The sequence below is a fragment of the Natrinema sp. DC36 genome, from assembly GCF_020405225.1.
Classification (GTDB): Archaea; Halobacteriota; Halobacteria; order Halobacteriales; family Natrialbaceae; genus Natrinema.
This window is the reverse complement of the sequence record NZ_CP084472.1, coordinates 2,691,950-2,749,206: the sequence shown is the minus strand read 5'-3', so window position 1 is coordinate 2,749,206 and position 57,257 is coordinate 2,691,950. Positions and strand designations below refer to the sequence as shown.

Genomic DNA, 57,257 nt, shown 5'->3' with positions numbered 1-57,257 from the left:
TCGGAGGGCGAACCGCAGACGTGGCAGACGCGGATAGTCAGTAGTAGGCCGCAGTCTTTTGCGGCTCAGCGGCGTAGTGAGACGTAATGAGCTCGACCGAAACCCCGTACGAGACCGGCCGCGGGTTCGGTCTCTCGAGTCGCGAAGCGCGCGTGATCGGCGGTGCGAGCGCCCTGATGGCGATCAACGTGGCGTTGATGTACGTCCTCGTGGTGACGCCGCTCGCGAGCGTCAACGACTACCTGTTCTCGTTTCCGATCATCGGCGCGCTCGCCTACGGCGCGGCCATCATGGCCGGACAGGTAGTCGCCGAGCGTGGCGTCACGGGCGGAGACATGGGAATCGCGTTCGTCGGGATGGTCATTCTGCAATTGGCCTTCGGGGTCTTCGGAGCCGGCGTGCTTCGCTTCGCGCCTCGAGAGTCCCAGCTAACGATCCTCGCCGTGACGGCGGTCGTCGTGGCGCTGTTGACGGCCGTCATCTCCGCCTACGTTTACGCGCGATCGAAGACGTTCGAGCACTGGGGATCGTACGCCAACTACGCGTTCATCGGCGGCATCGTCGCGATTCTGATCGGGACCTTCGTCGCGCCGGTGTTGCTCGTCGGCTTCGTCCTCATCTTCCTCGGCTTCCTGCTCCGCCTGGGCTGGGAGATCTGGAAGGTGCGCGACCAGCGCAGCGCGTCGGTCGCGCTTCAGACGATCGGCGTCTACATCGCCGTCGCCGGCGTCTTCGTTCACGTGTTGCAGCTGGTGATGCGGTACTTCGCATCGCGAGGGTGATTTTAATTGGTTTGCTCGAGCGTTCCTCTCGGTTCGCTCGAGCCGAGACCGATTCTGGACGGACCACCTCGAGAAACAGCGGGTAACTGACGCTCACTATCTTCTGTTTCTGAGCAGGATGCTCGGTAGTGAGTTCGATGAAAGAAGCGCCCTGCCACCGTGGCAACGGGGAATCACCACGCCCTCCCCAGCCGATTCGTTCGCTCGTTGTACTCGCTCACTCATCCCTCGCGCAATATCGTCGGCCGCCCTCGCTACTACTCGGTCGGCCGACAGCGCGCGCCACCGCACGCCGGTTGACCAGTCCGAAGTGAGACATAGATTGGCTCTATTGACCGTTCACTGACGGTCGTGAATTCCGTGATAGAGTCAAAAACGATTCGACGGATCCTCGAGCCGATCAGTCCTCGCTCGCGTCCGTGTCCGCGTCGCCGTCGGCATCCTCGTCCGCTTCCGCGACGACGTCTCGGAACGCGTCGAGGATGACGCGTTTCGTCACGGCCCCGCGGGTCGTCCAGTGGTTCGCGTAGTCCAGCATGTCGTCGTAGATGTCGGGTTTGCAGCCCGCGGCCTTGGGGTGGCCGCCGCCGTTGACCTTCCCCGCGACCTCGTGGCACAGTTCGAACTCGTCGGTGCCCCGAATGGAGGCCGAGCCGGCTGGTTTGACGATCACCGAGGCGTCGGCTCCCTGCTCGCGCATCGCTTCGGCGACCTCGTTTTGCGAACAGCGGCCGTAGGTAATGCCGACCGTGTAGCCGCCGATCTCGCGAAGCTCCGCGCGGCCGACCGCCTGTTCGATGAGCGCCTCCTTCTCGACGCGGCGCTCGGCGATGTAGTCGGTGACCCACTCGGGCAGGTCGACGCCGTACTCGCGGACGACCTCGACGTACTCCGCGGGATCGGTCCAGTAGGCGTAGTCGGCGAGGTCGTCGCTGCGCGTGTCCTCGCGCAGCCAGAGGTCGTGATCCCGGGTGACGGCCGCGAGTTCCTCGTACATCGGATCGAACTCGTACTCGAGCGAGCGGTAGACCACGTCGGCGCTACACTCCTCGTCGGAGTCGCCGACCACGAGGTCGACGCCGGCGTCTCGGACCGCCTGCGCCACGTCGTCGCCCCACTGGTGGTGGTCGTACCACGCGACGCTATCGGCGGTCTCGAGTGCCGCGGCGAGCTCCGTCTCGACGTACTCGTACCGGTCCGGCGCCAGGTCGCAGACGAAGATATCGATCCCCTCGTCGCCGTACTCCGCGACGCGAGCCAGCGCGTCCTCGACGTTGTGGGGGCTCGCGGGGATGAGCGCGACTTCGTGGGGCGTCGGTTCGGGCTCCTCGAGCGGCTCCTCGGCGTCGGCGGCCTCGATGACGACGTTCTGTTCGTCGGCGTCGTCTGTCGCGTCGGCGACCGGCTCCGGCCGGTTCCCGTCGTCATCATCTTCGGCCGCATCCTCGTCGGGCTCGGGCACGTTCTGTACGTCGTCGTAGGCCTCTCGGATGAGCGCGACGCAGGCAAGCCCGTCGGCGTCCGGGTCCGCGATGACCGCGACCTCGGCTCCCTCGAGGGCGGCTGCGGTCTGCTGGTCCTCGAGGTCCTCCTCGAGCGTATCAGGCAGGAAGAAACCGGTTCCCGGCAGCACCGATTTCCGGGCGAGCGACAGATCGCCGCTCTGAATGAGTTCGTCGTACATGGTACGTGCTGCGTGACCGGCGGGGAAGTAACCGCCGATGTCGCGAGATGGCGGGCCAGCGACCGCCGTCGCTCGGATCAGGCGTCTGCGGCTACTTCCTCGCCGTCGGCGTCGGCACCGTCGTCCGTCGGCTCGAGTTGGCGCACCGTCAACACGGGGACGGGCGAGGTCCGGACGATCCGCTCGGCGACGCTGCCGAGCAGGAGGCGGTTCTCGCCGTGACGACCGCGGGTCCCGGTCGCGACCACGTCGGCGTCGACCTCGCGGGCGTACTCGCAGATCTCGATGGCGGGACGCCCTTCGCGGATCTCGGTCGTCACTGCTCCCTCGGCTCGCTCCTCGACCGTAGCGATCGCGGCGTCGGCGGTCGTCTCGAGGGCGGTGCGGAGCTCGTCCCGGAGCTGCTGGGGCGAGGCGTCGACCTCGCTGGCGTCGACCACCGAGAGGGCGTGAACGTCGGCCCCGAAGCGGTCCGCGAGATCGAGCGCGACGTCGACGGCTCGTTTCACGCTCTCGGAGCCGTCGGTGGCGACCACGACCGTGTCGAACATATCAATGAATTGCGCTCGCGCTCGCTTAAACGTCCCTGTTCGGGCAGCGAGTTCGTCCGAGCGAGGTGAATCGACCCGCACTGTTTCCGTGCGTCCCAAACCCGATGGATCGGGGAGCGTTCGGTGGGACCTGGGTATCTTTCGAGCGGATCGAAGCGGCATTCGGTGGGGTGGCTTTTTTGTGACGGAACACCCACTGCCGCGTATGGACGCCAGCGAGCTGTTTACCGTCGATACCGTTCTCGCCCCGGTCGACGGCAGCGACGAGTCTGCCACCGCCGTCGAGTACGCCATCGCCGTCGCCGATCGCTACGATGCCACCGTGCACGCGCTGTTCGTTCTCGGACGGGGCGTCGTTCGGGGATTAGACGTCGGCACGGTCGACGAGACCGACATCGCGGAGAATACGCAGGGGTTCTTCGACGACATCGGCGACATCGCCGAGGACGCTGGTGTTCCGATCACCACGTCCGTCGACGACGGCTTCTCGCAGACGCGGAAGACGCGCCACCCCGGCAACGTCGTCCTCGACACCGCCGACGACATCGATGCCGACTTCATCGTGCTCCCGCGCGAACCGGTGACCAGAGCCGAGGCGGAAGTCCTCGAGAAGGCGGCCGAATACGTCCTCTCCTACGCGAGCCAGCCGGTTCTCTCGGTGTAGCCGGACGGCTCGGCGATCGAGCGGGCCGCGGACGGATCCCTGTACCGGGTTCCCGACGCAACTGCGATCGTCTTGCGGGCGCGCCGAAGCCGACTGACGGTAGTCCGTCTCAGTCTGACAGCGATTCGTTTCAGTCCGCTCCCTCGAGCAGGATTGCCATCTCCTGTTCGAAGCTCTCGGTCCCGGTCGCTTCGAAACCGACCCGTTCGTAGAGGGCGATCGCCGGATTGTTCCAGCGTTCGACGGTCAGCCAGACGCGACTGATCCCGATGTCGCTGGCGTGACCCAGCAGGTTCTCGAGCAAGAGCGTGCCGATGCCGGCCCGCTGGTAGGCCTGCAGGACGAATATCGCCAGCTCCCACTCGATTCCCCCCTTCTGCTCGATCGCCGCCGGGTCGTCGGAGTCGGGGACGAGCATCGCGTGGCCGATCGCGTCGCCGTCGTGGCGGGCGACGACGTTAACGCTGTCATCGCCGATCGTCTCGAGCCAGCTGCGGATGCGATCCTCGCCGGTCGGCGGAATCCCCTGGGCTCGATCGGAGGGATCGAACTCGACGTACATGTCGACGACGTCGCCGAGCGCCTCGGCCGCGAACTCGGCCGGTGCGCGGACCTCGATCGACCGACCCTCGCGGTCCTCGACGGTCGTCGGCGGCGAGGGGAACGGACCGGACGGTTCGTCCGGATACTGTCGCGTTCCGACCATGGTTATCGCACCAGCTTGACCGTCGTCGGGGCGTTCAATAGGACGAACTCCGTGATCGGGCCGAGCTGGATCTTCCCCATCGGGCTCAGGGTACCGCCGCCGATGACCAGCTGATCGAACTCGCCCTGTTCGGCGTAATTGACGAGCGCGCTCCCTGGATCTCCCTCGAGTTTCTCGACTGTGATCTCGTCGAGCCCGACGTCCTTGAGGCGGTCGACGGCCATCTGGTACGTCTCGTCTTGCGAGCGTTTCGACTCGGGCTTGTCGACGATGACGACGGTGAGGTCGTCGCCGACATCCTGGGTTCGCTCGATGGTCCGCCGGAGCGTCTTCACCGACTCGTCGCTGCCGCCGAGACCCAGCAACACGTTCATACGGGTGACTGTGAGCCGATACACGAAAACGGTTGTGCTGATTTCCGGGTTCGAAACGCGGCCGCGGGACGTTTCGGGTGGAACTGTTTCGCATACGTTGCGCGTGACGACGCTGTTAAGAACGTGTAGTGAGTACGTTCACGGAATGAGTGATGCGGCGCTCGATGTCGTGGAGTTTCTGCTCACGACGAGCGTGTATTCGGACGACCGGACGCTAGACGAGAACGATCTCCCCCCGTCGTTTCGCCGTGTTTACTGGACCGGCGGCGTCGACGACGAGAGCGAGAGTGACGACGGGAGCGGGGGAAGCACCCGGAAACCGGCCGGAATCAGTCGCCCGCTGTCGGTGACGACCAGCACGGCTCGCGAGGCGACCGGCGTCGGTCAGCCGTGGGACGCCGTCGCCGATCTGATGTTCACCGAACGCGACGAGTTCTCCGGGACGATCACCCTCGCCCAGCGGGACATGGCCGAGGAGTGGTTCGTCGAACGCGTCGACGACGAGCGCCTGCTCGAGAACCCGACGCTGGCGAAACACTTCGCGGAGCACGAGACGTACGACGTCGACGTCACCCACGAGGTAGCTCGCGATCAAAACCGGCCGATTCAGGCCGATCGAGTCTGGATCGACGGGCTCCTCGACGAGTACTTCAACGAGGACGACGACGAGGAGATGCTCGACCTCGTGGAAGTCCGCGCCCCCGAGGAGGTCGAGATCACGCTCGACGACCTCGTCCTCACCCAGGATCAGGAGAACGAACTCGACAAGATCTCGAAGGCGATCGAACACCGAGACTACCTCGCGGATATCGGCCTGCGCGAGATCGGCAAACTGCTGTTCGTCGGCCCGCCGGGGACCGGGAAGACCTCGACGGCGCAGGCGCTGGCCCGGGACATGGACCTCCCCTTCGTCGAGGTCAAGCTCTCGATGATCACCTCGCAGTATCTCGGCGAGACGGCCAAGAACGTCGACAAGACCTTCGAGGTCGCCAAACGGCTCTCGCCGTGTATCCTCTTCATCGACGAGTTCGACTTCGTCGCCAAGACCCGGCGCAGCGACGAACACGCCGCGCTCAAACGCGCCGTCAACACGCTCCTCAAGAGCATCGATAACATCTCGCTCATCGATGACGACGTCCTGCTCATCGGGGCGACTAATCACCCCGACCAGTTAGACGACGCCGCCTGGCGGCGCTTCGACGAGATTATCAATTTCCCGAAGCCCGACTCCGGCATGCGGGCGGACATCCTCGGTCTCATTACTCGAACGATGGACATCGACGAGTTCGATCCCCACCTCATCGCAGAGGTGACCGAGGGGCTGACCGGAAGCGACCTCCGAATGGTGCTCCGAGAGGCCGTCCTCGAGGCGCTGACCGAGGACCGCACGACGCTGACGCAGGAAGACCTCCTCGACGCCGTCGAGGAGTTCGAAGAGCGCGACACCCTGAAGAACATGGACATGATGGACGGCGACCACGACGCGCTCGTCGCCGGCGGGGACCTCGACGCGGCCAGTGACGGCGGTGAGCCGAGCAACCACTCGCACGACCACGATCACGATCACTGACGATCGATTCGAACCGGGTCCGGTTCGATATTCCCCGTTTTGCTCCGGTAGTAGCGCTATTGGCGCGTTCTAACGTGAGTTCCCGTACCAATCGTTCAGTAGTGGGGGAACTACGTTTCACTCCGGGCCGGCCAACCCACGTGCGGTGGCGCGCGCTGTCGGCGAGGCGCGACTAGTGCGAGACCGGAGGTCTCGCAGACCATTCGCGCGGCGTCGCCGCGCGAAGACGACGGGAGCGCCTCGAAAGCGAATAGCGCGGGACCGGAGGTCCCGCGAACCATCCGAACGGGCAGAGCGCGGCGCTACGCGCCGCGACCGTCGAGGCGGTTTCACCGCCTCGCAGCGCCCGTGAGGAGAAATCGGCTGGGGAGGGCGTGGCGATTCCCTGTTGCCACGATAGTAGGACGCTTCGTTTCACTTGTTCTCACTAGCCCACTGTTCCATTCACTGCGAATTGAACGACCCCAACTCTCATCGAACGATCGTCACGGGCACGGGAGCCTGCCGAGCGACCCGTTCCGCGACGCTGCCGAGCAGGACCCTCGAGAAGCCGGTCCGACCGTGGCTGCCGACGATGATCAGGTCGATCGCGTTCTCCGTCGCGTAGTCGACGATGGCGTCCGCCGGCTGCCCGACGCCGACCGCCGTGTCGATCGAACGGCCGTGCTCGGCCGCGCGAGCGTCGGCGTCCGCGAGCAGTTCCTCCGCCTCCTCGCGCTGGCGCTCGAGCAGCGTCTCCGGTCCGAGGTGTGCGACCTCACCGTAGCCGCTGTCCGTGGGGTCGACGGCGTGGATGACCGTGATCTCGTCGTCGGTGTGTTCCGTACATGCGAACTCGAGTGCCGCCCACCCCGGCTCCGAGTCCTCGAGGGCGACTAGCAGGTGCATACTTCGTCGTACGTGGACGGCCTACTTGAGTGTCATCATCACTCACACGCCGTGGACGGCCGTTCATCGGCCGGTCGCATCGAAAAACGGGGTGGCAACGCGACTCGTTGCCTCACTCCGAATAGCCCTCCTGCAGGAAGGTGCCCTCGGTCTCGTACATCGACACCAGTTCCTCGATGAGTTCCTCGGGTGATTGGCCCTCCTCGCAGTGGTTGTCGAGTCGTTCCGAGAGGTCGTCGCTGATCTCGAGTGTCTGTGTCATGGGTAGTGGGAGTACGATGAGTCCGCGTCGGTCGGCGTATCGACGGCCGGCGTCAACTACTCCGGAGGCGCAGTGATAGCTTTCTCTGGCGGGCATACGCAAGTGGTATTAGTAGCCCGATCGAGCCGCCGGCTCGATCACCGAACCGGCACGGGACGGCCGTTCACTTACCCGGCCGGTCCTCGTAGCGACGGATATGACAGCACCACTGACTGACGATGATGTCGGAAAGACCGTCGTCGACGTCGAGGGCAAGGAACTGGGAATCGTCGCCAAAGTCGACGGGAACAGGGCCGCCGTCGATCCCGACCCCAGCGTGGCGGAACAGGTACTCGCGTCGGTCGGCTGGGAAGGCGAGGACGACGAGGACTACGTCGTCACCGAGGACATGCTCGAGCGGGTCGACAACGAGGTCGTCCTGCGCGGCGAACTGTAGGTCGTCCGCCTCGATCGACGGGTCGAACCCGGACGGGGGTGCCTACTCCGCGGAGCGGTCGTCGAACGACTGCTCGCGCCAGGTCGTCCAGTCGTAGAGCCGCTCGAGTTCGCCGCCCTGCTGGCGGATGGCGACGGCGGTGTCGAAGAGGAAGGCGGCGACCAGCGTCGTTCCGACGATCCACGCGGCGTCGGCGAGCGCGCCGTAGCCGTTCAGATAGCTCGTCACGAGGTCGACGAAGACGACCGCGGCGACGCAGACGATCGCCGGCAGCAGGTGTCGGGTCAGTGCGGCGAACGTCGTCCCCTCGTGGACGCTAACGGCGCGAACGCCGTAGAGCACCGCCCACGCGGAGGTGACGATCCAGCCCGCGGCGACGACCAGCCGCGTCGAAGAACTCTCGACGAGGAAGGTTCCCCACCAGGCGGCGACGAAGCCGGCGATGACGGCGGAGTCCGCCCACGCGGGTAACAGCCGAGTGCGATCGCCCGCGGCGGGCTGATCGTGGTACACGGCGCGGATCGCCAGCGCCAGAAAGAGGATGAAAAAGAGGACCGCGCCGTCGACGAACCGGCGGATCAACGCGGGCTCGAGCAGTATCGAGGCGACGCCGGCGACGGCGTAGACGATCGCCGCCCCGATCCCGATCGTGAGATACCACTGTTCGGCGCGCGCCTCGACCGCGAGGACCTCTCGGACGTAGACGATCGCGTAGTACAGGAGTATCACCGCGGCGATACCGATCGCGATATACGCGAACAGTCGGCCGATCGCGACCGTCGTCGCCGGATCGCCGGCATCGAACGTGATCGATGAACTCGGGGTAAGCATGAATGCGTGTACCTGCCCACCGAACCGGTATAAGGATACCCTCGGTTACCGCCGTTCGGGAAGCCACGGGGAGGCTGGTGTGTCGCCTCGAGCGGCGGACTCACGAACGACTTGGAGCGTCCTCGAGCGAGAGACGGTCTTCCAGACGGAAGCGGGAACGAAAGAAAAGTGGAGTCTCGTCAGTGGGGCCGCTCCCGGTCACGGATCCTCGTCGTAGACTTCGGGGTTTTCCTCGAGAGCGACCGGCAGAACGAACCCGACGCCGATCCACAGTCGACCTATGGAACCGACCGATCTGCGCGAGACGATGCCGGCCCTCGAGTCGTCCGTCTACTGCAACTGGGGTGCCGGCGGGCCGAGCCCCCGTCGAGTCGTCGAGGCGGCCGAATCGGCGCTCGAGAACCACGAGTACGAGGCCCCCGCGGCGGAAGGGATGTATCCCGCAGCGTTCGCGGTCTACGACGAGGCGCGAGCGGCCGTCGCCAACCTGCTCGGTGCCGAGCCGAGCGAAATCGCGCTCACCCAGAGCACGACCGACGGGATCAACCGCGTCGCGGGCGCGCTGAACTGGAACGAGAACGACGTCGTCGTCCGAACCGACCTCGAGCACTCCGCGGGGATCCTGCCGTGGCAGCGCCTCGAGCGCGAGCACGGCGTCGAGGTTCGCGTGCTCGAGACGGAGGGCGGACGGCTCGCCGGCGGCCTCGAGTCGGTGACGGCAGCGGCCGAAGACGCGACGCTGTTCTGCGTGAGCTCGCTCACCTGGACCCACGGGACGCAGTTACCGATCGAAGCGATCGTCGACATCGCTCACGACGCCGGCGCGCTGGTGGTGGTCGACGCCGTCCAGTCGCCCGGGCAGGTTCCGGTCGACGTCCGCGAGTGGGGTGCCGACTTCGTCGTCGCGGCGGGCCACAAGTGGCTGCTCGGCCCCTTTGGTGCCGGTTTTCTGTTCGTCCGCGACGGCATCGAGCGGGAGCTCGTCCCCGCGGCGATCGGCTACCGGAGCGTCGAGGATGCGAACGCGACCGACTATCGGTACGCGGCGGGAGCGCGGCGCTTCGAGGTCGGCACTGCGAGCCCCGCACCGTACGCCGGACTGACGGAGGCGATCACGGTCTTGACGGAGATCGGACTCGAAACGATCCAACGGCGAATCGAACGCCTCACCGATCGACTCAAAGCGGGCGTTCCGAACGACCGACTACTGAGTCCCCGCTCCTACGAGTCCGGACTGGTGACGATCGCCGTCGACGACCCCGAGCGGACCGTCGAGCGACTCGCCGACCGAGAACTCGTCGTCAGGTCCCTCCCGAAACCGGACGCGATTCGCGCGTCCATCCACGCGTTCAACAGCCGAGCCGACGTGGATGCGCTGCTCGAGGCGCTCGAGGCCGAGTTCTGACGGTCGTCGGGTCTGCTTCAGTCGGCGGCCCGGCGCTGCTCGAGGACGGCTCGAACGTCGCCGTACTGTCCGAATCGGTCGGCACCGATGTAGTCGATCGTGTCCTGCAGGTACTGGGTAACCCGTTTGCCGATCTTGCGCTGGTCGTAGCCCTCGAACGGCTGTTCGTCGTAGAGCGGGTCTCCAAGCAATCGATTTTCGACGTACTCCTCGATGCGCGGCTCGTAGACGTCCGCGACGATGTCGGGTTCTGTCTCGGCCAATCGCTTCATGACCCAGCGCCCGTTCTCGATGTGTCGGGTCTCGTCCTGGCGGACCTTGCCGATGGCCGTCTGGAACGATTCGAGGACGACGTCACGCCCCATTTCCTCGGCTTTCAGTTCGATCATCTGGTCGAAGCTGAGGTAGCCGCCGCGGGCGAGTTGCGCCTCGACGATGCCCATGTAGTTCAGGTAGGCCTCGCCGAGCGCGTAGACGAGTTCGGTGCGATCGCCGCCGTTGACCGCCGCCAGCAGGTCGTCCGCGGTGTCGTAGAGATCGTCCGTGCTGTACCCCTGCTCCTGATAGCCGCCCTCGCGGTACGGCGCCGTCTCCTGCGTGTCGAAGACCTCCTCGAAGTAGCGGCTGAAGAAGTCGGTGTGTTTGGCTTCCTCGTAGACCTGCTGGGCCAGGAACATCTCCTCCTGAACGGTGTTGAAGGACATCTCGTCGTTCGGCAGCGCGTCCAGCGCCATCATGTACGGCGCGAGCGTTCGCGTGACGTCCTCTTCGCCGTCGTAAAATCCCGAGCACGTCGCGAGAAATCGATGCTGTTCGGACTCGGAGAATCGGTTCCAGTCGGCCCGGTCCCCCTCGAGGTCGTAGTCGTCGGGGTCCCACGTCCCCTCCCGTTTGCCCTTTCGATAGAGTTCGTAGGACTTCTCGCGCTCGCTGTAGTCGATTGGCATGTGTTGACACCACATTACAACGACAGATGAACGTTCGGATGGGTATCACGTGTGACCAGTCACGAACGAGCGGTAGCACGGCGATCGATCCGTTCCGTGTCCGTGCGATCGAGCCGACTATTCGGTCTCCGAATCGGCCGACGAAGCCGCTGCTTCGACCATCGTCTCCCGCTCGTCGAAGTACGCCGGCGCGTCGGCGTCGGCCTCGAATTCGACGATACTGGTCAGGGCTTCCTGCCCGTCCGCCGCCTCGGAAGGGAGCGTTTCCGCCAGTTCGGTGTAGTCGGCGGCCAGCTCCTGGAACGCCTGCATTCGAGCCTGTTTGGCCTCGACGAGGAGCTGCTTCTCCTCGAGTTTCTCCTGTAACTCCTCGATCGCCGCGACGTCGACCTCGTTCGTGACCGGGACGTCCGCCGTCGACGGCGTTTCGGTCGCGGGTACCTCGTCCGGCAAGGCCTCGAGCCGCGATCGGATTTCGGCCATCTCGCGGTCGATCTCATCGAGCAGTTTGTCGGCCTCTTCGCCCATCGTCTCGACGCGTCCCGAGAGCAGGCCGGCCTGGGTCCGGCAGTACTCGACGAACTCGTCGACCGCGAGTGCGTCCCCGGCGTCGTCGCTCATGGGCTCCCTTGGGGCTGCCGGCCGAAGTCACTTTGGTCCGGGTACTGACTCCCGGACTCGAGGTCGGGCCGCGCCGATTACGGGTCGGGCGGCGGACAGTCGATTCGGTATCACGAGAGTCGAGACGCAAAGCGGATAATTCGGAGATGAGTGCCAACGTTGCTCTTCGCTAGCTATCACTTGACGGCGAGTTTGTACTCGGAACGGACCGATTCGGTCGGTAAAGGCGAACCAGTTCCCAGATCGGCTATTGACTTCTCTGACATCTATCAACAGTCGTCTGCTGGATACAGGGCGCGAATGCAGCACGGTCTCTCTTCCATCATTGGGTGGGCCGAATCGCTCACTACGGGACGACGAGATAACGTGCGCGGCTGTTTACTACTAAGATGCATTTACAGGTGAATAGGAAGGTCACCCCAACGGTTTCATCAGGTGGTATCTTTTCACTAGATAGCTTTATCGTGGTGCTTGCTGGCGTATCGCACGGTGTTCATCAATGGCACAAGAATGGACCATCGAGGGAGACTACGTTGAAGCCTGCAACTGCGATGTTGCATGCCAGTGCGTATGGATGGAATCACCGGACGATGACGTCTGTACCGTCTCACTGGCGTGGCATATCGAGGAGGGAAGCTACGGCGATGTCGACCTAAGTGGGGTAGATGTCGGCATGCTCATTTCGACCGATGAGGGGGTCATGTTCGCTCCCGAGACGGAGTGGGACATCGTGTTACTCATCGACGAGACAGCCAACGACGATCAGCGTGAGGCACTCGAGGACATCTACTCCGGGCGCGCCGGTGGCATCTGGGCGCCCGTCGCTGACACACACGTCCGATCCGCCGACGTGACAACCGTTCCGATCAGCTTCTCGCGGGACGGGGCGGACTTCTCCGTTGAGATCGGGGATGCCATCGAAATGGACGCGAGCGGTGCGGTCGGGTTCAACGAGGAAGTCGGTACGATCTCACCCCACCCACTGACGAAGAGTACGGAGGTACAGACCGGGAAGTCAACCACGGCCACGGTCTCCTACGATGACCAGTTCACGTGGGACGTCTCCGGAAACAACGCCTACCTCGGCGACTTCGAATTGGCGAACTCCTGAGGGCGGTCGGACAGCGATATAGTCAAACGATCATGGGGACTCATGACTCATTCCGGGATCGAATCACCCACCGGCGCATCCCGATTGTCGTGCTCATTACCTACGCAATCGCGCTGCTCGCGTGGGCAGCAGTCATTGGTCGCTGGCTCCCGATGCCTGGCGGACAGATGGGTATGCAAATGCACATGTCCGACCCGGGAGCACCGGAGGCGATGGCGCTCTCGAACGGGGTGACTGGTATCAGCCTGTACCTGCTCATGTGGGGGGTGATGATGGTCGCCATGATGTACCCGTCGTCGGTCCCGCTCTTTCGGCTATACGCCGAGACGCTTGAGGGGACGACGGCCGCAGGCAAAGCAACGCGAGTCGGGGCGTTTATCGGGACGTACGCACTCGTTTGGACGTTAACAGGAGTTGTCCCGCTTGTTGTCAATGCGCTGGTGCCGATCGTCACTCTTGCGAACGCCCACGGCGGGCTCTTGGTGGGTGGGTCGTTGCTACTCTTATCGGGGTACCAGCTCTCACCCTACAAATACCGATGTCTGCGGTATTGTCGGTCACCGCTCGGTTTCCTTCTGGGCCACTACCGGCCGGGTGTGCGTGGTGCCGTCCGGATGAGCTGGCAGTTCAGCGTCTTCTGTGTCGGGTGTTGTTGGGCGCTGTTCGCATTTATGGTGATCGTGGGTTCGATGAATATCGTCTGGATGGCACTCATCGCGGTTGTGCTCTCGCTCGAACGGACGGTTGCGTGGGGTGAGCGACTGGCACGTGGGGTCGGTACTCTTGCTGGTATTAGCGGCAGTGTCGTTATCGTGGTCTCACTGATCTAGAACAGCTTTTCGGGTTTGATACGCATGCACACGTAGCCATCGTTCAGTACAGGGGAAGGAGTTACCGCGACGAGCATCTGCGAACGAAGTGAGCAGTTTGCTACGAGAAACCTACGGTTTCTCGAACCACGAGGAATCCCGAGGCGGAAAAAGGTACTTCTGCATCTGTAGCGAACGAACTATTGATCGAAAATAACTGAAAAAAGGTTTCAACGGAACCGGAACGCTATCTCTTGTGCGTGAAGATGACCGCCTGATCGTCCGCCGATCCCACGCACAAATCCAGCTGTTTCGAGAGGTTGAGGCTCGTCGGGTTTTCCTTGCAAACGATGAGGTCGTCGAACTGGGAGCCACAGGCCGGGCAGGAGATCGCCACCGTGTTCTGATAGCTCTTGATCGCCTGGTTTTCCTCACGAAGCGTTACCGAGGCCACGAGTTCGTCGAAGTCGACGTCGTCCATACGTCCCCTTCTGGCTCAGTGTTCATAAAAATAGGAGAGAAGCGGGACCCGGTTCCCGTTACGTATCGCATGCTGATTGCGATCGATTGACGATGATTCCGAAACGGCCGAACACGTCTTGCCAATTAGTAGCACGGCATTGGGCTTTCAGACTCGTTAAGGCCTTCCGGCTACTGACTCAGATACAATGAATCTGGAACCGTATCGACAGGACAGACAGTCCCTCTCTGCGATCGAACGATGAGCAAGGACACCATCGAAGTACGCGGTGCGGAGGAGCACAACCTCAAGGACATCGATGTCTCGATCCCGCGCGAGGCCTTTACCGTCGTCACCGGTCTCTCGGGCTCGGGCAAGTCCTCGCTCGCGTTCCAGACGGTCTACGCCGAAGGGCAGCGCCGATACATCGAGAGCCTCTCGGCCTACGCTCGAAATTTCCTCGGCCAGATGGACAAGCCCCAGGTCGAGACTGTCGAGGGCCTCTCGCCGGCCATCTCGATCGATCAGAAGAACGCCGCGAACAACCCCCGTTCCACGGTGGGAACGGTCACGGAACTCCACGACTACCTGCGACTGCTCTACGCCCGCGTCGGCACGCCCCACTGTCCCGACTGCGGTCGCGAAGTCGGCGAGCAGTCGGCCCAGAACATGGTCGAGCGCATCCTCGAGCTCCCCGAGGGAACCAGGGTCAAACTCGCGGCGCCGGTGGTTCGCGACCAGAAGGGAGCCTTCGAGGACCTCTTCGAGGAACTCGTCTCGGAGGGGTACGCCCGCGTCGAGATCGACGGCGAGGAGTACGACCTCACGACGGACGACCCCGACCTCGACGAGAACTTCGATCACACCGTCGACGTGATCGTCGACCGCGTGAAGGTCAGCGCCGAGGGCCGGCCGCGGATCATCGACAGCGTCGAGACGGCGCTCGATGAGGCCGAGGGCGTCCTGAAGGTGATCCTGCCGGACGCGTCCGCGGAAGTCGCCGCGGATCTCGGCGAAGAGGCCCGCCGGACCGGCGCGCTCGGCGAGGAAACCGAGGAGAACGACCGCTTCGTCGTCGAGTTCTCGAAAGATCTCGCCTGCACGCACTGCGGGATCGACATTCCCGAGATCGAGACCCGTTCGTTCTCCTTCAACTCGCCCCACGGTGCCTGTCCCGAGTGCGAGGGCTTAGGCGAGACCAAGGAGATCGACGAGGACCTCGTCCTGCAGGACGAGTCCAAGCCGCTCAAGCACGTTTTCGAGCCCTGGAGCTACAACCGGTCGTACTACCAGACCCGCCTCGACGCCGTCGCGGAGCACTTCGGCCTCTCGCTGTCGACGCCGTTCGAGGACCTCGAGACGGATATCCAGCAGGCGTTCCTCTACGGTACCGACGACGAGGTGCTGTTCAAGCGTCGTACCAAGAACGGCACCCGCCGGAAGAAAAAGCGCTTCGAGGGCGTCATCCCCAACCTCGAGCGGCGCTACCTCGAGACCGACTCCGACTCGACGCGGGAGCACATCGAGGACTACATGTCGGCAACGGCGTGTCCGGCCTGTGACGGCACTCGGCTGAAGCCCGCGAGTCGCGCCGTGCTGGTCGACGACAGTTCGATCACCGAGATCAACGCGATGAGCATCGGCGACGCCCGCGAGCACTTCGAGTCGATGGAAGCCGACCTCACCGAGCGCGAGAAGGTGATCGCCGAGGAGATCCTCAAAGAGATCCGGGCGCGGCTCGGATTCATGTGCGAGGTCGGCCTCGACTACATCACGCTCGACCGCGAGGCCTCGACGCTTTCCGGCGGTGAGAGCCAGCGCATCCGGCTGGCCACGCAGATCGGCTCCGGTCTCGTCGGGGTCCTCTACGTGCTCGACGAGCCCTCGATCGGGCTCCACCAGCGGGACAACGACCGGCTGCTGGACACCCTAGAAGAACTGCGCGACCTCGGCAACACCCTGCTCGTGGTCGAACACGACGAGGAGACGATGCGGCGGGCGGACGCCGTCATCGATATGGGTCCCGGCCCCGGCAAGCGCGGCGGCGAGGTCGTCGCCAACGGGTCCGTCGACGAAGTCAAAGCGACCGAGGGATCGATCACCGGCGACTACCTCTCCGGTCGCAAGCAGATCCCGGTCCCGGACGAGCGCCGGGATCCCGACGGTGCGCTGACGATCCGCGGCGCGCGCCAGCACAACCTCAAGGATCTCGACGTGGACATCCCGATCGGGTGCTTTACCGCCATTACGGGCGTTTCGGGCTCCGGAAAGTCCACCCTGATGCACGACGTGTTCTACAAGGGGCTCGCTCGCCAGATGAACGACAACACGAGCGTGATTCCCGGCGACCACGACGCCCTCGAGGGGCTCGAGGAGATCGAAACCGTGCGCCTGATCGATCAGTCACCGATCGGCCGCACGCCCCGTTCCAATCCCGCGACGTACACCGGCGTCTTCGACTACGTCCGGGAGCTGTTCGCCTCGACGTCGCTCTCGAAACAGCGGGGCTACGAGAAGGGGCGCTTCTCCTTCAACGTCAAGGGCGGCCGCTGCGAGGAGTGTGGCGGGCAAGGAACGGTGAAAATCGAGATGAACTTCCTGAGTGACGTCTACGTCCCCTGCGAGGAGTGTGACGGCGCGCGCTACAACGACGCCACGCTCGACGTCACCTACAAGGGGAAGACCATCGCCGACGTCCTCGAGATGGAAGTCGAGGAGGCCGCCGACTTCTTCGAGTCCAACTCCCAGATCCGCCGGCGACTCGAACTGCTGCAGGACGTCGGCCTCGGCTACATGACGCTCGGTCAGCCGTCCACCACCCTCTCGGGCGGCGAGGCCCAGCGGGTCAAGCTCGCCGAAGAGTTAGGGAAGAAGGACTCGGGCGAAACCCTGTACCTGCTGGACGAGCCGACGACCGGCCTCCACTCGGCGGACGAGCGCAAACTCATCGACGTGCTCCACCGGCTGACCGACAACGGCAACACCGTCGCCGTCATCGAGCACGAACTCGACCTCGTCAAAAACGCCGATCACGTCATCGACCTCGGCCCCGAGGGCGGTGAGAACGGCGGCGAAATCGTCGCGACCGGGACGCCGGAGGACGTGGCTCGCCTCGAGGACTCCCACACCGGTCGCTACCTGCGGGACCTGCTGCCGAAAGTGGACCTCGACGGTCCGCGCGGCGAGCGCGTCGAACCCGTGAGCGCGCCGATGGACGACGACTGATCGGCGGGCCGAATCGCGTCTCGCGTCGACGGCGAAAACCGTCGGCCGGTACCGCGCGCGATCCGAATCGTTAACGGCGGGAGCCGGCGACTATCGTCGCATGAACAGGCGAAAGGCGATTATCCGTCGCGGACTGACCGGCGGCGGCGTCGCGACGCTCCTCCTGGCCGCCAGTTTCGTCGCCGTGTTAGGCGTGCCGACGACCCCCTCGCTACTCCTGCTCGTCTCGTGGCTCGGCGTCGTCGGGAGTGCGATGATCGTCGCCGGACGCCGAGAACGGGTGTCGATCGGATCGACCACCCTCGGCTGGCCTCGCGTCGCCGCGATCGCCATCGCGCTGCTGGCGATCGGCTGGGCCGCGGTCAGCGTCGCGGGCCTCCTCGCGGGCGAGACCATCACCGGGCTCGGCTCGCTCGAGGTCGTCCTCACGGTCGGCGTGGTCGGCTACTTCGCGTGGTTCGCCCGCGAGTGCTGGGTCGGTGGCGCGTCCATCGACGACGAGACGTTCGTCGTCGACTGAGACGGCCTACTGTATCGGTGTATCGGCGCACCCGTCTGGCGGGTCGCGGGTGCACCGGAACTGACGGAGAGCAGCCCGTCTGATACCGTGCCCCGATGGAATTGGCTTCGAGTACAACCAAGGCGACCGCCGGCCAACCGTCACCTATGCCAGAGGAACCCACACCTCGCGAGGAACCGACGCCGATCGAGGAGGCCCGAACGGACTCGTTCGACCTCGAGCACTCCGAGCGCGTCCGAGTGGGCGTTACGCGCGGGGAAACCGACCTCGAGATCGGCCCGCCGCGGGACTATCCGGACGGAACTCGAGAATCCCGTCAAGAACATCCCGCGCGTGCTCGCGATCGGGATGTCGTTCGTCGCGGTGCTCTCGGTCGGCATCGTCGTCGCGCTCGTCGGCGGGGCCTCGTGGCGGGCGGCCGTTGGCGAGGACGGCGAGGCGGTCGACGGCGCGCTCGCGGCCGTCGCGGGTGAGTTCGGCACGCTGCCGGATGCGGCGCTCGCGTTCATCGCCGTCGCGGCGCTGATTGCGGCCGCGACGACTATCAACACGCTGTACACGTCCTACTCCCGGACGGTCATGCGTGCCTCGCGCGACAAACTCCTCCCCGGGTTCTTCGCGGGGATCCACGACCGATTCGACACCCCCCACCGAGCGGTGATCTTTATGGGCGTTCCGCCCCTGATCGCGGCGCCGTTCGTCGACGTTTTCGACGAGCTGACCGGGGCCGCGTTCCTCGACTGGCTGGTCGTCCTCATCGTCACCGGCATCTTCCTTTCCTTTATGATCGGCGGCGTCGCGCTGTGGAACCTCCCATCGGTGTTCCCACAGCGCTACGCGGACTCGATCTACAAGCTCCCGTTGCCGGTGCTCAAGGCGGTCGCGGTGGGGAACGTCGTCGTTTCCTTCGTGTTCATGCTGCTCGTCGCGGCGAGTGCGCCATCGGCACTGCTCGTCATGTTCGTCCTCCTGATCGTCACCTCGGTCGGGTACCGCTATCGGGTCCGATCGGCGGCCACGAACGGGGTCGATCTCCGCAAGGAGATGTCGCTGCTACACACCCACGAAGAAGCCGGGAGCACTCACAGTAACGCCGACAACTAGTCGGTTACAGGTTTCCATTCGGCCGAAAACGTGGCAGTTCGGGCCGGACTCGGCCGACGCTGGCCGATCCTTTCGGTCTCGAGGCGTTGATCTCTCGAGCTATCGATAGCAAGAGTACCCGTTCAGGCGGGGGCAGTCGATCACTCCGGACTGGGCGACTGCACGCGCGAGACGTACCCCGCCAGGTCCGTCGTCGTGACCATGCCGATGACGCCTTCGTCCTCGTCGATGACGGGGATGTGGTGGAAGTCGTGCTCGACCATCACGTCCGCGGCGTCGCGGATACTGTCCTGGGCCGATGCCGTGACGACGTCCGTGCTCATGTACTCCGAGACCGGCGTCCGATCCTTCGGCTGCCGCTCGGCGACGATTCGAACGAAGTCCGTGGTCGTCAGGATCCCCTCGAGTTGGTTCTCGTCGTCGACGACGACGACCGATCCGATTCCGTTCTCGAGCATCGTGTTGGCGGCATCCTCGACGAGCGTGTCCGGAGCCACCGTTCGTACCGCCGTGGACATGACTCGAGCGACGAAAATATCCTCCATACCATAATCGTACGCGGGAACCACTATAAGAATTGTCGAACCGAATCCGCTCGAGAGCGCATTCCGAGTCGGAGCCGACGGACCGGGGGATCAGTCGTGGGACCGACGCAGTCGGCACGGCGAATCTTCGATCCGCGCGGTGCTCGAGTCCGGGTCGGCTCGAGCGCCGATAAAAATCATTTGAAAATATATGTATTGTCGATATAGTCAGAGTAGCGTCTAAACCGTTGGATACAGCCTCGCTTATCGAAAAACGGTATCAGTGCCGCTATTGCACCCTCTAAGAGGCGATATCGGAATTAATTAGAACGTGGTTCGAACCGGTGTCGATCTCGGCGGTGCACGTCCAACTAGGAGAGAGTGGTGCCAGAATTAGCTCCTTTCAGCCCGTAAAAACGCATATTTGCCCCCGATACGTTTCCAGAAAGAGGATCCGTGTCGAACATGATGGCTAAAAAATGTATTTCTAACTGGTATAATGTCTTATTGGTTGGTCTTCGGAAAACGGTCGCGACGCAGCGGACCTCCGGAGAGTCGCGCAGTCAGAGGAGTCCGTCAGCGGCCGTCACTGTACTCGGTAGCTGGTCCCAGAACGGGTCAACTCCTCCTTGAACGGCGGTCACGGGACCGGTCTCAAGAGTGGGCGAGGTTCAGCTCGAGCTCGTTCACGATACTGCGAGTCATATCCGGAATCTCGTCTTCGAACCGCTCGCCGCGCATCCGGTGGCTCGGGCCGGCGACGGCGAACGCACCGAGGACCCCGCCCTCGGGACTCGTCAGCGGGACGGCGACGGCGTGTAATCCCTGCGTGCTCTCGTCGATGTTGAACGCGTATCCACGTTCGCGGACCGCCTCGAGTTCGTCGAACAGGTCGGCTTCGGTCGTGATCGTCTCGTCGGTCGCGGGCGGCAGCCCGTGGCGGGCGACGATCTCGCGGACGCGCTCGTCGGGTAGGTTCGCCAGAATTACCTTGCCCCCGGCGACCTGATGCATATAGAACCGCTTGCCGATCCGAGCGCGGCTGAAGACGCCTTTCTGCCCGGCCTTTCGGTCGAGGACGACGGATCGGCCGCGCTGCTCGATCGAGAACTGAACCGTTTCCCCCGTGAGATCGGCCAGCTCCCGGATCTTCGGCTCGATGTACTGCAGCCCCTCGATCTGATGGAGAGCGTACCCGCCAACGTCAAGGAATCGCAGGCCGATCCGATAGGTGTCGCCCTCCTTGACGACGTAATCGTGTTTGAGAAGGGTGATCAGGTGTTTGTGGACCGTCCCCTTCGATTTCCCCGTCGCGTCGGCCAACTCCGAAACCCCGCCCCCGTCTCGAGCCTGCAACTCGTCGACGATCGCGAGCGAGGTTTCGACGCTCTTGATGGTCGGGGAGCCCGGTCCGCGGTCCTGATTCCCGGCGTCGTTTCGGGACATGACGTACTGTATAGCGCACGAAGCCTTAAAAGGTTCACCGATGAGAAACGAATCGGCGAACGATTTCGCTGTCCGATAGGGGCGGCTGTCGGTATCGGTTCGAGGATCGCTCCGTCGACGGCGCTCGGAAAGAGGTGCGCTTATACGATTGCCCGCGGTGGGTGCGTCTAGAACCGATGGCACAAGTGACGACGATGGCGTCAGCGATCGAGGACGCCGTTGACGACGGAGACAGTCTGTATCTCGCGGGATTTACCCATCTCATTCCATTCGCGGCGGGACACGAGATCATCCGCGGCGGATACAGCGACCTCGAGCTGATTCGGGCGACGCCGGATCTGGTCTACGACCAGCTGATCGCTGCGGGCTGCGTCTCGAAGGTCGTCTTCTCGTGGGCCGGGAATCCGGGCGTCGGCAGCCTCCGGGCGTTCAGACGAGCAGTCGAGGACGGGGTCCCGAACCCGATCAAACTCGAGGAGTACACCCACTACGGGATGGTCGCGGCGCTCCACGCCGGCGCGGCGAACCTGCCGTTCATGCCCGTGCGGACGTTCGCCGGGTCGGACCTCGTCGAACACAACGACGCGATCAGGTCCGTCGAGAGCCCGTACGGTGACGACGAGATCCCGGTCGTGCCGCCGATCAATCCGGACGTCGCGATCGTGTCCGCACAGCGAAGCGACGAGGACGGAAACGCCCACCTCTGGGGGATCCCCGGCGAACAGAAGGAAGCTGCGCTCGCGGCCGATACGGTCGTCTGCTGCGTCGAAGAGCTGTGCTCGACCGAGACGATCCGGAGCGACCCCAACCGGACGCTGTTCACGGCCGACGCCGTCGACTACGTCGTCAGGGAGCCCTACGGCGCTCATCCGTCGTACGCCCAGGGATACTACCAGCGGGACAACGATGCGTACATCGAGTGGGAAGAGATCTCGAAGCGCCACGAAGACATCCAAGACTGGCTCGACGAGTGGGTCTACGGCGTCGAGAACCGACGGGAGTACCTCGAGAAGCTCGGCGCGAAGCGGCTGCTCGATCTCGGGGTCGACTCGCAGTACGCGACGGCGATCGATATGGGTGACTACTGATGGAGTACACGGACACGGAGCTCATGGTGACCGCGGCGGCGGAACAGCTCGAAGACGACGACTCGGTACTGGTCGGGATTGGCGTGCCGAATCTGGCCTGTAACCTCGCCAAGCGAAGTCACGCGCCGGACCTCGAGATGATCTACGAGTCGGGGACGATCGGGTCGAACCCGAGTTCGCTCCCGCTGTCGATCGGCGATCCGGTGCTGGCGTCGGGGGCGACGAGCGTCGAATCGATGCTGAACGGCTTTTCGTACTACCTGCAGGGCGGCCGGATCGACGTCGGCTTCCTCGGCGGTGCGCAGGTCGACCGCTACGGCAACATCAACTCCACCGTGATCGGCGACTACGACGATCCCGCGGTGCGGCTGCCCGGCAGCGGCGGGGCCTGCGAGATCGCCAGCAACGCCCACCGGACGATTATCGTCTCGCCGCTCGAGGAACGGCGGTTCCCCGAGGAAGTCGACTTCGTCACGAGCCCGGGCTATCTCGACGCCGAGACGGATCGCGAGGAGCTGGGGCTGCGCGGCGGGCCCGAGACCGTCATCACCGACAAGGCGCTCATGGGGTTCGATGACGACGGCGAGCTGATCGTCGAGAGCCTCCACCCGGGCGTGACGGCCGACGAGGTGCGGGCGTTGGTCGGCTGGGACATCCAGTTCGCCGACGACCTCGAGCGGACGCGGACACCGACCGACGACGAGATCCGACTCATTCGTGAGGAGCTCGACCCCGACGGCGTCTACCTCGACGACTGATCGGAGCGACCATCGCGCTTTTTTGTCCGAGTGACTGTCGGTGTCCGCTTCCGGTCGTTCGTCAAATCGGTCGAGAAACAGAACCGGACGTGAACGGAAATCGGGCCGCCGACGGAGCTGCGAAACCGACGGGGCGAGACGGCGGTCCGTCGATAGTCGGGGCTCTCAGTCGCCCTGTGCGACGGTGTCGACGGTGGCTTCTCGGGGAACGACCGTCTGGAGCGCCATGAGGACGAGCGCGACGACCACGGCACCGAGCCGCGGCATCAGCGTCGGCCAGACCATCGCGAAGATCCCGAGTGCGACGTACACTGCCCGCGCCCCGTAGCCGATTGGCGACGGAATGCCGAACGGACGGGGTGCACAGTTGAGTCCGTGAGTGATGGCGATCGCACCGAGGAGGACGACCAGCCCGGAGCCCGCGGTCGCGAGACTGAACCCGTCCGTCACGATCTCGGGATTGTAGACGAACGTAAAGGGCAGGATGAACAGCGGTAGCCCGAGCTTCAGCGCCTCGAGCGCCGTTTTCCAGAAGTTCGACTCCGCGATGCCGGTCGTCACCACGACCGCGATTGCGATCGGGGGGGTGATTCCCGAGAGGATGGCCGCGTAGAGCACGAAGAAGTGTGCTGCGAGGGGGTCGATGCCGAACTCGCCGGTCAGGGTCGGTGCGATGAGCAGCGCGACGATGGTGTAGGCCGCGACCGTGGGCATGCCGAGCCCGAGGACGAGACAGACCGCCATCGCGAGGATGACCGTGAACAGTAACACACCCCCGGCGACGCTGACCATCGCCAGCGAGAGTTTGCCGGGGAGGCCGGTCGCGTTCAGCAGGTCGACGATGCCGTTGACGGCCGCGATGATGATGACGATCGGAGCGATCGAGACCGCGCCGAACTTGAACCCGGAGACCGTGTTCGTCAGGGCCTCCCAACCGGTCTCGGCGAAACCGACGTCGCTGCGGACGAGGCTGAGGATCAGGGGAACGCCGGCACCGGTCGCGATCATCGCGACGCAGGTGTACAGTGCGGACGTGAGGACCGTCCACTGCGCGATACCGAGCGTGTAGAGGAGCACGGCGAACGGAACGCCGAACCGGATCGCCTCGATCGCGGGATGGTACCCCTCCGGAATGTCGCCGATGCGGCTTTCGATGTCGATGCCGCTGTCCGGCAGTTGCTTGATCGCCATGTAGTGGACGCCGACGGCGACCGAGATGTAGAATACCAGCGCCGGGATGATGCCCGCGACGAGGACGTCGACGTAGCCGATACCGGGAATGAGCGATGCCATCACGAACGCGGCCGCGCCCATGACCGGCGGCATGATCTGTCCGCCCGACGAGGCGACTGCCTCGATGCCGCCCGCCGATTCGGACCGCATCCCGCTCTCTTTCATCAGCGGAATGGTAAAGGAGCCGGTCATCGCGGCGTTGGCCGTCTGCGCGCCGTTGATCGAGCCGACGATCAGACTCGAGGTCACCGCCGACTGGGCGACTCCCGAACGGAGATACTTCGCCGTCTGGAAGGAGAGTCGCATGATGAGTTCGAAGGCCCCGTAGCCGCGCATCAGGCCCGCGTACAGGAGAAACAGCGCGACTTTGACGGCGACGACCTGGGTGATCGAGCCGAAGAAGCCGTCGAACTCCATCGTCAGGACGTTGATGATCTGTTCGACTCCGATCCCACCGTGGCCCAACAGTCCGGTAATGAGGTTCCCGTAATGGGCGTAGAGTACCGCCAGAATCATCACGGCCGCGAAGGCAGCCCCGAACGCCCGGTAGGTCAGATAGAGGATCACGAGCGCGAACAGCCCCCCGATCAGGTACTCGTGGTCTAATGCGTAGCCGACGCGGGTCGTCTCGAGCACCTCGTAGTTCAGCCACACGTAGCTCGGGACGGCGACGCCGACGAGCCCGCAGAGCCACAGTCCCACCCGCTCGAGGCGTTTGGCCCCGTCGAGGTCGTGGAGCTCTTTGATGACGTACACCAGTATCCCACCGGCGAGGAAGACGGCCCCGTACTTCGCTCGCGGGGCGTCCTGTATCACCGCATACAGCAAGATCCGCAGCCAGAACAGGAGAGACACGACCAGGACGAGATTGTTCAGCAGGTGCTCGCGCTGGAAATCCAGTGGCGACCAGACGGGCGGTTCGCTCTGGGTCTCGCTCATGCTCGGTCTATTCGCTGGTCTCGCCGCGCGTATAGGCGCTCATGTCGACGTCTTGCTCCTCGAGGAAGTCGTACGGGCCGGGGTGGATCGGGACGTCATCGAGGTAAAGCGACGCCATGGTCTCCGCGTCGCTGTGGTCGAGATAGGCCGGCTGTCCCTCCTGAATCGACTCCGTGTTCTCGTGGCTGATCCGCGCGAGCTCGTAGCCGACGTCGCGCGAGACCTCGCTGTTGAGCCAGAACTGGAAGTCCGCGCCGTAGACGTCCATCTGGTCCTGGCCGAAGCTCTGTTGCTCCCAGCCGTACGTGTCGATCTGGCTGTGACTGGTACCGCGCGTGCTGTTGACGCCCTCGATGAAGCTGTCGGTGAATTCGACGAGCTGCAGGTCCGCGCGGGCGTCGACCTCCGTCGCCCAGCCCGCGAGGTTCGCGAATCCCGCGCCGTAGGCGACCAGCGCGTCGACGTCACCTTCCTCGATACGGCCGGCCACTTCGCCGGTACCGGCGTTGACGATGGAGTCGCTGTCCTCGAGATCGCTCCAGAGACCGGCGTTCGTGAAGACGGACTGGGCCTGCTGGCGGAGGCCCCACTCCGGCGGGAGCGGCCAGAAGTTGCTCCCGACGAGGTCGTCGGTCGTCTCGATGCCCGACCCCGTTAACGAGAGGACGTGCATGTGCAGCGGGGTGATCGAGAACATCTGCTGGGGAAGCGCGTCGAGGGGCTCCTCCTCGAACGGCGGCAGGTCTTGCTGTGCCGACGCGACGATGAAGTTCCCGGCCGTCAGCCCCTGCAGGTTGCCGCGAGCGTGCTGGCGGAGGCTCGGCGGGTCGCCGCCGGTCTCCTGATTCTGCCAGCGGATCTCGCCGGCCGGTTCGGTGTCACCCGATTGCTCTTGAACGACCCGCTGGAAGGAGTTGCTTGCCTGTCCGGTCGTCGTGGCCGAGCTCGGAATTCCGACGCTGAGGGATGTCGTATCGCCGCCACCACCGAGGCAGCCGGCCAGTCCGACTGCACCGAGTCCACCAACTGCTTTCAGAACGTCCCGACGTCTATTGAGACTCATACAGCCTAACCGTGTATCCGTACCAATTAAATCTTTGGGAACATGCTATCTGTATGAAAGGAATGATTAAGTATTGTAGATAGGGGTGAGCAAACAGCCTCACATTACTGACGAATGACAGGAACGACGCACTCCGGTCCCCGTGATCGGACTGCTGTGAGCGGAACGTATAAACGGAGGTGTGTCTAGGACGGTGGTATGCGGCCTCTAGAGGACATTACCGTTATCGACGCGACACAGGCGCTCGTCGGACCGATGGCAACGCAAACGTTCGGCGACCTCGGTGCCGACGTCATCAAGATCGAACGACCGGGTCACGGTGACCTCACGCGCGCCTACCAGCCGGAGTACGAGGGGCTGTCGGCGTACTTCGTCAGTCTGAATCGAAACAAGCGAAGCCTCACGCTCGACCTGACCAGCGAGGAAGGGCAAGCTGTTCTCCACGACCTGATCGAGGACGCCGACGTCTTTATGCAGAACTTCAGCCCCGGGAAGGCCGAGGAGTTCGGGGCCGACCACGAGACGCTCTCGGCACTGAGCGACGACCTGATCTACTGCGACGTCTCCGGGTACGGGACGAACAGCCCCTACAGCGGGCGCAAGTCCTTCGACATCGTGTTACAGGGCGAAGCCGGTATGATGAGTATTACCGGAAGCGAAGACGAACCGGCGCGGGTCGGAATCTCCATCTGTGACGTCTCCGGTGCCATGACGGCGACGTACGCCATCCTGACCTCGCTCTATCATCGCGAGCGGACGGGCGAGGGGCAACACATCGAGCTCGCGCTGTACGATACGAGTTTCCAGTGGCTGCTCTATCACGTGACCAATTACTTCGCCTCCGGCGACGTCCCGCGCCGAATGGGGACCAAACATCCCAACCTCGCGCCCTATCAGGCGATCGAGACGGCCGACTCGCACGTCGTCGTCGGCGTGATCAGCGAGGGCATCTGGCCGAACCTCTGTCACGCGCTCGATCGGGAGGAGTGGATCGACGACGAGCGGTTCGACACGTTCGAGACTCGGGTCGAGAACCGAGACGAACTCGATACCCGCCTCGAGGAGATCTTCGCCGAACTGACGACCGACGAGTGGGTCGAGCACCTCCGGGAGTTCGATGTCCCTTGTACGCCCGTCAACGACGTCGAAGACGTCGTTAACGACCCACACATAGAGTCCCACGACATGATCGCCGAGATGGAACATCCCGAACACGGGACGCTGAAATCGCCCGCGAACCCGGTCAACTTCTCCTCGCTCGAAACCACTCACGAGGGAGCACCGCCTGATCTCGGCCAACACTCGCGCGAGATCCTCGACGAGCTCGGCTACTCGGCGGACGAGATCGCGGCCCTCGAGTCAGACGACATCGTTTGATCGGAGGACCGGCCAGCCGTTGTTTCGATCGGTCTGCACGTTCTCTCGACGGTTCGCGTCGCGATCGGTATCGACTGCTTACCGCGATACCGCAGAGAGGCAGCAGCGGGACGAGCCCGCCGAGGGAGAGCCCATCTCGCGCATGGTTTCTGTTGGAGAACGGTAGCCGAGCATTGTTTCGTTATTCGAAACGAACGGCGGTCGGGTGGCAATACTTGCGATAGGCGGCCGGCAGGTCGGTCGAACCGACGATCGAATCGAGCGGCGAGTACGGAAACCAGTTGATTCGACCGGGTCTTCCGGGCGACGGTGTACGTGAGAACCGCGACCTGCCGGAATCATACACACGTTGCAGATTGTAACGCGTCTGTGAGTTCGTTCGACCCGCTAACCGCACGCCGGAGCGATGAAGGTCGAGCGATGGGGCGAGAATCGATTTACACAAATATGATTGTAATCCGAATCGAATGGTAGTAGAGTGATACCGAATACCATGGGGAAGTAACACGCAACAAATCCAGGTATTGTGTGCTCGAGGACGGGCGTTTCAACTACCGAAACATCAAAATCGGACGGTTCCCAGCCGGTCGTCGCTGTCGCTATCGGGTCCGAACAGTCGATTTCGACTGAAGGCGGCGGGCGAACGGGATACAATCACAGCGACGCCCGCGAAACAATCGTCTCGAACGATCGGTTTCGTTCCGTTCGGCCCGCTCGAACAGTGTCACGAATTCGACTCTGTTTCGATATGAGAAACCATACCATGTAAATCGGTCGTGCAGCTGGAGATCACGCGTCGTTTGGACGGGATCGGTGATCGAAGTGGAACGGGCGGGGATCGCACGGACCGACCAGCGATCGGGACTGATCCGAAGGGAGGGAATAAATAGCTGGTTTACGAGGTGTGCGTATGAATGTTGGCCGAGCAGTCATCGAGCGACTGGCGGGCGATGGGATCGACACCGTGTTCGGTATTCCCGGGAAACAGACGCTTCCGCTGAACGAGGCGATCGGGGCGCGAGACGACATTCGGTTCGTCGTGGCGCGTCACGAGACCGCCGTCACCCATCAGGCGTGGGGATACGCGGAAACCAGCGGCGAGCTCGCGGCGACGGCCGTCGTTCCCGGACCGGGAGACATGAACGCGATGAACGGGCTGAAGAACGCGCTCAACGACTGCACGCCGCTCGTCCACATCGCCGTCGAGACCGAGCCCGCGATTCGGGGCGGCGACGGTATCCACGAGACCCCGCCGGACACCTACGACAACGTCGTCAAAGAAAACCTGCTCGTCGAGCGGCCCGGGAGCACGATCGCCGTCCTCGAGGAGGGGATCGCAGCTGCGGAGACAGCACCGAAGGGACCCGTCCGCGTTGGAATTCCGAAGAACTTCCTGGCGATGGACGTGGCGCTCGCGACGCCGGCGGACTACAGTCGCAACGCCGTCTCGGGCGTTGCGGACAGCGACGTCGAGGCCGCTGCCGATCGGCTCGCCGGGGCCGATAACCCGGTGATCGTCGCCGGCGGCGGCATCCGAGCCGCGAACGCGAGCGACGAGCTCCGTCGCGTCGCCGACCGCCTCGGGGCGCCCGTCGTCACCACCTACAAGGGGAAAGGCGTCCTCCCCGACGGTTCCGACGGATACGTCGCCGGAACGCTGTCGGGCAGCGCGTCACCCGAACTGTTCTCCCTCCTCGCGAACGCGGACGCGGCGCTCGCGGTCGGTACGGACTTCGACGCGGTCGCGACTCGGGCCTGGTCCGTGGACGTGCCGGAGACCCTCGTCCACGTCACGCTCGACCCCGACGACCTCGGGACCGGCTACGCGCCGTCCGTCGGCATCGTCGCCGACGCCCGGAACGCGCTGTCGGCGCTCGAGGAAGCGCTCTCCGATCGAGCGGTCTCGACCGGCGACGCCATCGAACGCGCGAGTGTCGTCAGGACGGCCACGAGCGAGCGGGTCGAGGACCTTCGCGTCTCGTCGGCACCTCTGACGTCCGTCAGCGCGCTCGAGGCGATCCGAGACGCGGTCCCGCGGGAAGCGATCGTCGCAGCCGACGCCGGCGGGTTCCGGGTCTGGGGCCTGAACGTCTTCGAGGCCGCTGGCCCGCGATCGTACGTCAATCCGGGCTCGTGGGCGACGATGGGGACCGGTCTCCCGTCGGGGATCGGCGCGCAGTTGGCCAATCCCGAGGACGACGTCCTCGTGTTGACCGGCGACGGCGGGCTCATGATGTGTGTCCACGAGCTCCACACGATCGTCGCCGAGGACTTGCCGATCACCGTCGTCGTCTTTACCAACGAGGATTACGCCATCATCAGCGACGACGCCGAGCGGAACTACGATCTCGAGACCGGCGAGTACAACTGGACGAACGCGCCGATCGACTTCGCGACCCTCGCGGCGAGTCTCGGGCTGCGAGCCGAGCGCGCGGAGACGCCGTCCGCGATTCGATCGACGCTCGAGTCCGTAATCGACGCGGACGAACCGGTGCTCGTCGAGGTACCGACCGATCCGGGCGAGCCGCAGGCGAGCGACTGGATGAGCGACTAGAGGGTCCGCTCGACGCGATACCGGTGTCGTCTCGCCTCCTCACAGCGGTCAGTAGCCCAGCGAGAGCGCGTTGTTCGCGACGATCGTGAGCAGCGCGAGGGCCATGATTCCCGAGAGGAGGCCGAACGCGACCGTCCAGCCGAACAGGTCCGCGGCCGATCCGACCGCGACGCTTCCGGTCGCACCGAGGGTCATGTAGGCGGTTCGAACGAGGCCGAAGCCAAGACCGCGTTCGGATGACGAGAGGACGTCCATGAACCGCGACTGCAGCGGCGCACCCCACGTCATCGCGACGCCGACGCAGGCGACGCCGGCGACCGCTTCGACCAGTCCGTCGCCGGTGACCAACACCGCGAAGCCGACCACTCCCGCCGTCATCGTCGTTGCGGCCGCGGCGTCGCGCGAGTAACGGTCGGACAGCGACCCAATCAACGGCTGGATGCCGCCGTTGACGAGGAAGTACAGCGAGAACAGCAATCCGGCCGTCGTCCGAGAGAGCCCGTAGCCGACCTCGAGGAACGTGGGCAGAAACGAGGCGGTGGCCTGCCAGGTGAAGGCACCCATCGCACAGAGGACGGTCGTGTAGGCGACGCTGGGCCGGGTCAGCAACTGCGAGAGGAGCGCGGGCTCGATCTGGTCTCGCATCCGTCGATCCGGGTATCGCGGCTCGGTCGGTCGCGTCCGGAGGAAAAAGAGGACGACGATCGGAATCGCGACGGCGGTCCCGACGGCGATCGCCGCGCGCCACCCGTACCGTTCGGCGGCGAGGGCCGCGAGGACCGGTGCGGCGAGGCCGGCGATCGGGGCCCCGGAGACGTGGATCCCGATCGCGCGACCCGTTCGATCGAACAGCCGGGTGAGCAGCGTCGTCGCGACGCTGTAATGAAGGCCGGCCGCCGCGCCGAGGACGATCGCGAACAGCAGGAAGGCGACGTACGTCGGCGACAGCGCGAGCAGTGCGCTCGCGACCGCCGTGCCGCCGATCGCGGTCAGAATGATCCGCCGCTCGCCGAAGCGATCCCCGAGCAGCCCGCTCGGAAACTGCGAGAGCGCGTAGGCGGCCCACATGCCCGATAGCGCCAGCCCGACCGCGCCGGTGCTGACGGCGAACGTGTCGACGATATCGGGGACGACCGGACTGATCACCAGCCGCGCGGTCACCGTCACGAAGAAGGCGAACGTACAGAGAACGAGAACCGTATTTCTGTATGACCAGTTCACTGTCGGACCGTTCGCCGACGGCCCGAAAAGCGGTTTCGATCGCGGGCGTTCACGCCGATCGAAGCGCGAGCGGCACGTACTACTAAGTGGGTTCCAGCCCGTCACAAACACATGTACCGGATCGTTATCGCCGTCGATACCGACGAGGAGCGCGCGATGCAGGCCGTCGACTACGTAACCGGGCTAGTCGACGACGGACTGATCGAGAACCCCGACGAGGTCGCCGTGACGATCTGTAACGTCTTCGAGGAGTTCACGGCCGTCGACGACGGTGGTCGTGTATCCTCCGACGAACTGTTCGACCCCGACAACCTGCCCGACGCTGTCGTCACGGTCCACGAGGCGCTCGAGGCCGCCGGGCTCGATGTCGAGGTCGTTCGCCGCCACGGCGACGCGGCCGCGGAAATCGTCGACTGCGCCGACTCGCGGAACGCGGACGTGCTCGTCGTCCCGACCCGCGAGCGATCACCGGTCGGCAAAGCGATCTTCGGCAGCGTCACGCAGGAAGTGATCCTCGAGACCGACCGCCCCGTTACGGTCCTCTGAAAACCGACCGGTTCCGACGTCACGAACCTCGATCTGCAGCCGATTGACCGTCTCTCTTCGGTCCCGAACGCAGTTGGTGTGAATGATAAACACTCGAACAGTATTGGAAATATATATTTTTACAACCCTTTTCTTATAGAACTGTAGTGGGGCGTAGAATCGGTTCATTGTCCGTGATACCCACATATGATCCGCCTAGAAGAAAATGTCAGATCGATCTCTCGATTTCGCCTCTTTCCGAGTCTTTCTACTTTAAACCCCATATTGGTCCGGCATACGCTGTTTGGTGCGGCTATTCATGTTCAGTACAGGAATACTAACATATTTATCCTTACTATCTTTGAATTCAGATACTATCGGCTCGAGGAAGCGACGCACTCCCCGTATCGAATTCGGATCGGACGGCCGACGGTAGCGGTACTCGAGCCCGATCGGTACGCGTCGACTCAGCGTGACGGCTCGAATCGAATCGTGCCCACATTTAAATACCAATTCGAACATACTCGGTGACGTACAACCGATGGCGTCTTCCCCGCCCGCGCTCGACGGCCGCTGCAAGCTCCTCCCCGCTCCCGTCCCCAGCGACGACGTGTTCGCGGCCATCACTGCCGAATTCGCGACCCTCGCCGCGGAATACGGCCCGCGAAACGTGCTGGTCCTGAAACGGCATCCGGCGGGTCTTGAGTCCCTGACCGACGCGCTGACCGATGCCGACCTCGAGCGGACGCACGACGCCCCTCGCACACCCCGAATCGAGTCGCTGCCGGAACACGCCTCGAAGACCATCGAGGAGTACGATCCGACGCTGTCTCGCCTCGAGTACGAGGAGCGGATCGAACTCATCTCGCTGGTGATCGACGGCGCGAGCCGATCGGTTCCCGACTACCTCCAGCGCGCCGCCGCCCACGAGAGCTTCCCCCGCGACGTCGGCCAACTGTTGCTCGAGGCGACTCGCCAACGTATCCGACTCGACGGCCTCGACGATCCCCACGACTGTCTCGCCTTTCTGTACGCGATGAACGACCGATTCCACGCCGAGATCGACGACCGGGGGTACGTCGAACGGGCCGACGTGATCCCGCAGGCCGTCGAGCGACTCGAGGCGAACGCGGACGGACTCCGAACGCGGGTCACCAGTTCGTTCGACGCCGTTCTCGCCGTCGAATTCGAGGAGTACCGCCGACTCGACCGTCGGTACCTCGCGGCACTCACGCGCGATGCGGAGCTCGTCTGTGTCGGCGAACGACACGCCAGCGTCGAACGGACGCGCGTCGAGCCGGGCCGCATCGACGATATCGCGACCGACGCGGGACTCGCGGTCGAGACGATTGCTCCCGGAGCAATCCGTAACGGAGATACCGACACCGAGCCGCCACACCAGCCGATAGCACGGTTTCTGGCCACGGGCGACTCTCCGGATCGATCTGCCGCCGTCGGCGACGGAGCGGAGTCGCCGGACGCAGACTCGACGGACGCGGACTCGGCGGGCGCGCACTCGTCGGAGACGGACTCGAGAGGCCGAGCGAGACGCATTCGTACCGGAACCGCCCGCGAGCAGCTCCGAGCGGTCGCGACCGAGATCCAGTCGCTGTGCGACCGCCACGACTGGTCGTACGACGAGTTCGCCGTTGCCGTCCCGCGGATCGAACGGGTCCCCGAGACCAGACGGCGGCTCCGCGACGCCGGCGTCCCGACCGCGACGATCGGCACCCCTTCGCTCGCGGATGATCCCGCGGTGAACGAACTCTACGCGGTCGTCACCTGCCAGTGCGAACGGGAGCGCGATGGCAACGGACTCGAGCGGATCGATCCCGCCGAGCCGACGCGGGACTCGAGCGATCCGCGAGCGGTCTCCCTGGACCGTCTCCGGGCCCGGACCCCCGATTTTTCGACCGAGCTGCTCGCGGAAACCGCCGGTGCGAGCGTCCGTCGCTCGCTCGAGCGATGGATCCGCCGCACCGACCTCAAGGGACGGATCGCCCGCGAGGAGGCGTGGGTCGATGCCCGGGAGCAGTACGAGGGGGTTCGTCGGGTGCTCGAGATCGCCAGCTTCGTCGAGGAGACGGACCTCGTCGGGCCGGACTGGCAGGGGCTGCGCCGGATGCTCCGGCGGACGATCCAGTACGACGCGCCCTACGTCCACGCGGTCGAGACGCGGCCGCCGACCGGCGGCGTCACGGTCTGTGCCGTCGACGACCTGAAGTACGACTCGCGCAAGGCGGTCTTCCTCCTGGATCTGATCGACGAGACGTACCCGGGCGAGCAGTTCCTCACGCAGCTCTTTCCGACGGCGTGGCTCCGGGAAATGCCGGCCTATCCCGCGGTGACGAATCCGTCGCCCGAATCGATCGTGGACACGTTCGCGACGGTCGACGTTCGGAAGACGACAGAGTCGTCTTCCGCAGCCCAGCAGAACGCAAAGCGTTCTGCGGACGCTGCCGACATCGGCGATCCATTCGAGACCTACCACGCCCAGCGGTCCCGCCGGCGGCTCGCGCTCGGTGCCCGCGCTGCCGACTGCGCCCTCTACTGCTGTTCGTACGAACGGGGAGCCGGCGGCCTGCGCCAGAGCTACGACGAGTCGCGCTACCTGCAACTGATCGACGCGACGCCCGGGCTCGAACTCGAGGACGTCGACGCCGCCGCCGACGCGGCGATCCACGGCGAGACGAACGCCCTCGAGGCGCTGCTCGTCCAACCCCGCGGCGAACTCGAGCGCGTGCTCCGGGAGGCCAGCACCGGCGGCGAGGCCGACCTCGGCGAGACCGAGGCGCTGTTCGAGGAGATCGCGGTGGTGCTCGAGGAGGTGGATATCGATCCCGAACTCGCCGAAGCGGTCCGTTCGCAGTTCGAGTTCGCCGCGGGCGAGGTGGTCCGAAATGACTGATATCGGCGGCAACGCCGACGATGACGCCAAGGCTGACGCCAATGCCGACGCCGCTACAGCCCCTCCCTCGCTATCGGTCGACGGCCTCCGAACCGCCCTGCACTGCCCCCGCCGGTACGAGTTCGCACACGTCCACGGTCTCGAGGGCAGCGACGACGATCGCACCGTCGAGGACCGCGTTTCCCTCCTGCGGAGCGCTCTCTGCGACGCGCTCCGAAGCGGCGAGACGGAACGGGAGGCGGTCGAGAGCGCCGCCCGCGATCGACTCTCGGCTCGCTGGAACGAGTACGACGAGCGCTTTCATTCCGTTGCCCAGCGCCGTCACGAACGGCGGGTGCTCGAGGCGACGCTTTCGGCGTACCTCGAGCGAGTCGGGGTCGATCACGCCGCTGGGATCGCGCGACTGGACGCCGAAGCCGCCCGCGGTGAACTGATCGGGCCGGGGCTGCCGCTCTCGAGTACGATCGAGCTACCTCCGCAGGCGGTCGAACCGGACGCGGTGACGATCGACACCGCGGTTGACTACGTCTACGGCGACGGCTCGTCGATCGTCGGCGTCCGGTTCGTCCCGACGCTCGCACCCCTAGGTCTCCTGCGCTACCGCTCCGACTGGGAAGGAGACGTCGAGGACCTCTTCACCGAGCACTTCGACGCCGATTCGACGACGTTCGAACCGGATCCCGTCGGCGCGCTCCTCGAGACCGCCGTCGTCCTCGACGGGCTTCGCGACCTTCGCGATCGACTCGAGCTGGGCGACCGAACCTGCCGATACGTCCAGATCCCGCTGGCCGATCGGTCGGGAACGGCGGTGAACTGGGTCCGTGATACCGTCGAAGCGAGCCTCGAGATCGTCGATCTGACCGACGTCTACGTCGACCACCACACCTTCGGAATGACTCACGAGCACCGAAACGGGACCGTCGACGACCGACTCGCGGCGGTCGCCGCGAGCCTGCTGTCGGGACCGTTCGACCCGTCCGATCGATGGGACCGGATCGCGGACAACTCCTGTCCGGATTGTGAGTACACCGTCTGCTGCCAGGAGTACATTTCAGCGGAGGTGCGCTTCGATGGATAACGGATCACCGCGGGACGGCGGAGAAGAACGGACCCTCGATCCGAGAGCCGGCCCGACTGACGACGATCTCGAGACTGCGGATATCTCCGGCCTCGCGTCCGCCGCCGACATCGAGCCCAAGGGAAATCAGGAGGCGGTCATCGACAGCCAGGCGGCCTGTACCTCCGTCGACGCGGGAGCCGGCACCGGGAAGACGACGACGATGCTCGTTCGGATCGAGCGCGCCATCGATCGAGGTGACGTCGATCCCGACGACGTGCTCGTGTTGACCTTCGCGAACGAGGCCGCCGCGAGCATCCGGGCGGCGGTCTCCGAGCGACTCGAGCCGGACGCCGCGGCGGCGATCGACGTCTACACCTACCACTCGTTTTGCTACCGGCTCGTCCGCGAGTACGCCTACTACCTGGGCTACTCGCCCGAGTTCGACGTCGTCACCGAACGCACGCGCCGGCGGCTCATCGGTCGACTGCTCGCCGAAACCGACTACGGCTTCGCGGCCGATTCGGGACGCAACGACGGGTCGCCGACCGACCTCACGGACGCGGTCGACCGGTTCATCCAGTCCATGAGCCAGGAGAACATCACACCCGAACAGCTTCAGTCGGGACTGCCGCCGGTGCGTACCCTCGAGCTGTGCAACGAGTTCGTCCTCTGGCTCGAGCGGACCGCCGGCGAGGAGCTGTCCTTCGACAACGAGGCGCTGCGTTACTTCAATCGGGACGAGCACTGCGAGGCGGCCCGAGAGTCGCTGATCGACTACGGGAAACTCGTCTCGTACTGCCGTGAGAAGATCGCGGAAGCGCCGGCGGCCTTCCGCGACGACGAGTTCGTTCGCGACGTCGATCGCTACCTCCGGGTCCTTCAGCAGTGCGTGACGAACACGATCGAGGCGCTCTCGCTGGACGACGCGACGACGAAACACCTTCCGCGGGCGCTGTTCGGTAACCGGATCTGGGGGACGGCCACGAGCCGGATCGAACAGACGCCCTTCGGTCGGCTGAAACACTACGTCGAGTTCCTCCGGCTGGCCCGCCACTATACCGACGTCTACACGGATTATCACGACGCCCTCGAGGCCGAGCGGGCGCTGGATTTCGACGAGTTGGTGCGGACGGCGACCGGCTTACTGGAGGATTCGTCAATCGCCGACGAAATCACCGACCAGTGGACGCAGGTCTACTGCGACGAGTTCCAGGACACCGACGCGACTCAGTTCTCGCTGCTCACCGAACTCACGGACGGCCCGGACCGGCCGGACCTGCTCGCGATCGGCGACAAGGATCAGGCGATCTACGGCTGGCGCGGCACCGACCGCGAGGGACTCGACCGGCTGGCCGACGCCTACGACGACCACGAGGCGATCGAACTCGAACTCAACTTCCGCTCGAGACAGGAAATCCTCGACCTGACCAACGCCTGCGAGTACGGGCCGCAATCCTCGAAGACGCTGCGGGAGGACGGCCGAACGGCCGGCGCGTACGACGAGGACGAACCGCCGGACCGCGTCGTCAAAGTCGAGAGCGACGACGTGCCGGGGTCGACGCCGGAACAGGTCGCGACGACGGTCTCGCGGCTGCTCAACGGCGAGGCTGCGAACGTCCCCCAGCGCTCGCTGGGCGATATCGCGGTCATCGTCCGGACCAACCGTCACGCGCAGGCGGTCGCGGACGAGCTTCGGGAGCTGCGGATCCCATACGAAATCTCCGGTTCGCCCCGCGGCGAGGTCTCGCCCGGCATCGAGACGGTGCTCTCGTACCTCCGGGTCCTCGTGGAGCCGGAGGCGGACGCCCACCTCCGGCGCGTGCTCCTCTACCGGTACCGGCTCACGGAGGCCGATCTCGCGACGCTGCAACGGCGCGACGGGTCGCTGTACGACGCCGTGATGGACCCCGATCCGGACGCGCTCGATCTCGAGGGACCCGACCAACTCGAGCGAGTGCGAAACCACCTCGAGGCGCTCGAGCGCTTCCGGGACGTCTACCCCCTCTCCGGATTCGTCCGCCGGTTCCGGGAGTTGACCCGAATCGAGTGGTTCTGTGCGAGCGAGGAGCGATCCGAATTCGACCGCCTCGAGCGGTTCGTCGAGGCCTACGACTCCGATGGCGTCGTCCAGTCGCTGTCGACCGAGTTCGTCGACGCGCTCGCGGCGACGCTTCGGGGCGGCGGGAGCGATCGAACCCGCGGGACGAGATCCGCCGACAGCGTCGACGTGATGACGGTTCATCAGGCCAAGGGCCTCGAGTTCGATACCGTCCTCGCCCCCTACCTCACGGACGAGGAGTGGTGCGTCGACGGCGACTACGTCGAGCGGGCCCGATACCGGCTGCTGGCTGCTGCGCTCGACGCCGATATCGATTCCCCCTTGCTCGCGGATCTCGCCGCCGAGCGGGTCGGCGAGGAGTGGCGCGTGCTCCACGTCGCGCTCACCCGAGCCGAGAACCACCTGTTCCTGTTCGGGTCGGAGTACGAGTACGACGGCGACGAGGACGAACTCGCCGCGTCGACGGCCGAGGCCTGTCTCGCGAGCGACGTCGAGTGGTCGGTGACCGGACAGCGAATGGACCTCTGGTCGTCGCTGATCGAGAGCTTCGAGCGGGTTCGGGAGACCTACCCCGAAACCGTGGTCGACCGAACCGACGAGATCGCTGCCTCGGCCGGCGAGAGTCCGGGGACGATCACGTACTACGCCGACTACGACGACCGACCCGTCGAACCGCTCGAGACTCGAGCGGCGATCGAGACCGTCCATCGACTGGGCCGGCAGCTCCGCGACGGCACGCTGTTGCCGGCAGCCGACGCGGCGAGCCACGGCGGCGATCTCGGCGAAGATGTGGCAGATGAGGGGTCGAATCTCCGCGTGCCCAGCGGTCGCCGGCCGTCCGCGCTGACGACCGACACCGTCCGCTTCCCGGTCGAGACGCTCGCGTCGGCGACCGAACTGCCGGTCGCGATGCGCCACAGCTACTCCGCGATGGACACCCACGAGACCTGTCCCCGGAAACACTACCTCGATCACGCGGTTCGTGCGTTCGACGATCCGCTCACGGTAGCCGGTCGCAGTGATGAGGGATCGTCGGAGACCGACGGCGAGGTCACCTCGCCGACCGAGACCAACGGCGGAACGCCCGCAGCGACCGACGACTCGGCGTCGCGGCTCGTCGGCACCGTCTTCCACGACGTCGCGGAGGAGGCCTTTCACCGCGAGTACCGAACCCGAGAGGCGTGGCGCGACGCCGCCGTCCGACAGCTCACCGCGCGGGATCTGATCGAGCACCGCGAGGCCGTCCTCGCGTGCGTCGACCGCTACTTCGCGGCGAGCGCACCCGCCTTCGACCGCCCGATCGCCGAGTGGGAACCGCTGGCCGCGGAACTCTCCTTCTCGCTCGAGGACGTCTCTGGCGTGACGGGTGACGTAGTGGGCTACGTCGACTCGATCCGGCGGCTGCCCGACGGCGGCCTCGCCGTCCTCGACTACAAGGCCACCGCCGAGCGGATCGCACCCGACGACGCCGTGCAGCTGTCGCTCTACCGCCGGGCCTGCGAGGACCGGTTCGACGAACCGATCGCGGCGGCGGGCTACGTGTACGTCGGCGCCCTCGACGGAGACGACGATCCCCGCGTGGATCTCCTCGAGCCCGCTGATCTTCCGCCGTGGGAGGCGGTCCGGGAGACGCTCGAGACGGTCGACGAGCCGTCGTTCGCGGAGACGTCGCCCGGCGAGCACTGTCGGCACTGTCCGCACCGGTCGCTGGGCTGTGGGCCGGCGGAGTACGCGCCCGAGATCGACCTAGCGGGGGACGACTGAGTCGGACCCGGAAATCGAGAATCAGGGCTACAACCGGGCTCACGATACCGAGATTCTCGTCTCCTCGGTGCTGGAAGACGGTCTTCGAGTACAACTCGCGGCGCGCCGGTTACGAGTCCCACTCGAATCGCTGCGGATCGCGTGCCGCCAGCGCCGTCCGGACGGCGGCGACGTTCTCGCGGACGTCGTGGACGCGGACGATGTCGGCCCCGCGGTCGGACGCCAGCGCCGTGGCAGCGACGGTCGCCTCGAGCCGCTCGTCGCGGTCGCGGCCGATCCGTGCGAACATGGACTTGTGGGAGTGGCCGAACAACACCGGACAGCCGAGCGCGTGGAACTCGTCGATCCGGTCGAGGAGTTCGAAGTTCTCGGCGGCGGACTTGCCGAAACCGATGCCGGGATCGACGATGATCTGCTCCCGATCGAGCCCCGCCTTCTCGGCCAGCAACACCCGTTCGGAGAGGTGATCGATCACGTCCGCGACCACGTCGTCGTACTCGACGTCGCGGTCGGGCACGACCGGCGCGTCGATGCTGTGCATCACCACGAGCCCCGCGTCGTGCTCGGCGGCGACGAAGCGCATCTCGGGGTCCTCGAGCCCCGAGACGTCGTTGATGATGTCCGCGCCGGCCTCGAGCGCCGCGTCGGCGACCGCGGCCCGTCGGGTGTCGACCGAGACGTGCGCGTCGAGGTCGGCGATCCGCTCGACGACGGGGACGACCCGGTCCAGTTCCTCCTCGACCGAGACGGGATCCGCACCCGGTCGGGTGGACTCCCCGCCGACGTCGATCACGTCTACGCCCGCGTCGATCATCGCTTCGGCCCGATCGACGGCGTCCTCGAGGGCGTCGTACTCTCCGCCGTCGTGGAAGCTGTCGGGGGTGACGTTCAGGATTCCCATCACGGCCGTCCGGTCGGCCCAGGGATACTCGCCCGCGTCGGCGGCCGAGTCGACGGACGATCTGGATCGTCCCGCCGTCCGACTCGCCGGCTGCGTCGATTCGTCCCCGTCCTCGGCGTCGGTCGCCGCACCCTCGGCACCGATATCGGCGTCGGCCTCGAGCGCGAGGGTGTCCCGCAGTTCCCGCGCGACGTCGGCCAGCCCGTGGGGCCGGGAGCGATCCTCGAGCGCCTCGACGAGCGCCTCGAACTGAGCGAGCGTCCCCATCAGCACGGCGTCGACGGTTTCGTCGTCCCGCTCGAGCCCGGAGAGGGCACACTCCCCCCCGAGTCGGAGGAGTTCCTCCTTGAGGACGGTCGCCTGTCCGTCCCGCAGCGCCGTCCTGACGACACGGTGGACGGCGTCACCGTCCAGCCGCTCGACCTCGCCCGGGGCGACGTTCGCTCCCTCGAGCGCGTCGCGGGCGTCGGCGAGGTTTCGGACGCGTTTGGGAACGTCGGTCCGGGTCCACCGAGAACGGGCCTCCGCGACCGCGAACAGCGAGCCGGTGACGAGCACGCAGTCGTCGGATCCGGCGGCCCCGAGCGCCGTCGCGAGGGCGTCCTGAACCGCCGTCTCGGTCCCGACCGTTCCGGCACCGGCGTCGGCGAACACTTCCGCGAGGACCGCCCGGTCTTCGGCGCGATCGAGCATCGGTTCGGTCGCGACGACGGTGTCGGGCGTCGGCAGCGCGTCGGCCATCGCGCGGTGGTCCTTGTCGTGCATCGCCCCGAAGACGACGTGGAGCTCGTCGTACTCGTACGTCTCGAGCGTCTCCGCGAGTCCCTCGCAGGCACCCGGATTGTGCGCACCGTCCAGAACGACTAGCGGTCCGGTATCCATCACTTCGAACCGGCCCGGCCAGTGGGCGCTTCGCAGCCCGCGCTCGAGGTCGGCGACGTCTCCGACGCCGACCTGCCGGGCGAGGGTGGCGGCAATGCCGGCGTTTTTGGCCTGATGTTCGCCCAGCAGCGGGATTCGCGTCTCGAGATCCCAGTCGCCGGCGTCGATCGAGACGGCCGCTTCCGTGTGGTTCGTTCGACCGCCGTACGCGACGCGGACGTCCGGTCTGCAATCGTCGCCGTCGCTCGCGTCGCCCGCCGGCTCCGTGCCGACGGTCACGACGTCGCCGGCGATGTCGCGGACCGCCTCGAGCGCGCTCCCGGTGACGCCCGTCACGAGCGGTACGTTTTCGGGGACGACGTGGGCCTTGTCGTGGGCGATCTCTTCGACGGTGTCACCGAGGATTCCCGTGTGCTCTAAGGTCACGCTCGTGACCGCGCTCGCGACGGGATCGACGACGCTCGTGGCGTCGTACTTGCCGCCGATGCCGACCTCGAGGACGGCGATATCGACGTCCTCGCGGCCGAAGTGCCACAGCGCCATCGCGGTCATCGCCTCGAAGAAGGTGGGCGACTCGCCGTCGGCGGCTCGTTCGGTGGCGTACTCGCGAACCGCCTCGACGTACTCGCAGACGGCCGACCGGGGGATCTTTCGGCCGTCGACGCGGACCCGCTCGCGGAGGTCCTCGAGGTGCGGCGAGGTGTAGAGGCCGGCGGAGTGGCCCGCCTCTCGCAGGGTTCGCTCGAGCATTCGAGCCGTGCTCCCCTTCCCGTTGGAGCCGGCGATCTGAACGAAATCGACGGTTTCGTGGGGGTCCTCGAGGTGGGCCAGCAGCCGGGCCGTCGACTCGGTGCCCGGCTTCGGGCGGAAGCGCCGCAGATCGAATAAGAAGTCCGCCGCCTCGTGATACTCCATATAGGGACCAGAGTATCCGATCGTTTTTGAGTATTCTGTTCGGAGACAGTCACCGCGACTCGCAGCGGTTCGGAGCCGATCGCCGGATTCGCGACTCGACCGTCGACGAGACCCGATATGTTCGGGAGAAGACCGACCCCGACCGGAATCATCCGTTCGAATATGTCTCGAGACGAGCCACGAAGCCCAGTCGGCGGTGGTCGCGGATGCCAGTAACCGACTTCGACGCCGAACGGACGTACGACGATGATCGATTCAGCGCACGGTCCGTCTTTCGGAGCGACCGGATGAAGGTCGTCCTCGGCTACTTCGAACCGGGTCAGTTCATCCCGGTTCACGCCCCCGGCAGCGACGTGACGATCTGCGTCCGATCCGGCACCGGCGTCGTCCGCGAGGACGAGACGGAACACGTCGTCGGTCCCGACGACGTGGTCGTCGTCGAGGCGAACGTCGACCGGGGCGTTCGAGCCGACGAGGACGGCCGACTCGAGGCGCTGCTCGTCACGAGTCCGCCGCCGACCGACGCCGAGCACGAGCCCGTCCGGGAGGGGCTCGAGCGCGGAGTCTTCGATCCGTAATTCGTCGAACGAAAATACGCGTCGCTATCGGAAGTTCGGGAGCGGCAGGTCTGTCACCCGAGAGTCACCGACCGCTCGGTCGCGAGCCATCCGGACGCGACGAACGAGAATCACGCACCTTGCAGCCCGTTTGGCGGGCGGAAGAACAGCCCGTTGAACAGGGCGAGCGAGGCGATGGCGACGCCGCCGAGCAGGGTCGCCTCGAGGGGGAGACCGAGGACGTGACCGGCGAGGCCGGCGACCGCGAACGCGATCGGAATCAGTCCGAGCAAGAGATCGTATCGGTCGATCGCCGAGACGTATTCGGCGAGCCGAGCGACGCTGCCGATGCCAGTGATCTCTCTCCGCACCATTCGTTCTCACCTCCGGACGGCCGTACGACTGCGGTCCACTAAAACCATTCGGCATCGAACGACTCAGAACGCATCTGTGCCCATCTCCGACAATCTTATCGGGTCTAAGTGAACGAAGGCATCCGTTCCGTCACCGCTCCGCGTCGATCGGATCCGATTCGGGCGAACTCGTCGACCGATGGCTCGGCGTCACTCGGCGGGTCGCTCCCTCGCGAGACCGTCTTCGCCGTGCTCACGGGTGATCTCGAGGAATGCGTCCTCGAGACTCCGGGCGTCGCCGGTCTCGGCGCGGGTCTTGAGCGTCTCTGGGTCGCCCTCGGCGACGAGTTTCCCGTCGTGGAGGACGCCGATCTCGTCGGCCAGTTCGTCGACGACAGGGAGGATGTGCGTCGAGAGGAAGATCGTCATCTCTCGATCGGCGAGGTCGGCGATCGTGTCTCGCATGGTCCGGGCCGCGCGCGGATCGAGTCCGCTGGTCGGTTCGTCGAGGAAGGCGACGTCGGGTTCGTGCAACACCGCCTGAATGACGCCGACCTTCTGGCGCATCCCCTTCGAATAGTCCTCGATGCGCTTGTTCGCGTCCTCGAGGAGGTCGAAGCGCTGGAGCAGCGACTCGATGCGCTCGTTCGCCTCCGATTCGGGCATATCGCGGAGGCCGGCGGCGTACTCGAGCTGTTCCCGGCCGGTGAGTTCGTCGTAGACCGGGGGTTCCTCCGGCAGGTAGCCGATGTGTGGGGTGACGGATTCGCGCTCTCCGATCGAGTGGCCGGCGACGCGGGCCGTCCCCGCCGTCGGTTTGGTCAGCGTCGTCAGCATACGCATCGTGGTCGTCTTCCCCGCGCCGTTCGGACCAAGGAAGCCGTAGACTGATCCTCGCTCGACGTCCATCGTGAGATCGTCGACGGCGGTCGTCTCGCCGTACCGTTTCGTCAGTCCGTCGGTTTCGATGGCGAGGGCGTCGACAGGGCTCATACGCGTCTTTTCGTCGGCGTATAATTAAAGGTGTGTCATGTTTGATCGCCGTCGGCGACCGCTGTGGCGGGCGGGAGAGCGTCCGACTCGACGGCCGTCCGAAGCGGGACGACGACTCGGCCGAGCCGACCGGCGGAATCGGATGACAGAAATCCAAAGGGTTTACTGGCAGCACGACGCGGATTCGACTATGCACGCCGCCATATCGTCTGTCGACCGCTCGAGTCGAGGTGGGCCCTGATGGCTCACGCGTCCGCTACCGTCGCTGGAATCGAGCTCCGACGGACCGTCCGAGCGGTCGTCAGCAGTCGGACGAAACTGCTCACGATCGCAGTGGTCGCGCTGGTCGTGCTCGGCCCGATGACGGCCGTCGGACTATTCCTGTTGCCGGAACTGGGCGAGCAGGCCGCCGCCGCATCCCTCACCGCGGAGACCGCCGTAACAGTGACCGAGTACGTGACCGGCGGCGTTGCGGTTCTGTGGGTGTTCCTGATGATGATGTCGATCATGCGGACCGTGACGACCGTCGCCGACGTGGACAAACCGGCCTTTCTCCTGCTGTCGACGGCGGTTCGGAACACCGTTGTCGGTATCGTCGCCGCAGAAACCGCACTCTACGCGGCCGTTCTGCTCCCTTTTACGGTGCTTTTCGCCGCCGCGTTCGCGTCCGGCGCGGGGACGGTGCTTCCGGTACTCGTCGCACCGTTGCTGGTCGCCCTCCTCCTGGTCACCGCCATCCCCGTCGGATTCGTCGTCGGCATCTGGGTCCGTCACCTGATCACCGTCTACGAGCCGGTCGCCCGGTATCGAACGTTGCTGTTCGCCGCGTTCTGGGTCGTCTACTTCGGCGCGATCGCGACCGGCGGACTGAACGTGGTCATGTGGTCGCTGTTCACGACGTTACAGACCAGCCCGCTCGGGTGGCCCGGCCATCTGCTGCTGGTCGGGGTCCCCGGTATCGATCCGTCGACGGTCGGCATCGCCGGTACGGTCGCCGGATCCGCCCTCCTCGTCGGACTCGCCTTCCTCGCCGCCGTCCCCTCCGCACAGCGCCACTGGTTCGCGGATCCGGCCCGCACGGATGACGACGAGATCGACGAAGAGACGTCGTCCGATCGACTCGCCGGGCTCCTCTCGGGAATCGTCTCGCAACCGGTCCGGACGGTGGCGGTGACGGCGGTTCGTCGGACGAAGCGAGCACCGATCCAGTTGGCGTACGCCGGCTACCCGCTGCTCGGCGCGCTCGGCTTCATCCAGCAGATTATCGAGACCGGCACGGTGCCCTCGTTCATGGCCGTCATGTTCTGTCTGTACGTGGTCTGGGCGGCCGGCGTCCTGTTCACGCTCAACCCGCTCGGCGACCTCGGACCGGCCCTGCCCGCCGTCGTCACGTCGACGCTCACCGGCCGGCAGGCGATCCGCGGCCGCATGCTCGCCGGTGCGCTCGTCGCCGTTCCGCTCGCCCTTTTCGTGTCGCTCGCATTCGGAATCGTCAGCCCGCTCTCGCTCGAGCACACCGCCGCGCTGACCGCCGGCACCGTCGTCGGCGCGGTCGTCACGCCGGCGCTGGCCGCCGGGGTCGGCTCGGCGTTTCCCCGCTTTGGCAGCGTCAAACTCACCAACAAGCGCGAGGCGGTGATGCCGAGCAAGACGTCGTTCGTCGTCTACACGTTCGCGATCGCGCTCCCGACGGTCGCCGCCGTCGTGTTGTATCTCGAGGCCCCCGAACTGATCGCCGGCTTCGTTTCGTCGGTTTCCGCGTGGACGCCGCTTCCCGACGTTTCGATCTCCGCCCGCGCCATCACCGTCGGCGCCTGGATCGTCCTGATCTCGGGACTGATCGCGCCGGTCGTCGCTTATTACTACGCTGTTGAACGGTTCGACTGGTACGCACTCGAGTGAGTCGGAGAGGGAGACCATCGCCACCACGCAGAAGCCGCGTTCCGACCGGTGATAGACCTGCAGACGTGAAAACCACGGCTACTCCGGCGGGAAGCTCGAAACCTGTATTTCTATACAACCGGGATCACAGATTATTCGTCATGACTTCGATACCCGTCTCGGAGATCCTCGTCGGGGTGTATCTCGGCCTCCTCGCGGGCATATTTCCGGCGTTTCACACGCCGATCGGGAGTTCGCAGCGATGCTCCGGCGTGGGGACGAAACCATGAGTATCGTCGAAATCAGCTCGGAGAGTGCACTCGTGGGCGTGTCCGTCGCTGCCCTCGACGCCACGATCATCGCGATTCGGTCCTCCGGTGACGACGTGGGCACGATTCCGAAGCGCGACCGGGTGATTCGGGCGGGCGAGCAGCTGTTTGCGATCGGTCGTCCCGACACCCTCCGGAAGTTGGACTCGGCGAGCGGCGTCCGGTCGATCGACGAGAACGAGACGCCGCCGGCCGCCGACAGCGCTATCGACTGGGAGTCCGGTGTCGCCACGGATCGGGACCCGCTGACCTACGACGGAGAGTAGATCGAAGTTCGATCGAGACGGCCACGGATGAGTCGATCACGCTTCGCAACTACTCGCGGGCGAACGTATCAAAATCGATGCAGAGGGCCTACACGCTCCGCGTCCGTGTGTCGACTATGGAACTGAATCACGTCCGTCGTGGAACCGGCGAGCCGTTGCTCCTCGTTCACGGACTGGGCGGTAGCTGGCGAACGTGGCGACCCGTGCTCGAGTCGCTGGCTGCCGAGCGCGAGGTGATCGCCGTGGACCTCCCCGGTCACGGTGGAACGCCGCCGTCGTCCGGCGAGGCGTCCGTCGACACCCTCGCCGACGACGTCGCCTCGTTTCTGACGGCGAACGACCTCGAGGGGATCGACGTGGTCGGGAACTCGATGGGAGGGCGCCTCGTGCTCGAACTGGCACGGCGGGGCGATGTCGGCGCGACCGTTGCGCTCGATCCCGGCGGGTTTTGGAAAGGATGGGAGCGGTACTTCTTTTACGCAACGCTTGCCCCGTCGATCCGCCTCGTTCGCCTGCTCCAGCCAGTGATGGGGCGGCTCATGGGAAGTGCCGTCGGTCGCACGCTGCTCCTGGCCCAGCTCTCGGCGCGTCCCTGGGAGCTGTCCGCCGACGTCGCGCTCGAGGAGATGCGAACCTTCGCGGACTCGCCCTCGTTCGACGAACTGCTACGTCGATTGGCCTTCGGACCCGGTCAAGAAGGCGCGGCGGACACTCCGGGACCGGTCGTGTTCGGCTGGGGCCGCAAGGATCGAGTCACCCTTCCGCGGCAGGCGAAACGCGCCGCGAAACGGTTCCCGAACGCGAGATTGTACTGGTTCGAGGGTGCCGGACACTATCCTCACTGGGACGCACCCGAGGAGGCGACGCAGTTGATACTCGCGTGTACCGGTGAAACGGCGGAAACGGTTCAGAAATAGGACGATCCGCACTCGAGGAAATCGATCTCGAGCCGACGACCGCGATCTATTCGGACTTGCCCCAGTCGGCCACGCGCTTCGGACGGTCGGACACCGATTCGACCTCGAGGTTACCATCGAACGTATCGAGCGCTTCGACGTACGCTTTCGCGCTGGCTTCGGTCGACAGATACGGAATCTCCTCCTCGACGGCCATCTCGAGGGAGTCGCGGTCGCGGCTGACGATGAAGTCGACCTCGCTTTCGCGGATGGCCTGCGGGACGTCGTCGAACTCGGTCACTTCGAAGTGGTTCTCGAAGCCGTCGACGTCAAGGTCGACGACGGCGGTCCCCTCGCTGACGGCGTTGCCGGCGGCCTGCTGGGCCTTCCAGTAGGCCGTGCCGAACTCGCTGGCGGTCCCCATGACCTCGCCCGTGGACTTCATTTCCGGGCCGAGGCGGGGATCCGATCCCGGCAGGCGGTCGAAGGGCAGGACGACCTCCTTGATCGAGGTGTGATCGGGGATCTGTTCGTCGACCTCGAGACTCTCGAGGGTCTCGCCGGCCATGACCTTCGCGGCGAGTTTGGCGATCGGGACGCCGGTCGCCTTCGAGACGAACGGGACGGTCCGCGAGGAGCGCGGGTTGGCCTCGAGGACGTAGACCTCCCCGTCACGAACGGCCAGCTGGACGTTCAGCAGCCCCTTCGTCTTCAGCGCCGACGCGATGTCCTCGGTGACCTCGCGGACGCGCTCGAGCGTCTCCTCGTCCAGCGAGCGCGGCGGGATCATGCAGGCGGAGTCGCCGGAGTGGACGCCCGCGGTCTCGACGTGTTCCATGATGCCGCCGATGATGACGTTGCGGCCGTCCGAGACCGCGTCCACGTCGAGTTCGATCGCGTCCTCGAGGAAGTCGTCGACCAGGATCGGTTTCTCGGGACTGACGCGGACGGCCTCCTCGATGTAGGTCTCGAGTTCGTCGTCGTCGTAGACGACGTCCATCGCGCGCCCGCCCAGCACGTAGGAGGGGCGGACGAGGACGGGGTAGCCGATGTCGTGGGCGAGTTCCAGCGCCTCTTCCTTCGAGAAGGCGGTGCCGCCCTCGGGCTGGGCGATGCCCAGTTCGTCCATCAGGGCGTTGAAGCGGTCGCGGTCCTCCGCGAGGTCCATCGCCTCGACGCTCGTTCCCATGACCTCGCAGTCGAGCCCGCGGCGCTTTAGTTCGTCCTCGAGCGGTTCGCCGATGTTGACGGAGGTCTGGCCGCCGAACTGGACCATCACGCCGTCGGCACCGGTCGCCTCTGCGACGTCGGCGACCTCCTCGGCGGTGATCGGTTCGAAGAACAGGCCGTCGGAGGTGTCGTAGTCCGTCGAGACGGTCTCGGGGTTGTTGTTGACGACGTAGGCGTCGATGCCGAGTTCGCGCAGCGCGCGGACCGCGTGGACCGAACAGTAGTCGAACTCGACGCCCTGTCCGATGCGGATCGGACCGCCGCCGACGACGATCACGCTTTCGATGTCGCGATCGACCTCGAGTTCGCCCGCGGCGGCGTCGCCCAGTAGCGGGCCGGATTCGAACTCGGACTTGCGCGAGGAGTAATAGTACGGCGTTTCGGCCTCGAACTCGCCCGCACAGGTGTCGACCTGCTTGTAGGTGCGACCGGGGACGTCCGTCTCGACGGTGTCGACCTCCGCGCCGGCGGCGGCGGCGATCGTCGCGTTGGTGTGCCCGGCGATCGCGGCCTCGGTGAAGTCGCCTTCCTGGGCGGCGAGCGTCGAGTCCGCGATGTTCTTGTAGCGCTCGGTGTACCACTCGAAGATACCGGTCAGTTCGACGACTTCGTCGACGGTGTAGCCGCGTTCGAAGGCCTCGAACATCGCGTAGGGACGGTCCGGCGACGGCCGCTCGAGGTACTGCTCCTCGAGTTCCGCGTCGCTGAGTTCGGCCCAGTCGACGTCGGGTTCGTACTCGCTCGAGCGAAGCGCCTTCAACAGGCTCTCCTCGAAGGTGCGACCGATAGCCATCGCTTCGCCGGTCGACTTCATGGCCGTCGTCAGTTCGAAGTCGACGTCGTCGAACTTGTCGATGGGCCAGCGGGGAACCTTCGTCACCACGTAGTCGATGGCGGGCTCGAAGGCGGCGGTCGTCTCGCCCGTAATCTCGTTCGTGATCTCGTGAAGGCGCTTGCCCAGCGCGACCTTCGCGGTCACGCGGGCGATCGGATACCCGGTCGCCTTGGAGGCGAGCGCGGAGGAACGCGAGACGCGCGGGTTGACCTCAACCACTCTGTACTCGCCGCCGGGGGTGCCGTCGTCGCGCCAGGCGAACTGGATGTTACACCCGCCCTGAATGCCGAGTTCGCGGATGACGTCGAGCGCGGCGGTGCGCATCTCCTGGTGCCCCTCGTCGGGGACGATCTGGGAGGGCGTGACGACCGTCGACTCGCCCGTGTGGATCCCCATCGGGTCGATGTTCTCCATGTTGCAGATGATGATACACGAGTCGTCGGCGTCGCGCATCACTTCGTACTCGTACTCGACCCAGCCGGCGATCGACTCGGTGATGAGGACCTCGCTGTTCCGGGAGAGGCGCAGTCCCTTGCGGACGCGGCGGAGGAGTTCGTCCATCTCGCCGACGACGCCAGAACCGGACCCGCCCAGCGTGTAGGTCGTCCGGGCGATGACCGGCAGTCCGCCGACCTCGTCGACGGCGGCCTGGACGCGCTCTTTCAGGTCCGCTTCGGTCAGTTCCGAGACCTCCTCGCCCTCCTCGAGCGAAATCGTGGTCGAGGCGGGAACCGGCTGGCCGATCTTCTCCATGCGCTGGCGGAAGAGGTCGCGGTCCTCCGTCGCGTAGATCGTGTCCAGCGGCGTGCCCATGATCTCGACGTCGTACTCCTCGAGGACGCCCTCCTCGGCGAGTTCGGCGGTGACGTTCAGCCCGGTCTGGCCGCCCAGGCCGGCGATGACGCCGTCGGGTCGCTCCTTGCGGATGATCTCGGCGATGGCGTCGGTCGTGATCGGCTCGATGTAGACCTCGTCGGCCATCTCCGGATCCGTCATGATCGTCGCGGGGTTCGAGTTGACCAGGACGACGCGGGCACCTTCCTCTCGAAGCGCCCGGCAGGCCTGTGCGCCCGAGTAGTCGAACTCGGCGGCCTGTCCGATCTGGATCGGGCCGCTCCCGATCAACAGGATCGTGCGTCCGTCACCCGTCTCGCCGTCTGCGGCGGTGTCCGTACTCATTTGTCTTGTCGGAGTGGAGTTCGCACATCGTAATAAGCCCCACGATACAGTACGAATCTCGAAATGGCTTTTCGAAATTCGAACCTGAAGCGGTCCACTCGCCCCGAGACGCATCGATTCCCAGACCAGCAGCCGATTCTCCCGACTGCGTGTGATCCTCTCCCATCCACAGCCGACGGCGAGAGTGATGCCGGCGACCTTCGGTTGGCCGTTTTGCTCGCGGGGTGACGTGCAGGCGAACGAATGGCAGGTATCACAGACCGTTCAGGAAACACATATTATCCCCGACACCAACGTGGAACCCGATGCCCTCCAGACGAGCGTTGCTCGCGACGTCGAGTACCGTCCTTTCAGCGACCGCGACCGGCGGCTGCCTCTCGACGACGGACACCCTCTCGGCCGAGTTACTCCAACTGAAAGCGATCACAGTCACGCGGACTCACGACGGGCGCTCCTACAGGGACTAACTCCTTCAACTCCACTCCGACGGGGACAGCGAGATATCCGGCAGCGTCGTGCGCGAGTACTCGCGACTGGCTTCGAACCCCGCCGAAATCACCGTCTCGGTGGACGTCCACGACGAGTTGGAACGGGAGTTCGAGACCGTCGAGTACGTCGTCGGATTCTGTGGCGACGAGTTCGATTCGGACGACGATTTCGGCTGTCGGAACACCGGTATTTCTCGAGCGGATTTCAACGCGGTTCAGTTCGGAAACCGCGCCGAGGTGAGGATAGACGATGAGACGTTCCACCTCGAGGACGTCAAGGACGACGAGGGGGCGAGCGGTCGCGAGTGGGTGGCCGATATCAACGACGTCGACTGGACCGAACGCCACGCTGAAAAGGGAGCGAAACACCACTGACGGCCGAACTCGCCGCTCGAACGACGAGCGGAGAGAACGGAACGGCGCGGGACCGGATACCGAGTCAGAGCGGCTGGTCGTGTTCGCTCTCGAACTCGCGCTGTCGCCGGTACTGGTCGACGAACTCGCCCACGTCGAACTCGAGCATCTGGGACTCGAACTCGGTGATCGCGGCGTCGTCGTCGGCGTGACTGACGGCGTGTTCCATGAGTTCGACGACGAGTTCGACGACGATCTCGTGGAGCCGCCGGGCGTCGAAGTCGGTCATCCACAACAGCGTGTAGCCGACGGCACCGTCGTCGCTCGCGTCGTGGACGGAAACTTTCTCGGGAAACTCCTCGAGGACGATCCCCAGCAGGTGCGGCGTCCCGAACGACTCGAACTCGTCGTCGGTGTCGATCGTCTCCTCGAGCACGGCCACGAGCGATTCCGGGAAGAATCGCGAGGGCGGATGGACGTCAGTCACGACGGCGTGGACGTCGCCGCAGGAACAGGTGTACTCGCGCATGCCCAGATCGATCTCGTGGGGGTCGACGGTCTCCCCGCAGGGAAGCTCGAGCCCGTCGCCGTCGGCACCCGGAACGGGGGTGTCTGCCATTGCTATCGCTTCGTGTGGGTCGGCCATAAGGGCGACGACTCGGGCTACTGCTCTAATACGTAGGTGCGAGACGCTGGTCGGTGGCTCCGCCCAACATCTGTTCCCCAGGCGGATTCGGATAAAATCCGCGTTCGGTAGAACTGTAGAAGTACCTTTTTCCACTTCGGGTTCGCTCGCGTTGCTCGCTCACCTCTCTCTGCTCGCGGGCCGGAGACCCGCTCGCACGGCTCGAGGGACGTCTCGCGTCCCTCGTTGGGCGCAAAAATCTACGCCAAAAAGGCCGCTCACTCGCTTCGCTCGTTCGCGGGTGCTACGATTGCGATCCCTCCGCAGCGGTAACGCCTTCACCTGTCTCGAGCAACGGGGGAGATTCTCGACCCCGCGAAAACGGTCACGTTCGACGATCGATTCGCCGCGGATGCATCGCGCCGCGTTTCAGGGCCAGTCGTCGCGGACCTGCTCCGCGTCGTCCTCTTCGTCCTCGGCGTGGGTCGCCAGAATCCAGTCGGCCGCCTCGGCGGCGTCCTCGACGGCGAGATACTCCCAGCCGACTTCGTCTGCTAACTGCTCGTCCGCCTCGTCGGCACCGACGTAGACGTAGCGGTCGGTGTCGAACTGATCTTTGACGCCCTCGAGACTCTCCGCTTTCCCCCGGGGGCCGGAGAAGAAGTCCTGTCGGATGCGGTTCTTCCGCGTGAAGTTCGTCACGACGTAGGTCGGCTTCTCCGAGACGACGCCGATGTACTCGGTCCAGCCTCTTGCGTCTTCGAACACGCGCTCGGGCGAGGCGACCTCTTTGAGCGCCTCGAGTTCGAAGGCCAGGGTCATGTCGCTGTCGCCGTTCATGCGTGTCCGAACGCCGGCACGCGGGAAAACGACTTCGATACGTGTAGCGTCGCACTCGGCGGACCCGACGCGATGGGGGACCGTTCAGACGCGTTCGACGCGGTAGTACTCCGTGAAGACGATCACCTCTCCCGGCTCGAGATCCGTCGCTGTGACCGGGACGGCCCGGTCGCCCGTGACGGCCCCATAAAACGCCGCCAGCGTCTCCGAGTCGAGTTGGTCGACGTGTCGAACGGTCGCGTTCCGTTCGACGGACTCGACGCGCTCGAGCGTCAGTGAACGGGACCGGAGTGTACTGGCGGCCATGATTATTGGTACCGAATGTCATTCATGGACTTAACCGTTTCCCTGGCTCGTCGAGCGATCGATCACGAGTACTCACGGTTCCGCCGAGAACGGCGGGAATGACGAGACTACTGGAAACAGTGATCGCAGTGAGAACGGTGATTCCAACGAAAACGAGGGCTCGAGACGAGGGGCTACTGTTCCTGTGCCGGTGCGAGGTCGTCGAGGTCGACGGAGGGTTCCATGAGCACGTCGGCCTGATCGGCGACGACGCGTTGTTCGCGCATCAGCTGTTTGAACTTGCTCTGGGGCGAGAGGTCACCGATGAGGACGCCGCCGACGATCTTCCCGTCCTTGAAGGCGACGCGTCGCCACTCGGTGTCGCTGTAGCGTCGTTCGGCGTGTTCGTCGCCCAGCGTCGGGTGGCCGAAGGAGAGGAACGGGAAGTCGAAGTGTGTAATGGAGTACGAGGAGACCCACTGGAACTCCTCGGACTCCTCGTCGGCGGCCATGTTGATCGCCGCGACCCGCCCCTGTTCCTTGGCCGAGCCCCACGAGCCGTTCTGGGCCTGCTCGCCCAGCAAGACGTCGTAGAAGCGGGTGAGGTCGCCGGCCGCGTAGATGTCGTCGACGGACGTCTGCATGTACTCGTCGACGACGATCCCGTTGTCCTCCTCGAGGTCGGCCCCGCGGAGGAACTCGGTGTTGAAGGTCAGCCCGATGGCGGCCCCGACGAAGTCGCACTCGTAGCGGTCGCCGTTGGGGTCGACGGCGGCGGTGACGTGGCCGTCGTCGTCCGTCTCGAAGCGATCGACGCCGCTGTCGAAGACGGGGTCGACGCCGACCCCGCGCATGCCCTCGTGCATGATCTCGGCCCCGTCGGCCGAGAGCGCGTACCGCCACCAGCGGTCGCCGCGCATCAGGAAGTCGGCGTCGATTCCCTGCGCCCCGCAGACGGCCGCGAAGTCGATACCCAGCAGGCCGGCACCGACGATGACGCCCGTGTCTGCCCGTTCGGCGTGCTCGCGGATGGCGCGGGCGTCCTGAAACGTCCAGAAGTGATGGACGCCGTCGGCATCGCTGTGTTCGACGGGCAACTGCGTCGGCGTCCCGCCGGTCGCGACGAGCAGCTTGTCGTAGGAGAGCTCGCCGCTGTCGTGCGTGTGAACGACGTTCGCGTCCGTGTCGACGCTCGTCACGTACGTGTTCAGCGAGAGTTCGATGTCGCGGTCCTCGTACCACTCTTCGTCGTGGATCGAGATGGGGGCTTCGGGGAGTTTGCCTTTCGCGTGTTCTTTGATAAGAATCCGATTATACAGCGGCTCCCCCTCATCGGTGATGACGGTAATCTTCGCGTCCGGGTCTTCCTCCCGGAGGGTCTCGGCGGCCGAACTACCCGAGATCCCGTCACCGATGATGACGTACTGAGTCATATCCCGAACGTTCGTAATGCGGGTTAAAGTGGGTTGCTATCTCGTCTATTTTGCCAGACCGGCCGGGAGGATCCAACGGACGTAAACTCTGTGGCGAATCTCCCTACCAGAATAACTCCTCGGCCCCTATTCGGACACCATATTTTGGAAGAGCAAGGATTGCTGGTATCTCTGACGAACAACTTCGGCTCTCGTCGAGCGACCGAATCGGGAAACACGGGCGACCTCGAGCGGCGATGCCCCGCCGGACGGTTATCCAGAACGGTGTCGTCCGAACCGTTCTTCACTATCCCGTCCGAACAGGACGGCATGAAACTCCGACAGAACGCGAAACACTTCGCCTATCGGAAATCGCTCGAGACGCCGGGCATCCGCTCGATCGCGAACGCGGGGCTGGTCAAACTCCACACCAAAATCTTCACCGGTAAGGCCGATCCCGACCGCGCCGAGGAGCGGCGGGCTCACCTCGAGGGGCTCTTCGACGCGACGATGGACGCCTACCTGCGGGCGCTCCAGGAGGGCTACTCCGAGGCCGAGGCCCGCGAGATCACGCACATTCAGGCCAACTTCGACTTCTACAATCACGGCTGGACGGAGATGATGGAGTTCCCCGCGGACGAACTCGAGGCCCACTACGACCGCTACCGCGAGTTCTTCGACCGGTGGGACGTGACGATCGACGAGCCGCTGGGCCAGTTCGCTCCGCCCGAGGGCCTTCCCGAAGCACCGTCGACGCCCGAACGCCTCGAGGACCCCGAGCACCCCCACGCCGAGGGCGGCTTCGCCGACGACGTCTACGTCGAGACGGACGACGGCGAGCTCGTCGTCGGCGGTCGCGAAGCGGCGGACGTCGACGTCTCGCAGGCGGTCGAGAACGAGGACGACTGAGAGGGAGTATCGGAGCCACCCGGACGGTTCGTGATTCACGTCTCGGTCGCGTCTCTCGGTCCTGTATTCCGACGCTCTGAACGTGTCCGATACTCCCTCTGCAACGATCTGCTGTCACTGTGTCCCGACGCACCCGCATCGCGATCGCGGGTGTGCTGAGACCGGATGACGGGAGTCCGTCCGAGGTGCGCCGAGCACGAGCCTCGAGTGCGCCGGCGAGCTCGACGTGAGCCTGCCGTCCGGCCTCGAGCGGGAGTTTTTCCGGTAGCGGTCTGCGACGCGAACACTGTCGTTCGGGTACACCGGTTCCCAAGCCGCTAAGTGGGCGGACGACTCGAGTTCGAGCAACGACCGTATGTCTCTGAACGCGAACGATCGGTCGATCGCGGCGTTTACGATGGCGGGCCACGCCCTCGTCCACTGGTTCGAAACTTCGATTCCGATCTTTCTGGTCGTCTGGCTGGCCGAGTTCGACGTGGGCGTCGCCCTGTTCGGCGTCGTCGTCGCGCTCGGCTACGCCCCGTTCGGGCTGGGGGCGCTCCCGGGGGGGATCCTCGCGGATCGCTACGGTACTCGCCCCCTCGTGTTGGCGTGTCTCGGCGGGATGAGCCTCGCCTTTCTCGTCCTCGCTGCCGCGAGTTCGATCTACGCTATCGCGGCCGGCCTGATCCTGTGGGGGATCGCCGCCAGCGTCTACCACCCTGCCGGACTCGCGCTCATCAGCACCGGCGTCGAGGACCGGGGCACCGTCTTCGCCTGGCACGGGATCGCCGGCAACGCCGGCATCGCGCTCGGCCCGTTCGTCGCCGCTACCCTGTTGATCTTCCTCGAGTGGTCCGTCGTCGCGGCGGTACTCGCCGTCCCGGGCGTCCTCGCGGTTCTCTACGGCCTCGGCGCGGAGTTCGATCCGACCGCGGCCGTGGCGGACGACGCCGACGCCGGCCCCGACGAGGCGCTGTCGCCGGCGGCTCTCTTCAGCGACTCGCGAACGCTGTTCGCCAGCGCCTTCGCCGTCGTCTTCGTCCTCGTCACGTTCGAGGGGCTCTACTACCGCGGAACCCTCACGTATCTCCCCGAGATCCTCCACGGCCTGCCGGCGATCGAGTCCCTCGCGCTGCCGGCCGGCCTCGAGGGGATCCAGCCGGCCGACTACATCTACGTCGGCCTGCTGGTCGTCGGGATGGCGGGGCAGTACGCTGGCGGGAAACTGACGAACCGCATCGCACCGGCGCGCGGACTCGCGGCAATTTTCGCCGTCCTCGCGGTCCTCGCGCTCGCGTTCGTGCCGGTGACGGCGTCGGGGGTCGGACTCGCCCCGATCGTCGCGCTCTGCGGGCTGTTGGGCTTTTTCCTCTTCGCCATCCAGCCGTTCTACCAGAACGCCGTCGCGGTCTTCACGCCGCCGGACGCTCGCGGGCTCTCCTACGGCTACACCTATCTCGCCGAGTTCGGGTTCGGCTCGGCGAGCATCGCTCTCGGCGGGTTCGTCCTCGGCGAGTTCTCTCAGACGGTGTTTTTCGCGATGATCGCCGCGTTCGCGGGTATCGGCGGCCTGTTCGCGGGCGCGCTGCTGGTCGGCGGCGATCGGTTCGCGGGGACGGCGGAGACGCTCGAGGCGAACGCGGACGACTGACGGCGTCGGAGGACGGACGGAGTAC

49 protein-coding genes are annotated in these 57,257 nt (G+C 65.2%); 26 read left to right on the top strand and 23 right to left on the bottom strand.

All coding sequences use genetic code 11. The features are described from left to right. Positions 1-86 precede the first annotated feature (86 nt). Positions 87-782, top strand: coding sequence for a hypothetical protein (locus tag LDH74_RS14225; RefSeq protein ID WP_226039371.1), 696 nt, complete (start codon positions 87-89; stop codon positions 780-782). A 400-nt stretch (positions 783-1,182) separates the two neighbouring features. Here LDH74_RS14225 and LDH74_RS14220 read toward each other — a convergent pair whose 3' ends face one another. Both LDH74_RS14220 and LDH74_RS14215 read right to left on the bottom strand, forming a co-directional pair. Further along, positions 1,183-2,466 carry a phosphohydrolase gene (locus tag LDH74_RS14220; protein ID WP_226039370.1) on the bottom strand — a complete coding sequence of 428 codons (1,284 nt, stop codon included), beginning with the start codon at positions 2,464-2,466 and terminating at the stop codon, positions 1,183-1,185. A gap of 77 nt (positions 2,467-2,543) precedes the next feature. Beyond that, positions 2,544-3,017: a universal stress protein gene (locus LDH74_RS14215; RefSeq protein ID WP_226039369.1), complete on the bottom strand. Its 474-nt coding sequence runs from the start codon at positions 3,015-3,017 to the stop codon at positions 2,544-2,546. A 205-nt stretch (positions 3,018-3,222) separates the two neighbouring features. Between LDH74_RS14215 and LDH74_RS14210 the strand changes: the two genes are divergently transcribed. Continuing rightward, entirely contained in the window at positions 3,223-3,681 is a 459-nt protein-coding gene (locus tag LDH74_RS14210) for a universal stress protein (RefSeq protein ID WP_226039368.1), read from the top strand. Between the two features lie 130 nt (positions 3,682-3,811). On the opposite strand, the gene LDH74_RS14205 is transcribed toward LDH74_RS14210, so the two are convergent. Together LDH74_RS14205 and LDH74_RS14200 are read right to left on the bottom strand one after the other, a co-directional pair. After that, positions 3,812-4,387: a GNAT family N-acetyltransferase gene (locus LDH74_RS14205; protein ID WP_226039367.1), complete on the bottom strand. Its 576-nt coding sequence runs from the start codon at positions 4,385-4,387 to the stop codon at positions 3,812-3,814. 2 nt (positions 4,388-4,389) lie between these two features. After that, positions 4,390-4,761 (bottom strand): universal stress protein, encoded by a 372-nt coding sequence (locus LDH74_RS14200; RefSeq protein ID WP_226039366.1) that lies wholly within the window; start codon positions 4,759-4,761, stop codon positions 4,390-4,392. A 145-nt stretch (positions 4,762-4,906) separates the two neighbouring features. Between LDH74_RS14200 and LDH74_RS14195 the strand changes: the two genes are divergently transcribed. Further along, positions 4,907-6,331: an ATP-binding protein gene (locus LDH74_RS14195; RefSeq protein ID WP_226039365.1), complete on the top strand. Its 1,425-nt coding sequence runs from the start codon at positions 4,907-4,909 to the stop codon at positions 6,329-6,331. 471 nt (positions 6,332-6,802) lie between these two features. Here LDH74_RS14195 and LDH74_RS14190 read toward each other — a convergent pair whose 3' ends face one another. Together LDH74_RS14190 and LDH74_RS14185 are read right to left on the bottom strand one after the other, a co-directional pair. Next, entirely contained in the window at positions 6,803-7,219 is a 417-nt protein-coding gene (locus LDH74_RS14190; RefSeq protein WP_226039364.1) for a universal stress protein, read from the bottom strand. A 112-nt stretch (positions 7,220-7,331) separates the two neighbouring features. After that, positions 7,332-7,481, bottom strand: a complete 150-nt coding sequence (locus tag LDH74_RS14185; protein WP_226039363.1) for a hypothetical protein — start codon at positions 7,479-7,481, stop codon at positions 7,332-7,334. A gap of 196 nt (positions 7,482-7,677) precedes the next feature. Between LDH74_RS14185 and LDH74_RS14180 the strand changes: the two genes are divergently transcribed. Next, positions 7,678-7,917, top strand: a complete 240-nt coding sequence (locus tag LDH74_RS14180) for a hypothetical protein (protein WP_226039362.1) — start codon at positions 7,678-7,680, stop codon at positions 7,915-7,917. Between the two features lie 42 nt (positions 7,918-7,959). Here LDH74_RS14180 and LDH74_RS14175 read toward each other — a convergent pair whose 3' ends face one another. Beyond that, positions 7,960-8,748, bottom strand: coding sequence for a hypothetical protein (locus tag LDH74_RS14175; protein WP_226039361.1), 789 nt, complete (start codon positions 8,746-8,748; stop codon positions 7,960-7,962). Between the two features lie 280 nt (positions 8,749-9,028). Here LDH74_RS14175 and LDH74_RS14170 point away from each other — a divergent pair, with 280 nt between their 5' ends. After that, positions 9,029-10,153 (top strand): aminotransferase class V-fold PLP-dependent enzyme, encoded by a 1,125-nt coding sequence (locus tag LDH74_RS14170; RefSeq protein WP_226039360.1) that lies wholly within the window; start codon positions 9,029-9,031, stop codon positions 10,151-10,153. A 17-nt stretch (positions 10,154-10,170) separates the two neighbouring features. On the opposite strand, the gene LDH74_RS14165 is transcribed toward LDH74_RS14170, so the two are convergent. Together LDH74_RS14165 and LDH74_RS14160 are read right to left on the bottom strand one after the other, a co-directional pair. Beyond that, a complete protein-coding gene (locus tag LDH74_RS14165) occupies positions 10,171-11,100 on the bottom strand; it encodes a ribonucleotide reductase (protein ID WP_226039359.1) in 930 nt (309 codons plus the stop codon). Positions 11,101-11,217: 117 nt separating this feature from the next. Further along, the gene (locus LDH74_RS14160) at positions 11,218-11,721 is read right to left on the bottom strand and encodes a hypothetical protein (protein WP_226039358.1); all 504 of its coding nucleotides are present in this window, start codon (positions 11,719-11,721) and stop codon (positions 11,218-11,220) included. Positions 11,722-12,220: 499 nt separating this feature from the next. On the opposite strand from LDH74_RS14160, the gene LDH74_RS14155 reads away from it, so the two are divergent. Both LDH74_RS14155 and LDH74_RS14150 read left to right on the top strand, forming a co-directional pair. Beyond that, positions 12,221-12,832, top strand: a complete 612-nt coding sequence (locus LDH74_RS14155; protein ID WP_226039357.1) for a DUF1326 domain-containing protein — start codon at positions 12,221-12,223, stop codon at positions 12,830-12,832. Positions 12,833-12,864: 32 nt separating this feature from the next. Then, positions 12,865-13,662, top strand: a complete 798-nt coding sequence (locus LDH74_RS14150; RefSeq protein WP_345778528.1) for a DUF2182 domain-containing protein — start codon at positions 12,865-12,867, stop codon at positions 13,660-13,662. A 226-nt stretch (positions 13,663-13,888) separates the two neighbouring features. Here the strand turns inward: LDH74_RS14150 and LDH74_RS14145 are convergent, their stop codons facing one another. Next, a complete protein-coding gene (locus LDH74_RS14145; RefSeq protein ID WP_226039355.1) occupies positions 13,889-14,122 on the bottom strand; it encodes a hypothetical protein in 234 nt (77 codons plus the stop codon). 240 nt (positions 14,123-14,362) lie between these two features. On the opposite strand from LDH74_RS14145, the gene uvrA reads away from it, so the two are divergent. The 3 genes from uvrA (at position 14,363) to LDH74_RS14130 (ending at position 18,950) form a co-directional block, all read left to right on the top strand. Next, on the top strand, positions 14,363-17,326 hold the full coding sequence (gene uvrA, locus LDH74_RS14140) for an excinuclease ABC subunit UvrA (protein ID WP_226039354.1): 2,964 nt from the start codon (positions 14,363-14,365) through the stop codon (positions 17,324-17,326). A 100-nt stretch (positions 17,327-17,426) separates the two neighbouring features. Then, positions 17,427-17,846 carry a hypothetical protein gene (locus tag LDH74_RS14135; protein ID WP_226039353.1) on the top strand — a complete coding sequence of 140 codons (420 nt, stop codon included), beginning with the start codon at positions 17,427-17,429 and terminating at the stop codon, positions 17,844-17,846. Between the two features lie 291 nt (positions 17,847-18,137). After that, positions 18,138-18,950 carry an amino acid permease gene (locus LDH74_RS14130; protein ID WP_226042531.1) on the top strand — a complete coding sequence of 271 codons (813 nt, stop codon included), beginning with the start codon at positions 18,138-18,140 and terminating at the stop codon, positions 18,948-18,950. A gap of 140 nt (positions 18,951-19,090) precedes the next feature. On the opposite strand, the gene LDH74_RS14125 is transcribed toward LDH74_RS14130, so the two are convergent. Both LDH74_RS14125 and LDH74_RS14120 read right to left on the bottom strand, forming a co-directional pair. Next, positions 19,091-19,495 carry a CBS domain-containing protein gene (locus LDH74_RS14125; protein WP_226039352.1) on the bottom strand — a complete coding sequence of 135 codons (405 nt, stop codon included), beginning with the start codon at positions 19,493-19,495 and terminating at the stop codon, positions 19,091-19,093. A gap of 633 nt (positions 19,496-20,128) precedes the next feature. Continuing rightward, positions 20,129-20,920, bottom strand: coding sequence for an IclR family transcriptional regulator (locus LDH74_RS14120; protein WP_226039351.1), 792 nt, complete (start codon positions 20,918-20,920; stop codon positions 20,129-20,131). Between the two features lie 176 nt (positions 20,921-21,096). On the opposite strand from LDH74_RS14120, the gene LDH74_RS14115 reads away from it, so the two are divergent. Both LDH74_RS14115 and LDH74_RS14110 read left to right on the top strand, forming a co-directional pair. Next, positions 21,097-22,008: a CoA-transferase gene (locus LDH74_RS14115; RefSeq protein ID WP_226039350.1), complete on the top strand. Its 912-nt coding sequence runs from the start codon at positions 21,097-21,099 to the stop codon at positions 22,006-22,008. Then, a complete protein-coding gene (locus LDH74_RS14110; RefSeq protein WP_226039349.1) occupies positions 22,008-22,766 on the top strand; it encodes a CoA-transferase in 759 nt (252 codons plus the stop codon). The genes LDH74_RS14115 and LDH74_RS14110 overlap by 1 nt, the downstream gene beginning before the upstream one ends. A gap of 165 nt (positions 22,767-22,931) precedes the next feature. On the opposite strand, the gene LDH74_RS14105 is transcribed toward LDH74_RS14110, so the two are convergent. After that, on the bottom strand, positions 22,932-24,938 hold the full coding sequence (locus LDH74_RS14105; protein WP_226039348.1) for a TRAP transporter fused permease subunit: 2,007 nt from the start codon (positions 24,936-24,938) through the stop codon (positions 22,932-22,934). 7 nt (positions 24,939-24,945) lie between these two features. Then, positions 24,946-26,001 carry a TAXI family TRAP transporter solute-binding subunit gene (locus tag LDH74_RS14100; protein ID WP_226039347.1) on the bottom strand — a complete coding sequence of 352 codons (1,056 nt, stop codon included), beginning with the start codon at positions 25,999-26,001 and terminating at the stop codon, positions 24,946-24,948. A gap of 198 nt (positions 26,002-26,199) precedes the next feature. On the opposite strand from LDH74_RS14100, the gene LDH74_RS14095 reads away from it, so the two are divergent. Both LDH74_RS14095 and LDH74_RS14090 read left to right on the top strand, forming a co-directional pair. Beyond that, entirely contained in the window at positions 26,200-27,378 is a 1,179-nt protein-coding gene (locus LDH74_RS14095; protein WP_226039346.1) for a CaiB/BaiF CoA-transferase family protein, read from the top strand. Between the two features lie 910 nt (positions 27,379-28,288). After that, positions 28,289-29,932: a thiamine pyrophosphate-binding protein gene (locus LDH74_RS14090; protein ID WP_226039345.1), complete on the top strand. Its 1,644-nt coding sequence runs from the start codon at positions 28,289-28,291 to the stop codon at positions 29,930-29,932. A 48-nt stretch (positions 29,933-29,980) separates the two neighbouring features. Here the strand turns inward: LDH74_RS14090 and LDH74_RS14085 are convergent, their stop codons facing one another. Continuing rightward, positions 29,981-31,153 (bottom strand): MFS transporter, encoded by a 1,173-nt coding sequence (locus tag LDH74_RS14085; protein WP_226039344.1) that lies wholly within the window; start codon positions 31,151-31,153, stop codon positions 29,981-29,983. A 111-nt stretch (positions 31,154-31,264) separates the two neighbouring features. On the opposite strand from LDH74_RS14085, the gene LDH74_RS14080 reads away from it, so the two are divergent. The 4 genes from LDH74_RS14080 to LDH74_RS14065 all read left to right on the top strand — a co-directional run bounded on the left by LDH74_RS14080 (position 31,265) and on the right by LDH74_RS14065 (position 39,469). After that, the gene (locus LDH74_RS14080; RefSeq protein ID WP_226039343.1) at positions 31,265-31,699 is read left to right on the top strand and encodes a universal stress protein; all 435 of its coding nucleotides are present in this window, start codon (positions 31,265-31,267) and stop codon (positions 31,697-31,699) included. Between the two features lie 520 nt (positions 31,700-32,219). After that, a complete protein-coding gene (locus tag LDH74_RS14075; protein WP_226039342.1) occupies positions 32,220-34,586 on the top strand; it encodes a hypothetical protein in 2,367 nt (788 codons plus the stop codon). After that, complete coding sequence (locus LDH74_RS14070; protein ID WP_226039341.1) at positions 34,579-35,664, top strand: PD-(D/E)XK nuclease family protein; 1,086 nt, start codon at positions 34,579-34,581, stop codon at positions 35,662-35,664. The genes LDH74_RS14075 and LDH74_RS14070 overlap by 8 nt, the downstream gene beginning before the upstream one ends. Then, positions 35,657-39,469 carry a UvrD-helicase domain-containing protein gene (locus LDH74_RS14065; protein ID WP_226039340.1) on the top strand — a complete coding sequence of 1,271 codons (3,813 nt, stop codon included), beginning with the start codon at positions 35,657-35,659 and terminating at the stop codon, positions 39,467-39,469. Before LDH74_RS14070 ends, LDH74_RS14065 begins: the two co-directional genes overlap by 8 nt. A 109-nt stretch (positions 39,470-39,578) precedes the next feature. Here LDH74_RS14065 and folP read toward each other — a convergent pair whose 3' ends face one another. Next, on the bottom strand, positions 39,579-42,167 hold the full coding sequence (gene folP, locus LDH74_RS14060; protein WP_226039339.1) for a dihydropteroate synthase: 2,589 nt from the start codon (positions 42,165-42,167) through the stop codon (positions 39,579-39,581). 206 nt (positions 42,168-42,373) lie between these two features. On the opposite strand from folP, the gene LDH74_RS14055 reads away from it, so the two are divergent. Further along, on the top strand, positions 42,374-42,745 hold the full coding sequence (locus tag LDH74_RS14055) for a cupin domain-containing protein (RefSeq protein WP_226039338.1): 372 nt from the start codon (positions 42,374-42,376) through the stop codon (positions 42,743-42,745). 110 nt (positions 42,746-42,855) lie between these two features. Here the strand turns inward: LDH74_RS14055 and LDH74_RS14050 are convergent, their stop codons facing one another. Then, positions 42,856-43,098 carry a hypothetical protein gene (locus tag LDH74_RS14050; RefSeq protein ID WP_226039337.1) on the bottom strand — a complete coding sequence of 81 codons (243 nt, stop codon included), beginning with the start codon at positions 43,096-43,098 and terminating at the stop codon, positions 42,856-42,858. A gap of 189 nt (positions 43,099-43,287) precedes the next feature. Further along, positions 43,288-44,070: an ABC transporter ATP-binding protein gene (locus LDH74_RS14045; protein WP_226039336.1), complete on the bottom strand. Its 783-nt coding sequence runs from the start codon at positions 44,068-44,070 to the stop codon at positions 43,288-43,290. A 240-nt stretch (positions 44,071-44,310) separates the two neighbouring features. Between LDH74_RS14045 and LDH74_RS14040 the strand changes: the two genes are divergently transcribed. The 3 genes from LDH74_RS14040 (at position 44,311) to LDH74_RS14030 (ending at position 47,463) form a co-directional block, all read left to right on the top strand. Further along, a complete protein-coding gene (locus tag LDH74_RS14040; RefSeq protein WP_226039335.1) occupies positions 44,311-45,972 on the top strand; it encodes a hypothetical protein in 1,662 nt (553 codons plus the stop codon). A 265-nt stretch (positions 45,973-46,237) separates the two neighbouring features. Continuing rightward, on the top strand, positions 46,238-46,546 hold the full coding sequence (locus LDH74_RS14035; protein ID WP_226039334.1) for a TrkA C-terminal domain-containing protein: 309 nt from the start codon (positions 46,238-46,240) through the stop codon (positions 46,544-46,546). Positions 46,547-46,662: 116 nt separating this feature from the next. Further along, the gene (locus LDH74_RS14030; protein ID WP_226039333.1) at positions 46,663-47,463 is read left to right on the top strand and encodes an alpha/beta fold hydrolase; all 801 of its coding nucleotides are present in this window, start codon (positions 46,663-46,665) and stop codon (positions 47,461-47,463) included. Positions 47,464-47,509: 46 nt separating this feature from the next. Here LDH74_RS14030 and carB read toward each other — a convergent pair whose 3' ends face one another. Then, positions 47,510-50,686 (bottom strand): carbamoyl-phosphate synthase large subunit, encoded by a 3,177-nt coding sequence (gene carB, locus LDH74_RS14025; protein WP_226039332.1) that lies wholly within the window; start codon positions 50,684-50,686, stop codon positions 47,510-47,512. A 305-nt stretch (positions 50,687-50,991) separates the two neighbouring features. Here carB and LDH74_RS14020 point away from each other — a divergent pair, with 305 nt between their 5' ends. Further along, positions 50,992-51,153 (top strand): hypothetical protein, encoded by a 162-nt coding sequence (locus LDH74_RS14020; RefSeq protein ID WP_226039331.1) that lies wholly within the window; start codon positions 50,992-50,994, stop codon positions 51,151-51,153. 48 nt (positions 51,154-51,201) lie between these two features. Then, positions 51,202-51,549, top strand: a complete 348-nt coding sequence (locus LDH74_RS14015) for a hypothetical protein (RefSeq protein ID WP_226039330.1) — start codon at positions 51,202-51,204, stop codon at positions 51,547-51,549. 64 nt (positions 51,550-51,613) lie between these two features. Here LDH74_RS14015 and LDH74_RS14010 read toward each other — a convergent pair whose 3' ends face one another. From LDH74_RS14010 to LDH74_RS13995, 4 genes are all read right to left on the bottom strand, one after another. Beyond that, the gene (locus tag LDH74_RS14010; protein ID WP_226039329.1) at positions 51,614-52,147 is read right to left on the bottom strand and encodes a DUF5815 family protein; all 534 of its coding nucleotides are present in this window, start codon (positions 52,145-52,147) and stop codon (positions 51,614-51,616) included. Positions 52,148-52,582: 435 nt separating this feature from the next. Next, positions 52,583-52,993: a hypothetical protein gene (locus LDH74_RS14005; RefSeq protein WP_226039328.1), complete on the bottom strand. Its 411-nt coding sequence runs from the start codon at positions 52,991-52,993 to the stop codon at positions 52,583-52,585. Positions 52,994-53,077: 84 nt separating this feature from the next. Beyond that, entirely contained in the window at positions 53,078-53,299 is a 222-nt protein-coding gene (locus LDH74_RS14000) for a hypothetical protein (protein ID WP_226039327.1), read from the bottom strand. Positions 53,300-53,472: 173 nt separating this feature from the next. Next, a complete protein-coding gene (locus tag LDH74_RS13995) occupies positions 53,473-54,711 on the bottom strand; it encodes an FAD-dependent oxidoreductase (RefSeq protein WP_226039326.1) in 1,239 nt (412 codons plus the stop codon). Between the two features lie 309 nt (positions 54,712-55,020). Between LDH74_RS13995 and LDH74_RS13990 the strand changes: the two genes are divergently transcribed. Together LDH74_RS13990 and LDH74_RS13985 are read left to right on the top strand one after the other, a co-directional pair. Then, entirely contained in the window at positions 55,021-55,599 is a 579-nt protein-coding gene (locus LDH74_RS13990; RefSeq protein ID WP_226039325.1) for a DUF6149 family protein, read from the top strand. Between the two features lie 355 nt (positions 55,600-55,954). Next, positions 55,955-57,232: an MFS transporter gene (locus tag LDH74_RS13985; RefSeq protein WP_226039324.1), complete on the top strand. Its 1,278-nt coding sequence runs from the start codon at positions 55,955-55,957 to the stop codon at positions 57,230-57,232. Positions 57,233-57,257 lie beyond the last annotated feature (25 nt).

Excerpts from the sequence above, each read along its gene's own strand:
- LDH74_RS14225 (WP_226039371.1), top strand. The coding sequence starts at position 87 with ATGAGCTCGACCGAAACCCCGTACGAGACCGGCCGCGGGTTCGGTCTC.
- LDH74_RS14220 (WP_226039370.1), bottom strand. The coding sequence starts at position 2,466 with ATGTACGACGAACTCATTCAGAGCGGCGATCTGTCGCTCGCCCGGAAA.
- LDH74_RS14215 (WP_226039369.1), bottom strand. The coding sequence starts at position 3,017 with ATGTTCGACACGGTCGTGGTCGCCACCGACGGCTCCGAGAGCGTGAAA.
- LDH74_RS14210 (WP_226039368.1), top strand. The coding sequence starts at position 3,223 with ATGGACGCCAGCGAGCTGTTTACCGTCGATACCGTTCTCGCCCCGGTC.
- LDH74_RS14205 (WP_226039367.1), bottom strand. The coding sequence starts at position 4,387 with ATGGTCGGAACGCGACAGTATCCGGACGAACCGTCCGGTCCGTTCCCC.
- LDH74_RS14200 (WP_226039366.1), bottom strand. The coding sequence starts at position 4,761 with ATGAACGTGTTGCTGGGTCTCGGCGGCAGCGACGAGTCGGTGAAGACG.
- LDH74_RS14195 (WP_226039365.1), top strand. The coding sequence starts at position 4,907 with ATGAGTGATGCGGCGCTCGATGTCGTGGAGTTTCTGCTCACGACGAGC.
- LDH74_RS14190 (WP_226039364.1), bottom strand. The coding sequence starts at position 7,219 with ATGCACCTGCTAGTCGCCCTCGAGGACTCGGAGCCGGGGTGGGCGGCA.
- LDH74_RS14185 (WP_226039363.1), bottom strand. The coding sequence starts at position 7,481 with ATGACACAGACACTCGAGATCAGCGACGACCTCTCGGAACGACTCGAC.
- LDH74_RS14180 (WP_226039362.1), top strand. The coding sequence starts at position 7,678 with ATGACAGCACCACTGACTGACGATGATGTCGGAAAGACCGTCGTCGAC.
- LDH74_RS14175 (WP_226039361.1), bottom strand. The coding sequence starts at position 8,748 with ATGCTTACCCCGAGTTCATCGATCACGTTCGATGCCGGCGATCCGGCG.
- LDH74_RS14170 (WP_226039360.1), top strand. The coding sequence starts at position 9,029 with ATGGAACCGACCGATCTGCGCGAGACGATGCCGGCCCTCGAGTCGTCC.
- LDH74_RS14165 (WP_226039359.1), bottom strand. The coding sequence starts at position 11,100 with ATGCCAATCGACTACAGCGAGCGCGAGAAGTCCTACGAACTCTATCGA.
- LDH74_RS14160 (WP_226039358.1), bottom strand. The coding sequence starts at position 11,721 with ATGAGCGACGACGCCGGGGACGCACTCGCGGTCGACGAGTTCGTCGAG.
- LDH74_RS14155 (WP_226039357.1), top strand. The coding sequence starts at position 12,221 with ATGGCACAAGAATGGACCATCGAGGGAGACTACGTTGAAGCCTGCAAC.
- LDH74_RS14150 (WP_345778528.1), top strand. The coding sequence starts at position 12,865 with ATGGGGACTCATGACTCATTCCGGGATCGAATCACCCACCGGCGCATC.
- LDH74_RS14145 (WP_226039355.1), bottom strand. The coding sequence starts at position 14,122 with ATGGACGACGTCGACTTCGACGAACTCGTGGCCTCGGTAACGCTTCGT.
- uvrA (WP_226039354.1), top strand. The coding sequence starts at position 14,363 with ATGAGCAAGGACACCATCGAAGTACGCGGTGCGGAGGAGCACAACCTC.
- LDH74_RS14135 (WP_226039353.1), top strand. The coding sequence starts at position 17,427 with ATGAACAGGCGAAAGGCGATTATCCGTCGCGGACTGACCGGCGGCGGC.
- LDH74_RS14125 (WP_226039352.1), bottom strand. The coding sequence starts at position 19,495 with ATGGAGGATATTTTCGTCGCTCGAGTCATGTCCACGGCGGTACGAACG.
- LDH74_RS14120 (WP_226039351.1), bottom strand. The coding sequence starts at position 20,920 with ATGTCCCGAAACGACGCCGGGAATCAGGACCGCGGACCGGGCTCCCCG.
- LDH74_RS14115 (WP_226039350.1), top strand. The coding sequence starts at position 21,097 with ATGGCACAAGTGACGACGATGGCGTCAGCGATCGAGGACGCCGTTGAC.
- LDH74_RS14110 (WP_226039349.1), top strand. The coding sequence starts at position 22,008 with ATGGAGTACACGGACACGGAGCTCATGGTGACCGCGGCGGCGGAACAG.
- LDH74_RS14105 (WP_226039348.1), bottom strand. The coding sequence starts at position 24,938 with ATGAGCGAGACCCAGAGCGAACCGCCCGTCTGGTCGCCACTGGATTTC.
- LDH74_RS14100 (WP_226039347.1), bottom strand. The coding sequence starts at position 26,001 with ATGAGTCTCAATAGACGTCGGGACGTTCTGAAAGCAGTTGGTGGACTC.
- LDH74_RS14095 (WP_226039346.1), top strand. The coding sequence starts at position 26,200 with ATGCGGCCTCTAGAGGACATTACCGTTATCGACGCGACACAGGCGCTC.
- LDH74_RS14090 (WP_226039345.1), top strand. The coding sequence starts at position 28,289 with ATGAATGTTGGCCGAGCAGTCATCGAGCGACTGGCGGGCGATGGGATC.
- LDH74_RS14080 (WP_226039343.1), top strand. The coding sequence starts at position 31,265 with ATGTACCGGATCGTTATCGCCGTCGATACCGACGAGGAGCGCGCGATG.
- LDH74_RS14075 (WP_226039342.1), top strand. The coding sequence starts at position 32,220 with ATGGCGTCTTCCCCGCCCGCGCTCGACGGCCGCTGCAAGCTCCTCCCC.
- LDH74_RS14070 (WP_226039341.1), top strand. The coding sequence starts at position 34,579 with ATGACTGATATCGGCGGCAACGCCGACGATGACGCCAAGGCTGACGCC.
- LDH74_RS14065 (WP_226039340.1), top strand. The coding sequence starts at position 35,657 with ATGGATAACGGATCACCGCGGGACGGCGGAGAAGAACGGACCCTCGAT.
- folP (WP_226039339.1), bottom strand. The coding sequence starts at position 42,167 with ATGGAGTATCACGAGGCGGCGGACTTCTTATTCGATCTGCGGCGCTTC.
- LDH74_RS14055 (WP_226039338.1), top strand. The coding sequence starts at position 42,374 with ATGCCAGTAACCGACTTCGACGCCGAACGGACGTACGACGATGATCGA.
- LDH74_RS14050 (WP_226039337.1), bottom strand. The coding sequence starts at position 43,098 with ATGGTGCGGAGAGAGATCACTGGCATCGGCAGCGTCGCTCGGCTCGCC.
- LDH74_RS14045 (WP_226039336.1), bottom strand. The coding sequence starts at position 44,070 with ATGAGCCCTGTCGACGCCCTCGCCATCGAAACCGACGGACTGACGAAA.
- LDH74_RS14040 (WP_226039335.1), top strand. The coding sequence starts at position 44,311 with ATGGCTCACGCGTCCGCTACCGTCGCTGGAATCGAGCTCCGACGGACC.
- LDH74_RS14035 (WP_226039334.1), top strand. The coding sequence starts at position 46,238 with ATGAGTATCGTCGAAATCAGCTCGGAGAGTGCACTCGTGGGCGTGTCC.
- LDH74_RS14030 (WP_226039333.1), top strand. The coding sequence starts at position 46,663 with ATGGAACTGAATCACGTCCGTCGTGGAACCGGCGAGCCGTTGCTCCTC.
- carB (WP_226039332.1), bottom strand. The coding sequence starts at position 50,686 with ATGAGTACGGACACCGCCGCAGACGGCGAGACGGGTGACGGACGCACG.
- LDH74_RS14020 (WP_226039331.1), top strand. The coding sequence starts at position 50,992 with ATGCCCTCCAGACGAGCGTTGCTCGCGACGTCGAGTACCGTCCTTTCA.
- LDH74_RS14010 (WP_226039329.1), bottom strand. The coding sequence starts at position 52,147 with ATGGCAGACACCCCCGTTCCGGGTGCCGACGGCGACGGGCTCGAGCTT.
- LDH74_RS14005 (WP_226039328.1), bottom strand. The coding sequence starts at position 52,993 with ATGAACGGCGACAGCGACATGACCCTGGCCTTCGAACTCGAGGCGCTC.
- LDH74_RS14000 (WP_226039327.1), bottom strand. The coding sequence starts at position 53,299 with ATGGCCGCCAGTACACTCCGGTCCCGTTCACTGACGCTCGAGCGCGTC.
- LDH74_RS13995 (WP_226039326.1), bottom strand. The coding sequence starts at position 54,711 with ATGACTCAGTACGTCATCATCGGTGACGGGATCTCGGGTAGTTCGGCC.
- LDH74_RS13990 (WP_226039325.1), top strand. The coding sequence starts at position 55,021 with ATGAAACTCCGACAGAACGCGAAACACTTCGCCTATCGGAAATCGCTC.
- LDH74_RS13985 (WP_226039324.1), top strand. The coding sequence starts at position 55,955 with ATGTCTCTGAACGCGAACGATCGGTCGATCGCGGCGTTTACGATGGCG.